Origin of the sequence: Saccharomonospora halophila 8, from assembly GCF_000383775.1 — a bacterium.
Lineage (GTDB): Bacteria > Actinomycetota > Actinomycetes > Mycobacteriales > Pseudonocardiaceae > Saccharomonospora > Saccharomonospora halophila.
Genome location: NZ_KB912488.1, coordinates 33,978 through 74,454, shown reverse-complemented (window position 1 = coordinate 74,454; position 40,477 = coordinate 33,978). Strand labels below are relative to the sequence as shown.

At 67.1% G+C, this 40,477-nt stretch carries 49 protein-coding genes and 1 pseudogene; 42 read left to right on the top strand and 8 right to left on the bottom strand.

The annotated features are described in order from the left end of the window. From SACHA_RS20005 to SACHA_RS0103030, 3 genes and pseudogenes are all read left to right on the top strand, one after another. A pseudogene (locus tag SACHA_RS20005) lies at positions 1–790 on the top strand (hypothetical protein); the annotation flags it as partial. Positions 791–1,099: 309 nt separating this feature from the next. Further along, the gene (gene rpoB, locus SACHA_RS0103035) at positions 1,100–4,591 is read left to right on the top strand and encodes a DNA-directed RNA polymerase subunit beta (RefSeq protein ID WP_019807105.1); all 3,492 of its coding nucleotides are present in this window, start codon (positions 1,100–1,102) and stop codon (positions 4,589–4,591) included. 119 nt (positions 4,592–4,710) lie between these two features. Further along, a complete protein-coding gene (locus tag SACHA_RS0103030; protein ID WP_019807103.1) occupies positions 4,711–8,622 on the top strand; it encodes a DNA-directed RNA polymerase subunit beta' in 3,912 nt (1,303 codons plus the stop codon). A gap of 93 nt (positions 8,623–8,715) precedes the next feature. On the opposite strand, the gene SACHA_RS0103025 is transcribed toward SACHA_RS0103030, so the two are convergent. From SACHA_RS0103025 to SACHA_RS0103005, 5 genes are all read right to left on the bottom strand, one after another. Continuing rightward, positions 8,716–9,336: a hypothetical protein gene (locus SACHA_RS0103025; RefSeq protein ID WP_020628587.1), complete on the bottom strand. Its 621-nt coding sequence runs from the start codon at positions 9,334–9,336 to the stop codon at positions 8,716–8,718. Positions 9,337–9,418: 82 nt separating this feature from the next. Next, the gene (locus SACHA_RS0103020) at positions 9,419–10,558 is read right to left on the bottom strand and encodes a WXG100 family type VII secretion target (RefSeq protein ID WP_019807100.1); all 1,140 of its coding nucleotides are present in this window, start codon (positions 10,556–10,558) and stop codon (positions 9,419–9,421) included. A gap of 11 nt (positions 10,559–10,569) precedes the next feature. Then, the gene (locus tag SACHA_RS0103015; protein ID WP_007023252.1) at positions 10,570–10,899 is read right to left on the bottom strand and encodes a hypothetical protein; all 330 of its coding nucleotides are present in this window, start codon (positions 10,897–10,899) and stop codon (positions 10,570–10,572) included. 18 nt (positions 10,900–10,917) lie between these two features. Continuing rightward, a complete protein-coding gene (locus tag SACHA_RS0103010; protein WP_019807098.1) occupies positions 10,918–11,739 on the bottom strand; it encodes a hypothetical protein in 822 nt (273 codons plus the stop codon). Between the two features lie 43 nt (positions 11,740–11,782). Next, the gene (locus SACHA_RS0103005) at positions 11,783–12,364 is read right to left on the bottom strand and encodes a YbaB/EbfC family nucleoid-associated protein (protein ID WP_019807096.1); all 582 of its coding nucleotides are present in this window, start codon (positions 12,362–12,364) and stop codon (positions 11,783–11,785) included. 402 nt (positions 12,365–12,766) lie between these two features. On the opposite strand from SACHA_RS0103005, the gene rpsL reads away from it, so the two are divergent. The 39 genes from rpsL (at position 12,767) to truA (ending at position 37,318) form a co-directional block, all read left to right on the top strand. After that, positions 12,767–13,141 carry a 30S ribosomal protein S12 gene (gene rpsL, locus SACHA_RS0103000; protein WP_026453576.1) on the top strand — a complete coding sequence of 125 codons (375 nt, stop codon included), beginning with the start codon at positions 12,767–12,769 and terminating at the stop codon, positions 13,139–13,141. Then, positions 13,141–13,611: a 30S ribosomal protein S7 gene (rpsG, locus tag SACHA_RS0102995; RefSeq protein ID WP_019807094.1), complete on the top strand. Its 471-nt coding sequence runs from the start codon at positions 13,141–13,143 to the stop codon at positions 13,609–13,611. Before rpsL ends, rpsG begins: the two co-directional genes overlap by 1 nt. A 93-nt stretch (positions 13,612–13,704) precedes the next feature. Continuing rightward, positions 13,705–15,804, top strand: coding sequence for an elongation factor G (fusA, locus tag SACHA_RS0102990; RefSeq protein WP_019807091.1), 2,100 nt, complete (start codon positions 13,705–13,707; stop codon positions 15,802–15,804). 447 nt (positions 15,805–16,251) lie between these two features. After that, on the top strand, positions 16,252–17,445 hold the full coding sequence (gene tuf / locus SACHA_RS0102985; RefSeq protein ID WP_019807089.1) for an elongation factor Tu: 1,194 nt from the start codon (positions 16,252–16,254) through the stop codon (positions 17,443–17,445). Positions 17,446–17,868: 423 nt separating this feature from the next. Next, positions 17,869–18,174, top strand: coding sequence for a 30S ribosomal protein S10 (gene rpsJ, locus SACHA_RS0102980; RefSeq protein ID WP_007023259.1), 306 nt, complete (start codon positions 17,869–17,871; stop codon positions 18,172–18,174). A gap of 30 nt (positions 18,175–18,204) precedes the next feature. Continuing rightward, positions 18,205–18,861, top strand: coding sequence for a 50S ribosomal protein L3 (rplC, locus tag SACHA_RS0102975; RefSeq protein ID WP_019807087.1), 657 nt, complete (start codon positions 18,205–18,207; stop codon positions 18,859–18,861). After that, entirely contained in the window at positions 18,858–19,538 is a 681-nt protein-coding gene (rplD, locus tag SACHA_RS0102970) for a 50S ribosomal protein L4 (protein ID WP_019807084.1), read from the top strand. Before rplC ends, rplD begins: the two co-directional genes overlap by 4 nt. Beyond that, the gene (rplW, locus tag SACHA_RS0102965; RefSeq protein ID WP_007023262.1) at positions 19,535–19,846 is read left to right on the top strand and encodes a 50S ribosomal protein L23; all 312 of its coding nucleotides are present in this window, start codon (positions 19,535–19,537) and stop codon (positions 19,844–19,846) included. The genes rplD and rplW overlap by 4 nt, the downstream gene beginning before the upstream one ends. 14 nt (positions 19,847–19,860) lie before the next feature. Continuing rightward, a complete protein-coding gene (gene rplB / locus SACHA_RS0102960) occupies positions 19,861–20,700 on the top strand; it encodes a 50S ribosomal protein L2 (protein ID WP_019807082.1) in 840 nt (279 codons plus the stop codon). Between the two features lie 17 nt (positions 20,701–20,717). Next, a complete protein-coding gene (rpsS, locus tag SACHA_RS0102955) occupies positions 20,718–20,999 on the top strand; it encodes a 30S ribosomal protein S19 (protein WP_007023264.1) in 282 nt (93 codons plus the stop codon). 26 nt (positions 21,000–21,025) lie between these two features. Then, positions 21,026–21,445, top strand: coding sequence for a 50S ribosomal protein L22 (rplV, locus tag SACHA_RS0102950; protein ID WP_007023265.1), 420 nt, complete (start codon positions 21,026–21,028; stop codon positions 21,443–21,445). Continuing rightward, the gene (rpsC, locus tag SACHA_RS0102945) at positions 21,445–22,290 is read left to right on the top strand and encodes a 30S ribosomal protein S3 (protein WP_007023266.1); all 846 of its coding nucleotides are present in this window, start codon (positions 21,445–21,447) and stop codon (positions 22,288–22,290) included. Before rplV ends, rpsC begins: the two co-directional genes overlap by 1 nt. A 3-nt stretch (positions 22,291–22,293) precedes the next feature. Further along, complete coding sequence (gene rplP / locus SACHA_RS0102940; RefSeq protein ID WP_019807079.1) at positions 22,294–22,713, top strand: 50S ribosomal protein L16; 420 nt, start codon at positions 22,294–22,296, stop codon at positions 22,711–22,713. Further along, a complete protein-coding gene (gene rpmC, locus SACHA_RS0102935) occupies positions 22,713–22,964 on the top strand; it encodes a 50S ribosomal protein L29 (RefSeq protein WP_007023268.1) in 252 nt (83 codons plus the stop codon). The genes rplP and rpmC overlap by 1 nt, the downstream gene beginning before the upstream one ends. Then, positions 22,961–23,242, top strand: a complete 282-nt coding sequence (rpsQ, locus tag SACHA_RS0102930; protein WP_019807077.1) for a 30S ribosomal protein S17 — start codon at positions 22,961–22,963, stop codon at positions 23,240–23,242. Before rpmC ends, rpsQ begins: the two co-directional genes overlap by 4 nt. 75 nt (positions 23,243–23,317) lie before the next feature. Beyond that, complete coding sequence (rplN, locus tag SACHA_RS0102925; RefSeq protein WP_007023270.1) at positions 23,318–23,686, top strand: 50S ribosomal protein L14; 369 nt, start codon at positions 23,318–23,320, stop codon at positions 23,684–23,686. Between the two features lie 2 nt (positions 23,687–23,688). After that, positions 23,689–24,003, top strand: a complete 315-nt coding sequence (rplX, locus tag SACHA_RS0102920) for a 50S ribosomal protein L24 (RefSeq protein ID WP_007023271.1) — start codon at positions 23,689–23,691, stop codon at positions 24,001–24,003. Continuing rightward, complete coding sequence (gene rplE, locus SACHA_RS0102915; RefSeq protein ID WP_007023272.1) at positions 24,003–24,575, top strand: 50S ribosomal protein L5; 573 nt, start codon at positions 24,003–24,005, stop codon at positions 24,573–24,575. Before rplX ends, rplE begins: the two co-directional genes overlap by 1 nt. A gap of 75 nt (positions 24,576–24,650) precedes the next feature. Beyond that, positions 24,651–24,836 (top strand): type Z 30S ribosomal protein S14, encoded by a 186-nt coding sequence (locus SACHA_RS0102910; protein WP_007023273.1) that lies wholly within the window; start codon positions 24,651–24,653, stop codon positions 24,834–24,836. A 122-nt stretch (positions 24,837–24,958) separates the two neighbouring features. Beyond that, positions 24,959–25,357: a 30S ribosomal protein S8 gene (gene rpsH / locus SACHA_RS0102905; protein ID WP_007023274.1), complete on the top strand. Its 399-nt coding sequence runs from the start codon at positions 24,959–24,961 to the stop codon at positions 25,355–25,357. A 15-nt stretch (positions 25,358–25,372) separates the two neighbouring features. Next, positions 25,373–25,912 carry a 50S ribosomal protein L6 gene (gene rplF, locus SACHA_RS0102900; RefSeq protein WP_019807076.1) on the top strand — a complete coding sequence of 180 codons (540 nt, stop codon included), beginning with the start codon at positions 25,373–25,375 and terminating at the stop codon, positions 25,910–25,912. A 2-nt stretch (positions 25,913–25,914) separates the two neighbouring features. After that, entirely contained in the window at positions 25,915–26,313 is a 399-nt protein-coding gene (gene rplR / locus SACHA_RS0102895) for a 50S ribosomal protein L18 (RefSeq protein ID WP_039737801.1), read from the top strand. 36 nt (positions 26,314–26,349) lie between these two features. Then, entirely contained in the window at positions 26,350–26,985 is a 636-nt protein-coding gene (rpsE, locus tag SACHA_RS0102890) for a 30S ribosomal protein S5 (RefSeq protein ID WP_019807074.1), read from the top strand. Between the two features lies 1 nt (position 26,986). Next, positions 26,987–27,169: a 50S ribosomal protein L30 gene (rpmD, locus tag SACHA_RS0102885; RefSeq protein ID WP_019807072.1), complete on the top strand. Its 183-nt coding sequence runs from the start codon at positions 26,987–26,989 to the stop codon at positions 27,167–27,169. Next, positions 27,169–27,612: a 50S ribosomal protein L15 gene (gene rplO, locus SACHA_RS0102880; protein WP_019807071.1), complete on the top strand. Its 444-nt coding sequence runs from the start codon at positions 27,169–27,171 to the stop codon at positions 27,610–27,612. The genes rpmD and rplO overlap by 1 nt, the downstream gene beginning before the upstream one ends. A gap of 379 nt (positions 27,613–27,991) precedes the next feature. Then, on the top strand, positions 27,992–28,417 hold the full coding sequence (locus SACHA_RS0102875) for a hypothetical protein (RefSeq protein ID WP_019807070.1): 426 nt from the start codon (positions 27,992–27,994) through the stop codon (positions 28,415–28,417). Between the two features lie 298 nt (positions 28,418–28,715). Then, complete coding sequence (locus tag SACHA_RS25930) at positions 28,716–29,021, top strand: hypothetical protein (RefSeq protein ID WP_232211796.1); 306 nt, start codon at positions 28,716–28,718, stop codon at positions 29,019–29,021. A gap of 296 nt (positions 29,022–29,317) precedes the next feature. Further along, positions 29,318–30,634 carry a preprotein translocase subunit SecY gene (gene secY / locus SACHA_RS0102865; protein WP_019807068.1) on the top strand — a complete coding sequence of 439 codons (1,317 nt, stop codon included), beginning with the start codon at positions 29,318–29,320 and terminating at the stop codon, positions 30,632–30,634. Next, complete coding sequence (locus SACHA_RS0102860) at positions 30,631–31,185, top strand: adenylate kinase (protein WP_028662839.1); 555 nt, start codon at positions 30,631–30,633, stop codon at positions 31,183–31,185. The genes secY and SACHA_RS0102860 overlap by 4 nt, the downstream gene beginning before the upstream one ends. A 23-nt stretch (positions 31,186–31,208) precedes the next feature. Further along, on the top strand, positions 31,209–32,006 hold the full coding sequence (map, locus tag SACHA_RS0102855) for a type I methionyl aminopeptidase (protein WP_028662838.1): 798 nt from the start codon (positions 31,209–31,211) through the stop codon (positions 32,004–32,006). A gap of 362 nt (positions 32,007–32,368) precedes the next feature. Next, positions 32,369–32,590 carry a translation initiation factor IF-1 gene (gene infA / locus SACHA_RS0102850; protein ID WP_005443304.1) on the top strand — a complete coding sequence of 74 codons (222 nt, stop codon included), beginning with the start codon at positions 32,369–32,371 and terminating at the stop codon, positions 32,588–32,590. A 75-nt stretch (positions 32,591–32,665) separates the two neighbouring features. After that, positions 32,666–32,779 (top strand): 50S ribosomal protein L36, encoded by a 114-nt coding sequence (rpmJ, locus tag SACHA_RS0102845; protein ID WP_005461389.1) that lies wholly within the window; start codon positions 32,666–32,668, stop codon positions 32,777–32,779. A gap of 209 nt (positions 32,780–32,988) precedes the next feature. Beyond that, positions 32,989–33,369, top strand: coding sequence for a 30S ribosomal protein S13 (rpsM, locus tag SACHA_RS0102840; protein ID WP_019807061.1), 381 nt, complete (start codon positions 32,989–32,991; stop codon positions 33,367–33,369). Continuing rightward, positions 33,366–33,554 (top strand): hypothetical protein, encoded by a 189-nt coding sequence (locus tag SACHA_RS25925; RefSeq protein WP_028662837.1) that lies wholly within the window; start codon positions 33,366–33,368, stop codon positions 33,552–33,554. The genes rpsM and SACHA_RS25925 overlap by 4 nt, the downstream gene beginning before the upstream one ends. A gap of 15 nt (positions 33,555–33,569) precedes the next feature. Beyond that, the gene (gene rpsK, locus SACHA_RS0102830) at positions 33,570–33,974 is read left to right on the top strand and encodes a 30S ribosomal protein S11 (RefSeq protein ID WP_019807059.1); all 405 of its coding nucleotides are present in this window, start codon (positions 33,570–33,572) and stop codon (positions 33,972–33,974) included. Between the two features lie 23 nt (positions 33,975–33,997). Then, a complete protein-coding gene (rpsD, locus tag SACHA_RS0102825; protein ID WP_019807057.1) occupies positions 33,998–34,603 on the top strand; it encodes a 30S ribosomal protein S4 in 606 nt (201 codons plus the stop codon). 115 nt (positions 34,604–34,718) lie between these two features. Continuing rightward, positions 34,719–35,783 (top strand): DNA-directed RNA polymerase subunit alpha, encoded by a 1,065-nt coding sequence (locus SACHA_RS0102820; RefSeq protein WP_019807055.1) that lies wholly within the window; start codon positions 34,719–34,721, stop codon positions 35,781–35,783. 39 nt (positions 35,784–35,822) lie between these two features. After that, positions 35,823–36,392 carry a 50S ribosomal protein L17 gene (gene rplQ, locus SACHA_RS0102815; RefSeq protein WP_028662836.1) on the top strand — a complete coding sequence of 190 codons (570 nt, stop codon included), beginning with the start codon at positions 35,823–35,825 and terminating at the stop codon, positions 36,390–36,392. A 14-nt stretch (positions 36,393–36,406) separates the two neighbouring features. Continuing rightward, a complete protein-coding gene (truA, locus tag SACHA_RS0102810; RefSeq protein WP_019807051.1) occupies positions 36,407–37,318 on the top strand; it encodes a tRNA pseudouridine(38-40) synthase TruA in 912 nt (303 codons plus the stop codon). Here the strand turns inward: truA and SACHA_RS20000 are convergent. The 3 genes from SACHA_RS20000 to eccE all read right to left on the bottom strand — a co-directional run bounded on the left by SACHA_RS20000 (position 37,300) and on the right by eccE (position 40,355). Next, positions 37,300–38,199, bottom strand: coding sequence for a DUF559 domain-containing protein (locus SACHA_RS20000; protein WP_039737797.1), 900 nt, complete (start codon positions 38,197–38,199; stop codon positions 37,300–37,302). The genes truA and SACHA_RS20000 overlap by 19 nt on opposite strands. A 219-nt stretch (positions 38,200–38,418) precedes the next feature. Continuing rightward, positions 38,419–39,141, bottom strand: a complete 723-nt coding sequence (locus SACHA_RS0102795; protein WP_019807047.1) for a hypothetical protein — start codon at positions 39,139–39,141, stop codon at positions 38,419–38,421. Then, positions 39,138–40,355 (bottom strand): type VII secretion protein EccE, encoded by a 1,218-nt coding sequence (gene eccE / locus SACHA_RS0102790; RefSeq protein WP_019807045.1) that lies wholly within the window; start codon positions 40,353–40,355, stop codon positions 39,138–39,140. Before eccE ends, SACHA_RS0102795 begins: the two co-directional genes overlap by 4 nt. Positions 40,356–40,477: the final 122 nt, after the last annotated feature.

The window sequence follows — 40,477 nt, the reverse complement described above, 5'->3', positions numbered from 1 at the left end:
CACCTCGAGTGCCGCAACCGCGCCCCCGCCGGACACCGGGTTCGGGGACGGGCCGGTTCCGGTGGCACGGGCCGGCCGGTCGGGGCGCCGCAAGGCCGGTTACCCCGTCGCGGTGGCCCTGCTCGTGTGCGCGGTCGGCTTCTCCGCCCTGGCGGTGCTGTTCGCCCAGCGCTACAGCGATGCCGCGGCGACGACCGACAACGCCGCTCTGGTGGATGTCGCGACCACGGCCGAGGTCGAGGAGGCCGTGACCGACGCGGCCGAGCGTCTGTTCTCCCTCGATCACAACAACCTGGGCGAGAACCGGAAGGCCGCGGACGAGTTGCTCGTCAACGGGGACGTGCGCAACACGTACGAGGCGATGATGCGCGACGTGCGGCAGAAGGCACCCGAGCAGAAACTCGTCGTCACCACGACGGCGGTGCGCAGCGCCGTGGTGCGGCTGCAGGACGACACCGCCCGGGTCCTGGTCTATCTCGACCAGAGCGCCACCCGGACGGGGAACGAGCAGACCTCGGCCGCGGGCTCGGCCATGTGGTTCCGGGCGGAACAGCACGACGGCACCTGGAAGATCGCCGACATGGACACCTACTCGGCGGGTCAGTCGATGAATCCGGAGTCCGACGCCTCCGGTGAGTCGGGTCCGTCACAGCCCGGGGACCAGTCACGTCCGGGTGATGCCGGAGCGGGACAGGACGGCGACTCGTCGCAGCAACAGCCGTCCGACCAGCAGAAACAGGAGGAACAGGGCAGTGCGGACGGCAACGGGGACGCGACCGGCGGTAACTGACCGCGCGTCGGACGGGTGTCGTCCGCCGATCGACGCTTGACTCAGCGTCCGCGGGGGTTCACGCTTACAGGCAGCGGAACGCCCCCGTGGGAGGCGAACCGACGACGCTGACCGAGGCTGGGCCCCGATCGGGTGTGCCCCCTCGACAATCGTCGTGTTCCGGGCTAGACTGCTTGTTTGCGCTGCCCACTTTCAGGCTGCCCATATGCGGTAGCTAGGATGGTCGGCAACACCGCACCCTTGACAGCCCGCGTTGCGAGTTGCTAGCGCGGCTGATCAACCAGAGCTATGTCCCCGGAAGGACGCATCTTGGCAGTCTCTCCCGCGAACCAGGCCACTGCTGCGACCAACTCGATTCGACCGTCGACGGGCATTCCAGGAGCACCGAAGCGGGTCTCATTCGGGAAGATCCGGGAGCCGCTCGACACGCCGAACCTGCTCGACATCCAGGTTCGCTCCTTCGAGTGGTTCACCGGCTCGGAAGCGTGGTTCGAACGCGCGGTCAACGAGGGTGAGGAGAACCCGAGCGGCGGTCTCGAGGAGGTCCTCAGCGAGATCTCGCCGATCGAGGACTTCTCGGGCTCGATGTCGCTGTCCTTCTCCGACCCGCGCTTCGACGAGGTGAAGGCCTCCGTCGAGGAGTGCAAGGACAAGGACATGACGTACGCGGCGCCGTTGTTCGTCACGGCCGAGTTCGTCAACAACAACACCGGTGAGATCAAGAGCCAGACGGTCTTCATGGGTGATTTCCCCGTGATGACCGACAAGGGCACGTTCATCATCAACGGCACCGAGCGGGTCGTGGTCTCGCAGGTCGTCCGGTCCCCCGGTGTGTATTACGACCAGTCCATCGACAAGTCGACGGACAAGGACGTCTTCAGCGTCAAGATCATTCCGAGCCGGGGTGCGTGGCTCGAGTTCGACGTCGACAAGCGGGACACCGTCGGGGTGCGCATCGACCGTAAGCGCAGGCAGCCGGTGACCGTGCTGCTGAAGGCCCTCGGCTGGAGCACCGAGGCGATCCGCGAGCGGTTCTCCTTCTCCGAGACGCTGCTCGCGACCCTGGAGAAGGACCACACGGCGGGCACCGACGAGGCGCTGCTGGACATCTACCGCAAGCTGCGCCCCGGTGAGCCGCCGACGAAGGAGAGCGCCCAGACGCTGCTGGAGAACCTCTTCTTCAAGGACAAGCGCTACGACCTCGCCAAGGTCGGCCGCTACAAGGTCAACAAGAAGCTCGGCCTCCAGCTGCCGTACGACAGCGGCACCCTCACCGAAGAGGACATCGTCACCACCATCGAGTACCTCGTCCGGCTGCACGCCGGCGAGGAGACGATGGGTGAGGGCGAGACCGAGGTGCCCGTCGAGACCGACGACATCGACCACTTCGGCAACCGCCGTCTGCGCACCGTCGGCGAACTGATCCAGAACCAGATCCGGGTCGGCCTCTCCCGCATGGAGCGCGTGGTCCGCGAGCGGATGACCACCCAGGACGTCGAGGCGATCACGCCGCAGACCCTGATCAACATCCGCCCGGTCGTCGCCGCGATCCGCGAGTTCTTCGGCACCTCGCAGCTCTCGCAGTTCATGGATCAGGGCAACCCGCTGTCCGGGCTGACGCACAAGCGCCGGCTCAACGCGCTCGGCCCCGGTGGTCTCTCCCGGGAGCGCGCGGGCATGGACGTCCGCGACGTGCATCCCAGCCACTACGGCAGGATGTGCCCGATCGAGACGCCGGAAGGCCCGAACATCGGCCTGATCGGCTCGCTGTGCTCCTACGGCCGGGTCAACCCGTTCGGCTTCATCGAGACCCCGTACCGCCGGGTCGTCGAGGGCCGGGTCACCGACGAGATCGACTACCTCACCGCCGACGAGGAGGACCGCTACGTCAAGGCGCAGGCCAACGCGCCGCTGAACGACGACGGGTCCTTCACCGAGGAGAAGGTCCTCGGGCGGCGGAAGGGCGGCGACGTCGAGCTGATCGACCCGCTCGACATCGACTACATGGACGTCTCGCCGCGGCAGATGGTCTCCGTCGCCACGGGCATGATCCCGTTCCTCGAGCACGACGACGCCAACCGCGCGCTGATGGGCGCGAACATGCAGCGTCAGGCGGTGCCGCTGCTGCGTAACGAGTCGCCGATGGTCGGCACCGGCGTCGAGCTCACCGCCGCGGTGGATGCGGGTGACGTGATCGTGGCCGAGCAGGCGGGTGTGGTCGAGGAACTGTCGGCCGACCTGGTCACGGTCATGCAGGACGACGGCGAGCGCAAGACCTACGGGCTCTACAAGTTCCGCCGGACGAACGCGGGCACCTGCTTCAACCACCGCCCGGTGGTCAACGAGGGTGACCGGGTGGAGAAGGGCCAGGTCATCGCGGACGGCCCGTCCACCGAGGACGGCGAGATGGCTCTCGGCAAGAACCTCCTCGTGGGGATCATGCCGTGGGAAGGCCACAACTACGAGGACGCCATCGTCATCTCGCAGCGTCTGGTGCAGGACGACGTGCTCACCTCGATCCACATCGAGGAGCACGAGACCGACGCGCGGGACACCAAGCTCGGCGCCGAGGAGATCACCCGGGACATCCCGAACGTCTCCGAGGACGTGCTGGCCGATCTCGACGAGCGCGGCATCGTCCGGATCGGTGCCGAGGTCCGCGACGGCGACATCCTGGTCGGCAAGGTGACCCCGAAGGGTGAGACCGAGCTGACCCCGGAGGAGCGGCTGCTGCGGGCGATCTTCGGCGAGAAGGCGCGGGAGGTCCGCGACACCTCGCTGAAGGTGCCGCACGGGGAGACCGGCAAGGTCATCGGCGTCCGGGTGTTCTCCCGCGAGGACGACGACGAGCTGCCGCCCGGCGTGAACGAGCTCGTCCGCGTCTACGTGGCCAAGAAGAGCAAGGTCCAGGACGGCGACAAGCTCGCGGGCAGGCACGGCAACAAGGGCGTCATCGGCAAGATCCTCCCGGTCGAGGACATGCCGTTCATGGAGGACGGCACCCCGCTCGACGTCGTGCTCAACACGCACGGTGTGCCACGCCGGATGAACATCGGGCAGATCCTCGAACTGCACCTCGGATGGCTCGCCTCCCAGGGATGGAAGATCGAGGGCAACCCCGAGTGGGCGGCCAAGCTCCCGGAGGAGCTGTACGACGTGGAGCCCAACACGAACACCGCCACCCCGGTGTTCGACGGTGCCCGCGAGGAGGAGCTCACCGGGCTGCTCGCCTCCACCAAGCCGAACCGGGACGGCGAGCGGATGGTCCGGGAGGACGGCAAGGCCGTCCTGCTGGACGGCCGCACGGGCGAGCCGTTCCCGTACCCGGTCGCGGTGGGCTACATGTACACCCTGAAGCTGCACCACATGGTGGACGACAAGATCCACGCGCGGTCCACCGGTCCGTACTCGATGATCACCCAGCAGCCGCTGGGTGGTAAGGCGCAGTTCGGTGGTCAGCGCTTCGGTGAGATGGAGTGCTGGGCGATGCAGGCCTACGGCGCGGCCTACACGCTGCAGGAACTGCTCACCATCAAGTCCGACGACGTGCTCGGCCGCGTGAAGGTGTACGAGGCCGTCGTCAAGGGCGAGAACATGCCGTCGCCGGGCATCCCCGAGTCGTTCAAGGTGCTGCTGAAGGAGCTGCAGTCGCTGTGCCTGAACGTCGAGGTGCTCTCCAGCGACGGGGCCGCCATCGAGATGCGTGACTCCGACGACGAGGACCTGGAGCGCGCCGCCGCCAACCTCGGCATCAACCTGTCCCGCAACGAGTCGCCCTCCGTGGACGACGTCGTGCAATGACCCAGCCGCCCGGTGGGGAGGGCCACCCTCCCCACCGGGTAGCCGAACCCCTCTAGCCGCCGGGGATCGGGGAGCAGTTGCCCCGGACCCTCGAGAAGATCCCAAGGGGATGCAAGAACGTGCTGGACGTCAATTTCTTCGATGAGCTCCGGATCGGCCTCGCCACCGCCGACGACATCCGCCAGTGGTCGTTCGGTGAGGTGAAAAAGCCGGAGACCATCAACTACCGCACGCTCAAGCCGGAGAAGGACGGGCTCTTCTGCGAGAAGATCTTCGGGCCCACCCGCGACTGGGAGTGCTACTGCGGTAAGTACAAGCGGGTCCGCTTCAAGGGCATCATCTGCGAGCGCTGTGGTGTCGAGGTGACCCGCGCGAAGGTCCGCCGCGAGCGCATGGGCCATATCGAGCTCGCCGCACCGGTCACGCACATCTGGTACTTCAAGGGCGTGCCCTCGCGCCTCGGGTACCTGCTCGACCTCGCGCCGAAGGATCTCGAAAAGATCATCTACTTCGCGGCGTACGTGGTCACCAGCGTGAACACCGACCTGCGGCACAACGACCTGCCGACGCTGGAGAACGAGATCAGCGTCGAGCGGAAGAACATCGAGGCCCGTCGGGACTCCGAGATCGAGCAGCGCGCGCAGAAGCTGGAGGCCGACCTCGCCGAGCTGGAGGGTGAGGGCGCCAAGTCGGACGTCCGCCGCAAGGTCAAGGAGGGCGGCGAACGCGAGATGCGCCAGATCCGCGACCGTGCCCAGCGTGAGCTGGACCGGCTCGAAGAGGTCTGGTCGACGTTCACGAAGCTGGAACCGCGTCAGCTCATCGTGGACGAGCAGCTCTACCGCGAGCTCTACGACCGCTACGGCGAGTACTTCACCGGCGGCATGGGCGCCGAGGCGATCCAGAAGCTGGCGACCGAGTTCGACGTCGACGCCGAGGCCGAGTCGCTGCGCGAGGTCATCCGCAACGGCAAGGGCCAGAAGAAGCTGCGTGCGCTGAAGCGGCTGAAGGTCGTCGCCGCGTTCCAGTCCACCGGCAACGACCCGCGTGGCATGGTGCTCGACGCCGTTCCGGTGATCCCGCCGGAGCTGCGCCCGATGGTGCAGCTCGACGGCGGGCGGTTCGCCACCTCGGACCTCAACGACCTGTACCGCCGGGTCATCAACCGCAACAACCGCCTCAAGCGACTGATCGACCTTGGCGCCCCCGAGATCATCGTCAACAACGAGAAGCGGATGCTGCAGGAGGCCGTGGATGCGCTGTTCGACAACGGCCGCCGCGGGCGTCCGGTCACCGGGCCGGGCAACCGTCCGCTGAAGTCGCTGTCCGACCTGCTCAAGGGCAAGCAGGGCCGGTTCCGGCAGAACCTGCTCGGCAAGCGCGTCGACTACTCCGGCCGGTCGGTCATCATCGTCGGCCCGCAGCTCAAGCTGCACCAGTGCGGCCTGCCGAAGGACATGGCGCTGGAGCTGTTCAAGCCGTTCGTGATGAAGCGGCTGGTCGACCTCAACCACGCGCAGAACATCAAGTCCGCCAAGCGCATGGTGGAGCGGGCCCGCCCGCAGGTGTGGGACGTGCTGGAAGAGGTCATCAGCGGCCACCCCGTGATGCTCAACCGTGCTCCGACGCTGCACCGTCTGGGTATCCAGGCGTTCGAGCCGCAGCTGGTCGAGGGCAAGGCGATCCAGCTGCACCCGCTGGTGTGCGAGGCGTTCAACGCCGACTTCGACGGTGACCAGATGGCCGTGCACCTCCCGCTGTCCGCGGAGGCGCAGGCCGAGGCCCGCATCCTGATGCTGTCGGCGAACAACATCCTCTCGCCGGCCTCCGGCCGTCCGCTGGCGATGCCGCGACTGGACATGGTCACCGGCCTCTACCACCTGACGAGGTCGGACGAGAACGCCACGGGTGCCGGGCAGGCCTACTCCTCGTCGTCCGAGGCGATCATGGCCTACGACCTCAAGGAACTCAGCCTGCACGCCCCGGTCAAGATCCGTATCCGGGACCGGCAGCCGGGCCGGGACGTCGAGCCGACGCTGAAGGAGAACGGCTGGGAGCCCGGGCAGTCCTGGGTCGCCGAGACCACCCTCGGCCGGGTGATGTTCAACAACCTGCTGCCCGCGGACTACCCGTTCATCAACCAGACGCTGTCCAAGAAGCAGCAGGGCGCGATCGTCAACGACCTCGCCGAGCGCTACTCGATGACGCAGGTCGCCCAGACGCTCGACGGCCTCAAGGACGCCGGGTTCCACTGGGCCACCCGCTCGGGTGTCACGGTGGCGATCTCGGATGTGCTCGTGCCGCCGGAGAAGCAGGACCTGCTGGAGCAGTTCGAGGCCAGGGCGGCGCAGGTGGAGAAGCGCTACCAGCGTGGTCAGCTGTCGCACACCGAGCGCAACAACGAGCTCGTCAAGGTGTGGGGCCAGGCCACCGAGGACGTCGCACAGGCGATGGAGGAACACTTCCCGGACGACAACCCGATCTCGATGATCGTGAAGTCCGGGGCGGCGGGCAATATGACCCAGGTCCGGTCACTGGCCGGGATGCGTGGTCTGGTGTCCAACCCGAAGGGTGAGTACATCCCGCGGCCGATCAAGGCGAACTTCCGCGAGGGCCTGTCCGTGGCCGAGTACTTCATCGCCACCCACGGTGCCCGGAAGGGCCTGGCCGACACCGCGTTGCGGACCGCCGACTCCGGGTACCTCACCCGTCGTCTGGTGGATGTCTCGCAGGACGTCATCGTGCGGGAGGTCGACTGCGGCACCGGTCGCGGCATCACGATGACGATCGCCGACCGGCTGCCGGACGACCGTCTGGTGCGCGCCGAGCACGTGGAGACCAGCGTCTACGCCCGGAGCCTCGCCGCCGACGCGGTGGACGGGCAGGGCAACGTGGTCCTCAACGCAGGGGACGACCTCGGCGACCCGGCGATCGAGCGGCTGATCTCGGCGGGCATCGGCAAGGTGAAGGTGCGCAGCGTGCTCACCTGCGAGTCCTCGATGGGCGTGTGCGCCACCTGCTACGGCCGTTCGATGGCGACCGGCAAGCTCGTGGACGTCGGCGAGGCCGTCGGTATCGTCGCCGCCCAGTCGATCGGTGAGCCCGGGACGCAGCTGACCATGCGGACCTTCCACCAGGGCGGTGTCGCCGGTGACGACATCACCACGGGTCTGCCGCGTGTCACGGAGCTGTTCGAGGCCCGCGTGCCGCGGGGCAAGGCGCCGATCGCCGACGTCGACGGCCGGGTGCGCATCGAGGAGAGCGAGCGGTTCTGGAAGATCACGCTCATCCCGGACGACGGCAGCGAGGAGATCGTCTTCGACAAGCTGTCGAAGCGCCAGCGTCTCGCGCTGGGTCCGAACGGCCCACTCGCGGACGGCGATCACGTGGGCGTCGGACAGCCGCTGCTGGAAGGCACCCCGGACCCGCACGAGGTGTTGCGGGTCATGGGCCCGCGGGACGCCCAGATGCACCTGGTGGACGAGGTCCAGAAGGTGTACCGGGCGCAGGGCGTGTCGATCCACGACAAGCACATCGAGGTCATCGTCCGGCAGATGCTGCGCCGCGTGACGATCATCGACTCCGGCACGACCGAGTTCCTGCCCGGCGAGCTGCCCGAGCGCACCCGCTTCGAGCAGACCAACCGGCAGGCGGTGGCCGAGGGCGGCGAGCCCGCCTCCGGGCGTCCGGTGCTGATGGGCATCACGAAGGCGTCGCTGACCACGGACTCGTGGCTGTCGGCGGCCTCCTTCCAGGAGACCACCCGCGTGCTCACTGACGCGGCCATCAACGGCCGCAGCGACTCGCTGGTGGGCCTGAAGGAGAACGTGATCATCGGTAAGCTGATCCCGGCGGGCACGGGCATCAACCGGTACCGCAACATCCAGGTGCAGCCGACCGAGGAGGCCCGGGTCGCGGCCTACGCGATCCCGTCCTACGACGACGGCTACTACACCCCGGACGTGTTCGGCACCGGCACCGGTGCCGCGGTCCCGCTGGACGACTACGACTTCGGCCGCGACTTCCGCTGAGGTCGCCGGCTCACGTCGAACGCGAAGAGGGGCCCCGCCCGGTGTTGGCGGGGCCCCTCTTCGTATCTCGGGGTCGCGACGCTGCTTACCTGCTCAGCCGTGCACCGGCCCGAGGAGCATGTCCAGGTCGGCGAACAACCGTTTCCTGGTCAGCCGTCTCCCTCGGTACTCGACCGAGCGCAGGCCCGAACCGCTGCGAAGACCGTGCTCCGGTAGGCGCTCAGCCGAGTCGAGAACCGCGAAAATGTCCGACTCCCAATTCAGGAACGTCGGATACAGGGCCAACCGTTGGTCACTGCGCGACCCGGCCGGCTGCTCCGGAACATACTCCGCGGAGGGACGAGCGGTGGTCGCCAGAGTCGCCACGTAGTCGTACCGCCAGGCATAGGAGGGCTCCCCGGGATGCCCACTGGTGCGCGTGACACGGACGCGACGTTCTCGGACGTGAAAGGACCGCCCGTGGTGTTGTCCGAGGATCTCCAGGGTGGTGTCGGGTGGCGCGGTACCATTCCAGCCGAGGTCATCGTGGTCGCCGTAGGCCGATCGTCCGACTTTCACCAGCCAGCCGCGCTCCCGCGCGAGTCTCCGCGCACCCACGAGTGTGAACAGCGCGGCGGACAGCCTCAGGTATGCCCACAAGCCCAGCGCGAAACCGAGCACGGCGAGGAGAACCCAGCCGAGTGGATGGTCCGGAAGCCAGGTTGAGGGTGTCATCGTGCCTTCCTCGTGTGTCACCGGAGGATGCTGGTCGGCCGCCCGTCGGGTCCCCCCGTTTCGAGTTGGGGGTGCGCCCGACTCAGATATCGAGATAGTCCCCGGTCTCGGCGGCTGACTGATCGTCGCCGGTCCGGTCGTATTCGGCACCCTTCGACAGGTTGGACTGGTTACGCAGGACCTTGTCGGCCCCGGCGTTGGTTCCGACACCGGCACCGACCTGAGCGGCTGCGGTGTCGCCGGCCGCACTTCCCATCGACTGCCAGAACCCTTGTTGTACCCGTTCGCCGATCATGCCGTCGGTACCGCGGAGTTTGTCCATGGGCTGTTTCCACGGCATTTTCGATGCGTCGGCGAGATTGTCGTCGGCCTGGGTGGCGCGTGTCCGTTTGGCTTCCATGGCGCGCCGGAAGCCGTCCCGGAAATTGCTGGCCCGATTGCGCAGGGAACGCAGGAAGTTCAGAAAGTCGTCGAGCAACTTGCGCAACCGTGCGACCATCCGAGCTACCCGAGAACCGGTGGTGGCCACCCGCGCGGTGGTGCTCGCTCCGGCTGCGGCGGTCGAGGCTCCTGCCGTGGGTACCGCGGCTGCCAGCGCGGGTATCCAGATCATGATCAGCCAGGTGACGAGCTCGGTGAGGATCGCCTTGATGAAGTCCTCGATCACGGTCATCACCATGCTCGACATCTGGAGCAACTGCGCGATCTCTCCAGCTTGTCCCGCCACGCCATCGATTCCCTTGGCGAATTCGCCGAGCTTGGTCCCGGCGGCTTCCGAGGCGTCCCCTCCCCAGTTCGACAGCGAGGACTCGAGGTCCTCCCGGAACTTGTCGCGCAGTTCCGTGAGACCTTTTCCGATCTCGTTGAAGTTTTCCGCCGCCTGCGAGAGTGCCGGGCCGTCACCGCTCACCCAGTGAATGGCGTCCTGGATCGGCCCGACCACGCTGATCAAGAAATTGAGCCCCTGCCCGACCAGCCAGCCGATCGGGTCGGTAGCTATTCCCATCGCGGTACCGGCGCAGGACTGGATGAAACCGGACGCTTCGCCCTGGAGCGCTTGTATCTCGCTTCGCGTCACATCACCGTCGGTCAGTTTCTCTGCCGCACCGGCCGCCTTGACCGCGTTGCCCAGTACCGGTATGGATTCCAGAGCCTGGGTACCGGTGGACTTGTCCCCGGTGGTGACCTCGATGCCTCCGGCCGTGTGTTTCTGTTCCGCCACTTCTGCCCCCGTCAGACGGTCTTCTGCTCGTCGAACTGCAGCGCAATACCGTTCAGCAGATCTCTGATCCCTTCCTCGTTGCGCCGGTAGCCCTCCGCGGCCTGCTTGAACTTCTCAGCTCCGCTCTGCAGCCCCTGGTCGAGTTGACCGAACAACTCCTTGAGATCCGCCAGCATCTCCGAGTACTCGCTCTTCACGAAAAGTCCGACGACTCCCCACGATTCATCCCCGACGTCGACCGTGTCCACCAGCCCACCGATCGCCGTGGCTCGTTCTCGCTGGTTCGACAATTTGTCCGCGTAGCGGCGGAGGTCCTCGTCATCGACGACGAAACCGGTCATGGAAACTCCTTCGTTGTGTCACGTGTTGGCTGATGCCGTCGTCTCGCGGGACGAGTCCGATCGTGCACGGAAGGCGGCGACGGCGAGCAGTGCCCCGGGCACTGTCAGCACCGCGGCGATGACCATCCACAGGGCGGCGTCCAGCGTCGAGGTCAGGAAGGGGTAGGGCCACCACGGCCCGATGGCGAGATCGACCACGGTCCCGGGTTCGGGTACTGCGCCACCCAACCACCAGATCTGATCGGCGTAGTGCTCGCTTCCTCCGAGTTCGTAGGTACCGCTGACCGTGTTGCGCGAGGAATTGCCGGAAAAGCTGCTGGTGATGCGAAGCGCGACCCGTTCGCCGTAGTCGAAGAAGTAGGCGGCGCTGTTGACCACCAGGTTCACGGCGATCACGAGGAACACCAGTCCGCCACCGCCGAGCAGTAGCTGCGGCCAGATGGGATCGACCGGCCCCCCGGAACGGCGTTTCCGAGCGGCGCCGATCAGCATTCCGCCGAAGGTCACGACAAACGGAATCACGACCAGCACCAGTACGATCGTGATGATGCCTTCGATGCCGACAGCGGCGTAGAGCCAGGTGATCGTGACCGCGACTCCGAGCACCCAGGCCAGCGTCGTACATGTGGCGGCGAGACGGCGTCTACCCGGGTCCCGGTCGTCCGGGGCCGGGGCGATTGTGGCCGGCGTTTCGGGTTCGTCCCCGGTCTCCGCGGCGGGCTGATCGCCCGTCTCGACCGGGACGGTCCTGGGCCGGATCCGGCTGCCGAGTAGGCCCAGGCCGACCACCAGCGCGTAACCGAGGACCACGATCGCCGGAAGTGTCTCTTCGAACGTCATGCGGTTTACCGTGCTTTCGTTGTGCGGTGGTGATCTGCCCCGCTCAGCGTTCGTCGTCGAAGAGGTTTCGCAGGAAGTCGTCGCCGGCGGAACCGCCGTCGTCCGCGGGCGGCGGTGCGGGCCGGGCCGGGCGGTCGTCCTCGTCGCCGCCGAAGAGGTCCTGCTGGGAGTAGTCCTCGTGGATCTCCTCCTCGGGCGGGGCCGGCCGTGCGGGGCGGGCTTCCTCCATCCGCGCACGCAGGTCCTCGGGGGAGGTGCCGAACAGCTGTGCCTGTGTCTCGATCACCTGGTCGGTGGTGTTCAGTTCCCCGCCCATGTGCCCGTCGACGATCGTCGCCTGCTTGCGCGCGGCCTCGGCGACGGCCTCCTGCAGCGTCGACATGATCGACGACGACAACTCCTGCGGGGACCGGGTCAGCGCCTTGTCGGTGAGTTGGATGTCCTTGACCGACCCACCGGGGCCGGCGACCACGGTGATCGCGCGGTCGGCCGAGCTCGCGGTCGCCTCGAGGTCGGCGAGCTCGGTCTGCATCTGCCCGACATTGGCGAGCTGGTCGTCGACGTTACTGATCTTGGACTGGAACTGTTCGAACTGGGCGACGAGCTGCTCGAACTCGGCGGACACTCCTGCCTCCCCGATGGATGGAACCGCGTAGGTGGTTGGACACGTTGCGCGACCAATCATGGACCACGCGGCCCCCGTTCCGGTGTGGGATGGGGTAAACTGGTGAGGAAAAGACGTCCGCCGGGCTCGCATCGAGGGTCTCAGCGACCCCCGATGTGGTAGCTCTGAGCATGGGCGGGTATCTTTGACGACCGTGCCCGGCAGGTGTCGGGCCCTCCGTGTGCCTTCAGGTCACGGCGGGGTGCTTCGGGTGCCCCGGTGGCGGAGGTGGCGCGGGTTTCCACGGCAACCCCGAGGGGACGTTGACGGATCTCAATGATCCGCAAGACGGGCCGACACGCCCGACCGCGGGTACCGGGGAGCACAGTAGAGCTAAGTAGGACGCAACAGAAAGCTGGTCCATTGCCCACGATCCAGCAGCTGGTCCGCAAGGGCCGCCAGGACAAGGCTGCCGCTCAGAAGACGGCGGCGCTCAAGGGGAGCCCGCAGCGTCGCGGTGTGTGCACGCGCGTGTACACCACCACGCCCAAGAAGCCGAACTCCGCACTGCGCAAGGTCGCCCGTGTGAAGCTGAGCAACGGCATCGAGGTCACGGCCTACATTCCCGGTGAGGGCCACAACCTGCAGGAACACTCGATGGTGCTCGTGCGTGGCGGCCGTGTGAAGGACCTTCCGGGTGTTCGCTACAAGATCATCCGCGGTTCGCTCGACACGCAGGGCGTGAAGAACCGCAAGCAGGCGCGCAGCCGGTACGGCGCGAAGAAGGAGAAGAGCTAATGCCCCGCAAGGGTCCGGCCCCGAAGCGGCCACTGACCTCCGACCCGGTGTACGCATCTCCGCTCGTCACCCAGTTGGTGAACAAGGTGTTGCGGGACGGGAAGCGTTCGGTGGCCGAGCGCATCGTCTACGGCGCGCTTGAGGGCGCCCGGGAGAAGACCGGTACCGACCCGGTCGTCACCCTCAAGCGTGCGCTCGACAACGTGAAGCCCACCCTCGAGGTGAAGAGCCGCCGCGTCGGTGGTGCCACCTACCAGGTGCCCATCGAGGTCAAGCCGGGCCGGTCGACCACTCTCGCGCTGCGCTGGCTCGTCACCTACTCGCGGCAGCGCCGTGAGAAGACGATGATCGAGCGCCTGCAGAACGAGCTGCTCGACGCGAGCAACGGCCTCGGGGCCAGCGTGAAGCGCCGCGAGGACACCCACAAGATGGCCGAGTCGAACAAGGCCTTCGCTCACTACCGTTGGTGAGCCCGAACATCGCAGTGAACCGTCGGACACGGTCGCCCGGTCCGTTTGACCGCGCCAATGCCGGGTTCCACGTTCAGGACAGGGGAACATCAAGTGGCACGTGACGTGCTGACCGACCTCAACAAGGTCCGCAACATCGGCATCATGGCCCACATCGACGCCGGTAAGACCACCACCACCGAACGGATCCTGTTCTACACCGGGATCAACTACAAGCTCGGTGAGGTCCACGACGGCGCGGCCACGATGGACTGGATGGACGAGGAGCAGAAGCGGGGTATCACGATCACCTCGGCTGCTACCACGACGTTCTGGGACGACTACCAGATCAACATCATCGACACCCCGGGCCACGTGGACTTCACCGTCGAGGTGGAGCGCTCGCTCCGCGTGCTCGACGGTGCCGTCGCCGTGTTCGACGGCAAGGAGGGTGTCGAGCCGCAGTCCGAGCAGGTCTGGCGGCAGGCCGACAAGTACGACGTCCCGCGCATCTGCTTCGTCAACAAGATGGACAAGCTCGGCGCGGACTTCTACTTCACCGTGGACACCATCTCCGAGCGGCTCGGCGCCCGCCCGCTCGTCCTCCAGCTGCCGATCGGCGCGGAGAGCGACTTCCAGGGCATCGTCGACCTCGTTCAGATGAAGGCCCTGACCTGGCGCGGTGACGTCAAGAAGGGCGAGAAGTACGAGGTCGAGGACATCCCGGCCGATCTCGCCGACCGGGCCGCGGAGTACCGCGAGAAGCTCGTCGAGGCCATCGCCGAGACGGACGACGAGCTGATGGAGCGGTACTTCGGCGGTGAGGAGCTGAGCGAGGCCGAGATCAAGGCCGGTATCCGCAAGCTCACCGTCGACCGGGAGGCATTCCCGGTGCTCGCGGGGTCCGCGTTCAAGAACAAGGGCGTGCAGCCGATGCTGGACGCCGTGGTCGACTACCTTCCGTCGCCGCTGGACGTGCCGCCGGTCGAGGGCCTGCTCCGGGACGGGGAGACCCGCGTCTCCCGGAAGCCCTCGACGGAGGAGCCGTTCTCGGCGCTCGTGTCGAAGGTCGCGGTGCACCCGTTCTACGGCAAGCTGACCTACATCCGGGTGTACTCCGGCAAGGTCGCTTCGGGGACGCAGATCATCAACGCGACCAAGGAGCGCAAGGAGCGCATCGGGAAGCTGTTCCAGATGCACTCCAACAAGGAGAACCCGGTCGAGGACGCTCAGGCGGGGCACATCTACGCGGTTCAGGGCCTCAAGGACACCACGACCGGTGACACCCTGGCCGACGCCCAGAACCCGATCGTGCTCGAGTCGATGACCTTCCCTGAGCCGGTCATCAAGGTCGCGATCGAGCCGAAGACCCGTTCCGACCAGGACAAGCTCTCCACGGCGATCCAGAAGCTCGCCGAGGAGGACCCGACGTTCCGGGTGAGCCAGGACGAGGAGACCGGTCAGACCATCATCGAGGGCATGGGTGAGCTCCACCTCGAGGTGCTGGTCAACCGGATGAAGACCGACTTCAAGGTCGAGGCGAACATCGGTAAGCCTCAGGTCTCCTACCGCGAGACCATCCGCAAGACCGTGGACAAGCTGGAGTTCACGCACAAGAAGCAGACCGGTGGGTCCGGCCAGTTCGCGCGGGTGATCGTGAAGCTGGAGCCGCTGACCTCCGGGGACGGTGCGCTGTACGAGTTCGACAACCAGGTCACCGGTGGGCGTGTGCCGAAGGAGTACATCCCGTCGGTCGACGAGGGCGCGCAGGACGCCATGCAGTACGGCGTGTTGGCCGGTTACCCGCTCGTCGGGCTGAAGTTCACCCTGTTGGACGGTGCGTACCACGAGGTCGACTCTTCGGAGATGGCCTTCAAGGTCGCCGGTTCGATGGCGATGAAGGATGCCGCGAAGAAGGCGAACCCGGTACTGCTGGAGCCGATGATGGCGGTCGAGGTGACCACACCCGAGGAGTACATGGGTGACGTCATCGGTGACCTGAACTCCCGCCGTGGCCAGATCCAGGCCATGGAGGAGCGTTCCGGTACGCGTGTCGTGAAGGCGCTCGTGCCGCTGTCGGAGATGTTCGGGTACGTGGGTGACCTGCGGTCGAAGACCCAGGGTCGCGCCAACTACACGATGGTCTTCGATTCCTACGCCGAGGTTCCGGCGAACGTCGCGAAGGAGATCATCGCGAAGGCGACGGGGGAGTGAGCATCGAGTGAGCGTGGGCTCGCGAGGCGCGCAACTCTCCCGGAGGCGAGCACTGATGACGCGAAGGCGACGGGGAGTGAGCATCGAGTGAGCGTGGGCTCGCGAGGCGCGCAACTCTCCCGGAGGCGAGCACTGATGACGCGAAGGCGACGGGGGAGTGAGCATCGAGTGAGCGTGGGCTCGCGAGGCGCGCAACTCTCCCGGAGGCGAGCACTGATGACGCGAAGGCGACGGGGGAGTGAGCATCGAGTGAGCGTGGGCTCGCGAGGCGCGCGACTCTCCCGGAGCCGAGCAGTGGTCATCGCGAAGGCGACGGGGGAGTAACCCGGAGCACCCATCCGCGGGCGTGAAAGGGGACTCCCCCTAGGGTCCGCACAACCGACCAGATCGAGTCGTCGGCCGGCTGCCACGCCGGTCGCGAGCAAGAAAGTCCAGGAGGACATTCCAGTGGCGAAGGCGAAGTTCGAGCGGGGCAAGCCGCACGTCAACATCGGGACCATCGGTCACGTCGACCACGGCAAGACCACGCTGACCGCGGCGATCACCAAGGTGCTTCACGAGAAGTACCCCGAGCTGAACAAGTCCAGGGCGTTCGAGCAGATCGACAACGCCCCGGAGGAGAAGCAGCGCGGCATCACGATCAACATCGCGCACGTCGAGTACCAGACCGAGGCGCGGCACTACGCGCACGTGGACGCGCCCGGCCACGCCGACTACATCAAGAACATGATTACCGGTGCGGCGCAGATGGACGGCGCCATCCTGGTGGTCGCGGCGACCGACGGCCCGATGCCGCAGACCCGGGAGCACGTGCTGCTGGCCCGCCAGGTCGGCGTCCCCTACATCGTGGTGGCGCTGAACAAGGCGGACATGGTCGACGACGAGGAGATCCTCGAGCTCGTCGAGATGGAGGTCCGTGAGCTGCTCAGCTCGCAGGAGTTCCCCGGCGACGACGCCCCGGTCGTCCGCGTCTCGGCGCTGCAGGCGCTGGAGGGCGACGAGAAGTGGGCGCAGAGCATCCTCGAGCTGATGGACGGCGTCGACCAGAACATCCCGGACCCGGTGCGGGCCACCGACAAGCCGTTCCTGATGCCGATCGAGGACGTCTTCACGATCACCGGCCGCGGCACGGTGGTCACCGGCCGGATCGAGCGCGGCGAGATCAAGCTGAACGAAGAGGTCGAGATCGTCGGCATCAAGCCGGACGCCCGCAAGACCACCGTCACCAGCATCGAGATGTTCAACAAGATGCTGGACTACGGTCAGGCCGGCGACAACGCCGCCCTGCTGCTGCGTGGTGTCAAGCGTGAGGACGTCGAGCGCGGCCAGGTCGTCGTGAAGCCGGGCACCACCACCCCGCACACCGAGTTCCAGGCCTCGGTCTACATCTTGGCCAAGGACGAGGGTGGCCGGCACACGCCGTTCTTCAACAACTACCGCCCGCAGTTCTACTTCCGCACCACCGACGTCACCGGTGTGGTGACGCTGCCGGAGGGCACGGAGATGGTGATGCCGGGCGACAACACCGAGATCTCGGTCCAGCTGATCCAGCCGGTCGCGATGGACGAGGGTCTGCGGTTCGCCATCCGCGAGGGTGGCCGCACCGTGGGCGCCGGTCAGGTCACCAAGATCGTCAAGTAAGGTACCCGGACCCCCGGGTGCGGATGTCGCACCTCGGTGTGGCATCCTGAACAGGTTGCTCGACGTGGGGCGGCCGATTTCGCAAGGACTCGTCACGCAGGCCGGAGAAATCGGCCGCCCCACTGTGAGCGCCCCGGGCTCGTGAAGTTCGCGAGTCGGGAGTGATCGGCCGAGCCGACGCTCCGAGGAAGCAGACCTGGCGGCACGACAACGATCCTGCGGGATCAGTCTGCGTGGCCCGGGCGACACGCCCGAGCGCGGGGGCCGGGGATAGGTCGTTGACGTGCGAGAACAGCGGTACTAGACGATTCCCCGACCGTCCGGTGGCGAGCTGCGGTGAACGGGTCGGCGATCGAAGGATCGAAGGCGGACCGGACCCGCGGAGTCGTGTCGGACCGGTCGAGGACGAGACGGTAAGGAACCATGGCGGGACAGAAGATCCGCATCAGGCTCAAGGCCTACGACCACGAGGCGATCGACAGCAGCGCGCGCAAGATCGTCGAGACGGTGACGCGCACCGGTGCCTCGGTGGTCGGACCTGTGCCGCTGCCGACCGAGAAGAACGTTTACTGCGTCATCCGCTCGCCGCACAAGTACAAGGACTCGCGCGAGCACTTCGAGATGCGCACGCACAAGCGTCTGATCGACATCCTCGAACCGACGCCGAAGACGGTGGACGCGCTCATGCGCATCGACCTTCCGGCGAGCGTCGACGTCAACATCCAGTAAGCGTTGGTCGAGCGGCGGAGATAGAGACTGATGTCTGAAAGGCAAGTGAAGGGCATCCTGGGCACCAAGCTCGGCATGACCCAGGTCTTCGACGAGAACAACCGGGTCATCCCGGTGACGGTCGTCAAGGCGGGGCCGAACGTGGTGACCCAGGTGCGCGACAACGACAAGGACGGCTACTCGGCCGTGCAGCTGGCGTTCGGCGCCGTGGACCCGCGGAAGGTGAACAAGCCGAAGTCGGGCCACTTCGAGAAGGCCGGTGTGACCCCTCGGCGGCACCTCGCGGAGCTGCGCACCTCGGACGCGGACACCTACGAGGTCGGCCAGGAGCTCACCGTCGAGATCTTCGACGACGGCACGCTGGTCGACGTGACCGGCACGACCAAGGGCAAGGGGTTCGCCGGCGGCATGAAGCGGCACGGCTTCTCCGGTCAGGGTGCCGCCCACGGTAACCAGGCCACGCACCGCAAGCCGGGTGCGATCGGCGGGGCGGCGACGCCCGGTCGCGTGTTCAAGGGCAAGAAGATGGCGGGCCGGATGGGCCGCAACCGCGTCACGACGCAGGGCCTGCGCGTGCACTCGGTGCGCGCCGACGACGGTCTGCTGCTGATCAAGGGAGCGGTTCCCGGCCCGAAGAACGGCCTGGTGTTCGTCCGCAGCGCCGCGAAGGGTGGTGTGACGCAATGACCGCGACGGTCGAGGTGAAGACTCCGGCGGGCCAGGCCCAGGGCACGGTCGAGCTGCCCGCGGAGATCTTCGACGTGCAGGCCAACATCCCGTTGATGCACCAGGTCGTGGTGGCGCAGCTCGCCGCGGCGCGGCAGGGCACGCACGAGACGAAGACCCGCGGCGACGTCCGCGGCGGTGGCCGCAAGCCGTACCGGCAGAAGGGCACCGGGCGTGCGCGTCAGGGCTCGGTCCGGGCGCCGCAGTTCGTCGGCGGTGGCACGGTGCACGGTCCCACGACGCGGGACTACACCCAGCGGACGCCGAAGAAGATGAAGGCCGCGGCGCTGCGGGGCGCGCTGTCCGACCGTGCGCGGTCCGGGCAGCTGCACGTGGTGACCGAGCTGGTCAGCGGTGAGAAGCCGTCGACGAAGGCGGCGAAGGCCGCACTGGCCGCGGTCACCGACGCGACGCGCGTGCTGGTCGTGGTGGACCGCGACGACGAGCGCAGCGTGCTGTCGGCGCGGAACCTGCCGCACGTCCACCTGATCACGCCGGACCAGCTCAACACCTACGACGTGCTCGTGAACGACGACGTGGTGTTCACCAGGGCCGCGTTCGACGCCTTCCTGGCCGGGCCCGCCCCGCACAAGGGCGCCGGCGCGGAGACGACGGCCGAAGGGAGTGTGCAGGCATGAGCTCCGTGGCGATCCCCGACCCGCGCGACGTGCTGATCGCGCCGGTGATCTCCGAGAAGTCCTACGGGCTGCTCGACGACCACAAGTACACGTTCCTGGTTCGTCCCGACGCCAACAAGACGCAGGTCAAGGTGGCGGTCGAGAAGATCTTCGGCGTGAAGGTCGTCAGTGTGAACACCCAGAACCGGCCGGGCAAGCGCAAGCGCACCCGGTACGGCTTCGGCAAGCGCAAGGACACCAAGCGCGCCATCGTCACGCTGTCGGCCGAGAGCAAGCCGATCGAGATCTTCGGCGGACCAGCCGCGTAAGGGACTGAGACGACATGGGCAGCATCCGCAAGTACAAGCCAACAAGTGGAGGGCGCCGGGGTTCCTCGGTCGCCGACTTCGCTGAGATCACGCGGTCGGAGCCGGAGAAGTCGCTGGTCAAGCCGGTCTCGAAGACCGGAGGCCGGAACGCCCGCGGCAAGATCACGACCCGGCACAAGGGCGGTGGGCACAAGCGGGCCTACCGGATCGTGGACTTCCGGCGCAACGACAAGGACGGCGTCCCGGCGAAGGTCGCGCACATCGAGTACGACCCGAACCGGACCGCCCGGATCGCTCTGCTGCACTACGCCGACGGCGAGAAGCGCTACATCATCGCCCCGGACAAGCTGAAGCAGGGCGACAAGATCGAGAACGGCCCGAAGGCCGACATCAAGCCGGGCAACAACCTGCCGCTGCGCAACATCCCGGTCGGCACGGTGGTACACGCGATCGAGCTGCGGCCCGGAGGCGGCGCGAAGATCGCCCGCTCGGCCGGTGCGCGCGTGCAGCTCGTGGCCAAGGACGGACCGTACGCGCAGCTGCGGATGCCTTCGGGCGAGATCCGCAACGTGGACGTGCGCAACCGGGCCACGGTCGGTGAGGTCGGCAACTCGGAGCACTCGAACATCAGCTGGGGCAAGGCGGGCCGCAGCCGTTGGCGTGGCAAGCGCCCGACGGTGCGCGGTGTCGTGATGAACCCGGTCGACCACCCGCACGGTGGTGGTGAGGGCAGGACGTCCGGTGGCCGGCACCCGGTCAATCCGAACGGTATGCCCGAGGGTCGTACCCGCCGGCGCAAGCCGAGCGACCAGTTGATCGTCCGCCGCAGGCGCACCGGCAAGAAGAAGCGCTGAGTAGGAGGTAGCCACCGATGCCACGCAGCCTGAAGAAGGGCCCGTTCGTGGACGACCACCTGCTCAAGAAGGTGGACGCGCTCAACGACTCGGGCAAGAAGACCGTCATCAAGACCTGGTCCCGCCGGTCGACGATCACCCCGGACATGCTCGGCCACACCATCGCGGTGCACGACGGTCGCAAGCACGTCCCGGTGTTCGTCACCGAGGCGATGGTGGGGCACAAGCTGGGCGAGTTCGCCCCGACGCGGACCTTCAAGGGCCACGTCAAGGATGACCGCAAGTCGCGCCGCCGCTGAGCGCGCACCGAGAAGGGCAAGTAATGATGAACGCGCGTAGTGACGCGGTTGCCGAGGCGCAGGAACTGCCCACGGCTTTCGCGCGGGCTCGCTTCGTCCGGGACTCGCCGACCAAGGTGCGCCGGGTGATCGAGCTGATCAAGGGCCGTAACGCCAACGAGGCCCTGGCCGTGCTCCGGTACGCGCCGCAGACGGCCAGCGACCAGTTGGCCAAGGTGCTCGCCAGCGCCATGGCCAACGCGGAGAACAACCTCGACCTCGACCCGGACACGCTCTGGGTCAAGAACGCCTACGCCGACGAGGGTCCGACGCTCAAGCGCATCCGCCCGCGGGCGCAGGGCCGTGCGTTCCGCATCCGGAAGCGGACCAGCCACATCACGGTGGAGGTCGAGTCGCGTCCCGACAAGGCGAAGTCGAAGAGCAAGAAGAAGGCAGGTGGCCGGTAGTGGGCCAGAAGATCAACCCGCACGGCTTCCGGCTCGGGATCACCACGGACTGGAAGTCCCGCTGGTACGCCGACAAGCAGTACTCGGAGTACGTGGCCGAGGACGTCAAGATCCGCAAGCTCCTGTCCACCGGTATGGAGCGTGCGGGTATCTCCAAGGTGGAGATCGAGCGCACCCGGGAGCGGGTCCGTGTCGACATCCACACCGCCCGTCCGGGCATCGTCATCGGGCGCCGCGGCGCCGAGGCCGACCGGATCCGCGGCGCGCTGGAGAAGCTCACCGGCAAGCAGGTGCAGCTCAACATCCTCGAGGTGAAGAACTCCGAGGCCGACGCGCAGCTCGTGGCCCAGGGCATCGCCGAGCAGCTGTCCAACCGCGTCGCCTTCCGGCGTGCGATGCGCAAGGCGATCCAGACGTCGATGCGCTCGCCGCAGGTCAAGGGCATCCGCGTGCAGTGCAGCGGCCGGCTCGGCGGCGCCGAGATGTCGCGGTCGGAGCACTACCGCGACGGCCGGGTCCCGCTGCACACCCTGCGTGCCGACATCGACTACGGGTTCTTCGAGGCCCGGACGACGTTCGGCCGCATCGGCGTGAAGGTGTGGATCTACAAGGGCGACCTGATGGGTGGCCTCAAGGCCAAGCAGGAGCGGGAGGCCGCCGCGGCCTCCGAGCGTGCGCCGCGCCGTGAGCGCCCGTCGCGGCGTCGGTCCGGATCGTCCGGCACGACGCCGACGTCGACCGAAGCAAGCAGGGCCGCCGCGAACACGCAGACCGACACCGATGTCGCGGCGAGCCAGGCCCCGGAGGTGGCGTCCCCGGACGCCGCAGAGAAGACGGAGGGCTGAGGCGTGCTCATCCCACGCAAGGTCAGGTACCGCAAGCAGCACTCGCCGAGGACTTCCGGTGCGGCCAAGGGCGGCACGAAGGTGCACTTCGGTGACTACGGCATCCAGGCGCTCGAACAGGGTTACGTGACCAACCGGCAGATCGAGTCGGCACGTATCGCGATGACCCGGCACGTCAAGCGCGGCGGCAAGATCTGGATCAACATCTTCCCGGACCGGCCGCTGACCAAGAAGCCCGCCGAGACCCGCATGGGTGGCGGCAAGGGGTCGCCCGAGTACTGGGTGGCCAACGTCAAGCCCGGTCGCGTCATGTTCGAGATGAGCTTCCCGAACGAGGCGGTCGCCCACGAGGCGATGCGTCGCGCGATCCACAAGCTGCCGATGAAGTGCCGGATCGTGAACCGCGAAGGTGGTGAGTTCTGATGGCGAAGGCCGGAGGAGTTGCGGCGTCAGAACTTCGTGAGCTCACTGCTGACGAGCTCGTGCTGCGCCTGAAGGAGTCGAAGGAGGAACTGTTCAACCTCCGCTTCCAGATGGCCACCGGGCAGCTCGACAACAACCGCAGGCTGCGCACGGTGCGCGCGGACATCGCCCGCATCTACACCGTGATGCGGGAGCGGGAGCTCGGCCTGTCCGTCTCCCCCGAGGAGAACGAGAGTGAGGGTGCCGCATGACGGAAGCGGTGCAGAGCAGGGACACCGACCGGAACTACCGGAAGGTGCGTGAAGGCCTGGTCGTGTCCGACAAGATGGACAAGACGATCGTCGTGGAACTCGAGGACCGTAAGAAGCACCCGCTCTACGGCAAGATCATGCGCCGGACCAAGAAGGTCAAGGCGCACGACGAGGGCAACACCGCGGGCGTGGGCGACCGGGTCACGCTGATGGAGACCCGGCCGACGTCGGCGACCAAGCGCTGGCGGCTCGTCGAGATCCGTGAGAAGGCCAAGTAATCAGGGGCCGGGCGGCCCCGTTCGTTCCGCCAGGCTCGGCCCCGCCGAGAACCGGCGCGACATACAGGAGTTGACGTGATCCAGCAGGAGTCGCGACTGCGAGTCGCCGACAACACGGGTGCCAAGGAGATCCTGACCATCCGGGTGCTCGGTGGCTCGGGGCGGCGCTACGCGGGCATCGGCGACATCATCGTCGCCACCGTCAAGGACGCCATCCCGGGCGCCAATGTGAAGCGTGGTGACGTCGTCAAGGCCGTCATCGTCAGGACGGTGAAGGAGAAGCGTCGCCCCGACGGCTCCTACATCCGGTTCGACGAGAACGCCGCGGTGCTCATCAAGAACGACAACGATCCACGCGGAACACGCATCTTCGGGCCGGTCGGCCGCGAGCTGCGCGATCGGAAGTTCATGAAGATCATCTCGCTCGCGCCGGAGGTGCTCTGACAATGAAGGTGAAGAAGGGCGACACGGTCCTCGTCATCGCGGGCAAGGACAAGGGTGCCAAGGGCAAGGTCATTCAGGCCTACCCGGGCCGCCAGCGCGTGCTGGTCGAGGGTGTGAACCGCATCAAGAAGCACACCCGGATCACCCAGACACAGCGCGGTGCCCAGTCCGGCGGCATCGTCACCCAGGAGGCCCCCATCCACGTGTCGAACGTGATGGTCGTCGACTCCGACGGAAAGCCGACCCGGGTGGGACACCGCATCGGCGAGGACGGCAAGAAGGTTCGTATCTCGCGTAGGACGGGCAAGGACATCTGATGACCACCGCAGAGAAAAGCTACCCGACGCCGCGGTTGAAGACCCGGTACCGCGATGAGATCGCCGGTCAGCTGCGTGAGGAGTTCGACCTGGGCAACCCGCACCAGATCCCTGGTGTGGTCAAGGTCGTGCTGAACATGGGTGTCGGCGACGCCGCCCGGGACAGCAAGCTCATCGAGGGTGCGGTCCGCGACCTCGCCGCGATCACCGGCCAGCGTCCCGAGGTGCGCCGGGCCCGGAAGTCCATCTCGCAGTTCAAGTTGCGGGAGGGGCAGCCGATCGGTGCCCGGGTGACGCTGCGGGGCGACCGGATGTGGGAGTTCCTCGACCGGCTGCTGACCATCTCGCTGCCGCGGATCCGGGACTTCCGTGGCCTGTCGAGCAAGCAGTTCGACGGCAAGGGCAACTACACGTTCGGGTTGACCGAGCAGTCGATGTTCCACGAGATCTCGCCGGACTCGATCGACCGCCCCCGCGGCATGGACGTCACGGTCGTCACCACGGCGACCAACGACGACGAGGGCCGCTCGTTGCTCCGCAAGCTCGGCTTCCCGTTCAAGGAGGCGTCATGAGCGACACTCGGTCCGTTGTGCTCATGAAAGCCGACCGGGTGCGGGTGTCCCGCAAGAATCAGGAGAGTTGATCAGATGGCCAAGAAAGCTCTGATCGCCAAGGCTGCCCGCAAGCCCAAGTTCCGGGTGCGCGCCTACACCCGCTGCCAGAAGTGTGGCCGGCCCCGTTCGGTCTACCGCAAGTTCGGCCTGTGCCGGATCTGCCTGCGGGACATGGCGCACGCGGGCCAGCTCCCCGGCGTGAACAAGTCGAGCTGGTGAAGGCTTTTACCGCACCCTGCGCAGACAGGGATCCATCCCACTTCGCCACAGGCCCCGAGCCGGCCCGGTACGCACCGGCCGCCGGTGAGGGGAACCGGGGCGAGAAAGGTTGACAGGTCACCATGACGATGACCGACCCGATCGCAGACTTCCTGACACGTCTGCGGAACGCGAACTCGGCGTACCACGACGTGGTCGAGCTGCCGCACTCGAAGATCAAGGCGAACATCTCGGAGATCCTCAAGCGCGAGGGCTACATCTCGGACTACCGCACCGAGCCGGGAGACAAGCACAAGAACCTGGTCGTCGAGCTGAAGTTCGGCCCCAACCGCGAGCGCAGCATCGCCGGTCTGCGGCGCGTGTCGAAGCCCGGCCTGCGTGTGTACGCGAAATCGACCAACCTGCCCAGCGTTCTGGGGGGCCTCGGCGTGGCGATCATCTCGACCTCGTCCGGCCTGCAGACCGACCGGCAGTGCAAGCGCAACGGCGTGGGCGGGGAAGTCCTCGCCTATGTCTGGTGAGGAAGGGGGACAGGCATGTCACGCATCGGTAAGCTGCCGATCACCGTCCCCTCCGGGGTCGAGGTGACCATCGACGGTCAGCACGTCTCGGTCACCGGGCCGAAGGGCACTCTCGAGCACACCGTCCCGGAGCCGATCACCGTGGAGCGGGACGAGGACGGCACGCTCGCTGTCCGGCGCCCGGACGACGAACGGGAGAACCGCTCGCTGCACGGACTGACCCGGACCCTGGTCAACAACCTGGTCACCGGAGTCAACGACGGCTTCGAGAAGCGGATGGAGATTCACGGAGTCGGCTACCGCGTCCAGGCCAAGGGCGACGACCTCGAATTCGCGCTCGGCTTCAGCCACCCGGTGACGGTGTCCGCGCCCGAGGGGATCACCTTCAAGGTGGAGAGCCCGACCAAGTTCTCGGTGTCCGGCATCGACAAGCAGAAGGTCGGCCAGACGGCGGCGGTCATCCGCAAGCTCCGGCGTCCCGACCCCTACAAGGGCAAGGGCCTGCGGTACGAGGGCGAGCGCATCCGTCGCAAGGTCGGAAAGACGGGTAAGTGATCATGAGCGAAACGGTGACGAAGCGCAAGCCGGTCGGCAAGGACATCTCCACCCGTCGTCGCGCCGGCAAGGCCCGCAGGCACGCACGGCTGCGGAAGAAGATCAGCGGCACGGCGCAGACCCCGCGGATGTCGGTCAAGCGCTCCTCGCGGCACCTCGTCGTCCAGCTGATCGACGACGACGCGGGCCACACGGTGGCCGCGGCGTCGACGTTGGAGGCGGACGTGCGCACCGTCGAGGGCGACAAGAAGGCCAAGGCCACGAGGGTCGGCGAGCTGGTCGCCGCCCGCGCCAAGGACGCGGGCGTCTCGCGAGCGGTGTTCGACCGCGGTGGCAACGCCTACCACGGCCGGATCGCGGCTCTCGCCGACGCCGCCCGCGAGGCGGGGTTGGAGTTCTGACATGAGCACATTTCTCGAGAACGGAAGGAACGCCTGATGCCGGGACGTACGCGGCAATCCGGCGGCCAGGGGGGACCGGGCGGCGACCGCGAGCGCGGTGGCGGCCGGGACCGCAGGGACCGTCGTGACGGTGGCCGTGGCGGGGCGGCCCAGGACAAGACCCCGCACCTCGAGCGCGTCGTATCGATCAACCGGGTGGCGAAGGTCGTCCAGGGTGGTCGGCGCTTCAGCTTCACCGCGCTGGTCGTCGTCGGGGACGGCGACGGGCAGGTCGGTGTCGGCTACGGAAAGGCCAAGGAGGTGCCCTCGGCGATCGCCAAGGGCGTCGAGGAGGCCAAGAAGAACTTCTTCCGCGTGCCCCGGATCGCGGGCAGCATCCCGCACCCCGTGCAGGGTGAGGAGGCCGCGGGTGTGGTTCTGCTCCGTCCGGCGAGCCCCGGTACCGGTGTGATCGCCGGTGGTGCCGTGCGTGCGGTGCTGGAGTGCGCCGGGGTGCACGACGTGTTGTCGAAGTCGCTGGGCAGCGACAACGCGATCAACATCGTGCACGCGACCGTGCGGGCCCTGCGGGATCTGCAGCGTCCGGAGGAGGTGGCGGCCCGTCGTGGACTGCCGCTCGAGGACGTCGCCCCGGCCCGGATGCTGCGCCAGCGCGCGGGGCAGGAGGTCTGACATGACGCAACTGAAGGTCACGCAGACCAGGGGCCTGGTCGGCACGCAGAAGAGCCAGAAGGCCTCGCTGCGCACCCTCGGCCTGCGCAAGATCCACCAGTCGGTGGTGCGGGAGGACACGCCACAGGTGCGTGGTCTGATCAACGCGGTCCGCCACCTGGTGAACGTGGAGGAGGTCAAGTAATGGCCATCAAGATCCACCACCTGAGGCCGGCCCCCGGCGCCAATCGGGACAAGATCCGTGTCGGCCGTGGTGAGAGCTCGAAGGGCAAGACGGCGGGTCGCGGTACGAAGGGCACCAGGGCCCGCAAGAACGTGCCCGCCGGCTTCGAGGGTGGGCAGATGCCCATCCAGCAGCGGCTCCCGAAGCTGCGTGGGTTCAAGAACCGCAACCGCACCGCGTACCAGGGAATCAACGTGGGCGATCTCGTCCGCGCGTTCCCGGACGGCGGCACGGTCGGCAGGGACGAGCTGGTGTCCCGGGGCCTTGTCCACAAGGACGAACTCGTGAAGGTCCTCGGCGACGGCGACGTGAACGGCGTCAAGCTCGACGTCGCCGCCGACGCCTTCTCGAAGTCGGCCCGGGAGAAGATCGAGTCGGTGGGCGGCACGGCGACCCGACTCTGAGCGGTAACCCGCCGCAACCACAGGACAACGGCCCGCCCGGATACCCGGGCGGGCCGTTGTCATGGGCGCACACATCCCGGCCGTCCCTCGCCAGACCACGTTCAGCCCGCGAAACGCGGTGCGGCCGGTTCCTGGGCGGCGCAGGGGCCACGGCCACCCGAGCAGGGGAGAACGATCGTCGGGAACCGGGGAGACCTCTGTGGGTTACTCGCGAGTTGGCCCTCAATCGATCGCGCGGCTCCTCGAAAGGGTCGAGTCCGCCTGAACCGGTTCGGGCTCGGCTCTGGGAGGAGATCGCATGACATCAGCCGGAATCACGCGGAGGCGGCACCGCTGTCGTGCCGCCCTCGCCCTTTCCGCCACCGTCGGCACCGCGGCGATGCTCGCGCTCGCGGCGGTGCCTGCGGCCGCCGCACCCGATGGCGAGCACTGCGTATACAGCGTGACGACGCAGGAGTATCGCTGCTACAACTCGCTCGACGAGGCGACGCAACGGGGCGGCACAAGCGTCTCCGCCCGCACGGCAGGCGAGATCATCGGGGCGACCGTGTTCGAGCACAGCGACTACGGCGGCGCCACGCTCACCGTTACCGTTCCGGAGCCCTGCCCGAAGAACGGCAAGATCGACTTCTGGCTTGACCTCGACGACTACTGGCAGAACCGGATTTCGTCCGTCCAAGCGTGGTCGACGTGCTGGGTCTGGCTGTATCCGGACTCCGGGGATCGGGCCGGTCCGTACAAGGAGAACCACCCGGAAGTGGGCAGCTACATCAACGACCGCACCGTGACCGTAGGGCTGAGCTGAGGAGGGCGAGATGGGACGTGGTAGGCGAGCGCTGGCAGTGCTCATCGGTGCGGTGGCGATGCTCGGAGTACTGCTCATACCCGTTACGGCGAGCGCTGCGGAGAGTCCCACCGTCCGCCAACTGCTGGAACAGTGCGAGCAAGGTCGGACGGACCTCTGCGAATTTCATCCATCCGGGCCCCCGGAGGTGTACCGCGGAACCTACGAGTTGGCCGGCGGTGCGCAGAACTGTTCGGAGGGCATCTCGACCCGTGTGATCCGGTGGGAGTCGTCGCAGACGACGACGAACTCGGTTGGGGTGACGATCAGGGCCGGGGTCACGCTCGGTGAGATCTTCGAAGCCAGCTACGAGATGAGTTTCAATCGAGAGTGGAGTTGGACCACCACGAAGGCGGACGAGATCCGTCACGAGCTGGGGCCGTACCAGGCGGTCGACATCTTCGCCGCCCCGATGCGCCAGAAGGTGCGGGGAACCTACGAGATGCATTTCGGCGACCCCTACTACGGCCACTACTACTGGTACGTCCACGACGTGGTCATCGACGGACCGGCGCCCCACCCCGCTTGGGACGTCCGCGTCGACGGCACGACCCCCGTCTGCTGACCCGTTCCGGCAACCGCGACGTTTCGCCCGCTGAACGTGCCCTCACTCGCCGCGGAGAACCGCGTTCAGCGGGCGAAACGTGCTCGTCGGGCTCCGGCCGAACGGTCCCGTGCCCCACGAAGCGTGCACTGTGTGCGGCAGCGCCCGATGATGCTGTTAGAGTCGGATCGACGCTTGGGGCACCCATGTGCCCCGAGCGTGCCTGGCTTGCCCGCCAGTGACAGAGTGTCCAGCCGGCCAAGGTGGTCGGCCAAGCCGATCGTCGGTCCGCCGACGACGCCGAGGAGGTCCCCCGCGTGCTCAGCGCCTTCCGCTCGGCTCTCGCGACGCCGGACCTGCGCAAGAAGATCCTGTTCACGCTGATGATCGTGGCCGTCTACCGCGTCGGTGCGGTCACGCCAGCTCCCGGGGTTTCGTACCCCAACGTGCAGGCATGTCAGGCGCAGGCAGAGGATCAGAACATCTTCTCGCTGCTGAACCTGTTCAGTGGTGGGGCGCTGCTACAGCTGTCCGTGTTCGCCACGGGCATCATGCCCTACATCACGGCGAGCATCATCGTGCAGCTGTTGACGGTGGTGATCCCCCGGTTCGAGGAGCTGAAGAAGGAAGGCCAGGCCGGACAGGGCAAGCTGACGCAGTACACGCGGTACCTGACGATCGGACTCGCGATCCTGCAGGCCACCGGCGTGGTCGCCTTGGCGGACCGCAATCAGCTGTTCGTCGGCTGTGAGGTACCGGTGCTGCCGGACGACAGCGTCTACTCGTTGGCCCTCACGGTGCTGACGATGACCGCGGGCACCGCCGTGATGATGTGGCTCGGCGAGCTGATCACCGAGCGCGGTGTCGGCAACGGCATGTCCCTGCTCATCTTCCTCAACATCGCCGCGCGGATCCCCGAGGAGGGGGCGAACATCCTGAGCTCGGCGGGCGGGCTCACGTTCTTCTTCGTCTGCGTCCTCGGACTGGCGATCATCGCGAGCGTGGTCTTCGTCGAGCAGGGCCAGCGCCGGATCCCGGTGCAGTACGCCAAGCGGATGGTCGGCCGCCGGATGTACGGCGGAACCTCGACCTACCTGCCGATCAAGGTCAACCAGGCCGGTGTGATCCCGGTGATCTTCGCGTCCTCGTTGCTGTACCTGCCCGATCTGCTCGGGCAGCTCATCGGGGATCCGAACGAGGCGTCCGGATGGCAGCAGTTCATCCAGACGTACCTGACCGATCAGTCGAGCTGGGTACACATCCTGCTGTACTTCTCGATGATCATCTTTTTCACGTACTTCTACATCACGATCACCTTCAACGTGGACGACCGCGCTGAGGAGATGAAGAAGTTCGGCGGCTTCATCCCGGGGATCCGCCCGGGTCGGCCGACCGCCGAGTACCTCGGGTTCGTGCTCAACCGGATCACCCTGCCCGGGTCGATCTACCTGGGTATCGTGGCGATCCTGCCCAACTTCTTCCTGTCCATGACCGGGAGCCAGCAAGGCGGCGGCGCCCAGAACTTCCCGTTCGGCGGAACAGCTGTGCTGATCATGGTCGGTGTCGCCCTGCACACCGTGAAGCAGATCGAGAGCCAGCTGATGCAGCGCAACTATGAAGGGTTCCTCCGATGACGCGTGTGGTCCTCGTTGGTCCTCCAGGGGCCGGAAAAGGTACGCAAGCTGCGGCGCTGTCCGACAGACTCGGCGTTCCGCACATCTCCACCGGTGATCTGTTCCGGTCGCACGTGGGGCAGGAGACCCCGCTCGGCCGGGAAGCGAAGCGCTATCTCGACGCCGGCGAGCTCGTACCGGACACGGTGACGAACGAGATGGTGCGTGAACGCCTGAGCGACCCGGACGCCAAGAGCGGCTTCCTGCTCGACGGCTTCCCGCGGAACACCAAGCAGGCCGAGGTGCTCGGCGAGATGCTCGCCGACAACGACGCCGCGCTCGACGCGGTGATTGAGCTCCAGGTGTCCGAAGACCTGCTGGTCGAGCGGTTGCTGGAGCGCGGACGGTCCGACGACACCGAGGACGTCATCCGCCGTAGGCAGCAGGTGTACCGCTCGGAGACGGCGCCGCTGCTGGAGTACTACTCCGACATCCTGCTGACGGTCGACGGTGTCGGGGACATCGACGAGGTGTCGAACAGGGTGCTCGACGCGCTCGGCAAGCGCTCGTGAGTCTGGTCGGCTCACTGCTGGATATGTTCCGACGCCGAAATACGATCGAGGTCAAGACGCGCGGCGAGCTCGACGCGATGCGACGCGCCGGACTCGTCGTCGCCCGGACCCTCGACCTGGTACGGCGGTCGGCCGTGCCCGGTGCGAGTACCGGTGAGCTGAACGAGCTCGCCGAACAGACGATCCGCGACGCGGATGCGGTGCCGTCGTTCAAGGGCTACCACGGCTTTCCCGCGTCGATCTGCGCATCGGTGAACGAGCAGATCGTCCACGGCATCCCGACCCGGGACCGCGTGCTCAATGACGGTGACCTGCTGTCGGTGGACTGTGGCGCGATCCTCGACGGGTGGCACGGCGATTCGGCGGTGACCATCGAGATCGGCACGGTCCCGGATCGCGATCGCGCACTCTCCGAGGCCACCAGGGCGGCGATGGAGGCAGGAGTGGCCGCCATCGGTTCGGCCGCGCGGCTGACGGACATCTCGCACGCCATCGAAACGGCGGCCCAGCGGAGCGCCGCGGAGCACGGCGTGGAGTACGGGATGATCGCCGAGTACGGCGGACACGGGATCGGCCGCGAGATGCACATGGAGCCGTTCCTTCCGAACCTCGGCCGGCCGGGCCGGGGCCCGAAGCTCACGTCCGGCATGGCGCTCGCCATCGAGCCGATGCTCACAGCCGGGTCCTCGGAAGCCGTCGAGCTGGACGACGGATGGACCGTGGTCACCGCCGACGGCTCCCGCGCCGCACACTGGGAACACACGGTCGCGATCACCGACGACGGCCCGTGGGTCCTCACCGCCCCGGACGACAACAGTTAGCCCGCGAACTGCGATACACGCGGGCGGGCTCCCGTATACCCGCAACCCCCATCGCACCGCCCCCGCCTCGCCGACCGCAGGGCCCCGGGGACCACGTTCCGCTTGCGAAACGCGCTACCGGGAAGCCGGGGGACAGGCAGTTGCGGGTCCGTCGTCCGGTTGACCGCTAAGAGTGGTCGGCCGGGCACTGCCTGATTTGACACGGCCCCGGTGGTCGGGCTTGACATGCGTTGCGTACACTGTCTGATTGGCGTGCTCATCACGTCGGTCCCATCGTGCTCGCTTATCGGGTTCCGGCCGACGTGACGTGTGTGCCACCCAGGCAAGCACTCAACGCTCAACGATCACGAAACGCGGAGTACATGGCGAAGAAGGACGGGGCCATCGAGGTCGAGGGCCGCGTAATCGAGCCGCTTCCCAACGCGATGTTTCGCGTCGAGTTGGAGAACGGCCACAAGGTCCTAGCACACATCAGCGGCAAGATGCGGCAGCACTACATCCGCATCCTGCCGGAAGACAGGGTCGTCGTGGAGCTCTCGCCCTACGACTTGTCCCGCGGACGCATCGTCTACCGCTACAAGTGATTTCGTGAGCGTGGCGGAGGGCGACCTCTGCCAGGGGGCGCGCAGCAACTCAGCACGAGCAGGAGAGCAGGAGACGTGAAGGTCAAGCCGAGCGTCAAGAGGATCTGCGACAAGTGCCAGATCGTCCGTCGTCACGGGCGGATCATGGTGATCTGCGACAACCTGCGGCACAAGCAGCGGCAGGGCTGATCGCGGCACTCGTTCAGGTGTTCTGACGCCGAACACACAGTACCTCCCCGCGCCTGTCGGGTCGGCCGGACACGGCGGCTCGGCTCACCCCCGGGACTTCGGGCCGGGGCCGGGACACCGTTCGTGAGAGCGGACGGGCGACGCGAGTCGGTCCCGGAACGGACGGGGAGAAGACCCGAAGGTATGACAACGAAGGAGCACGAGCGCCAATGGCACGACTCGCCGGCGTCGACCTCCCCCGCGAGAAGCGGCTGGAGATCGCGCTGACCTACATCTACGGGATCGGCCGTACCCGCTCCAGGGAGGTCATCGCCGCGACGGACCTGAACGTGGAGACCCGCGTCCGGGACCTCAGCGACGACGACCTCGTGAAACTGCGGGATCACATCGAAGAGAACTTCAGGGTCGAAGGTGACCTCCGGCGCGAGGTGAACGCCGACATCCGGCGGAAGATCGAGATCGGGTGCTACGAGGGGCTGCGGTGGCGCCGCGGGCTCCCGGTGCGGGGCCAGCGCACCAAGACGAACGCCCGCACCCGCAAGGGCCCGAAGAAGACGGTCGCCGGCAAGAAGAAGGCGGGCAAGAAGTGAGCGTCCGGGTCCGACGGGGTGCCCGTGCCGGCGCGGTCCAGCGTCGGCGTGCGACCTCCCGCATGTCCCCGAGGGCTCTCTACGCCCGTCCGATGGCGCTGCGCCAGCTGTACACGGACGCCGGAACACTCATCCGGCGTGGCCAGCACGAGGCCGCGGTCGCCCATCATCAGAACTCGCGCTAGAGGAGAAACCCGACCATGCCACCCAAGAGTCGTACGACCGGAACCAAGAAGGTCCGGCGCAGGGAAAAGAAGAACGTTGCACACGGGCACGCCCACATCAAGAGCACGTTCAACAACACCATCGTCTCGATCACCGATCCGCAGGGCGCGGTGATCTCCTGGGCGTCCTCCGGCCACGTCGGTTTCAAGGGCTCCCGGAAGTCGACGCCGTTCGCGGCACAGATGGCCGCGGAGAACGCGGCCCGCAAGGCGACCGAGCACGGCATGAAGAAGGTCGACGTGTTCGTGAAGGGGCCCGGTTCGGGACGCGAGACCGCGATCCGTTCGCTGCAGGCCGCCGGACTCGAGGTCGGCACCATCCAGGACGTGACCCCGCAGCCGCACAACGGCTGCCGCCCGCCGAAGCGTCGCCGGGTCTGAGGAACGGGGAGGAGTAAAGAACCATGGCTCGATACACCGGCCCCGCGACCCGTCTCTCGCGTCGCCTCAAGGTCGATCTCGTCGGTGGCGACAAGGCCTTCGAGCGCCGCCCCTACCCGCCGGGTCAGCACGGCCGCGGCCGGGTCAAGGAGAGCGAGTACCTGCTGCAGCTGCAGGAGAAGCAGAAGGCCCGTCACTCGTACGGCATCGTGGAGCGGCAGTTCCGACGGTACTACGAGGAGGCCACCCGGCGTCCCGGCAAGACCGGCGAGAACCTGCTGCAGATCCTGGAGTCCCGGCTGGACAACGTCGTGTACCGCGCGGGCCTCGCGCGGACGCGCCGCCAGGCCCGGCAGCTGGTCAGCCACGGCCACTTCACGGTGAACGGGACGAACGTCAACATCCCCAGCTACCGCGTCACGAAGTTCGACATTGTCGATGTCCGGCCGAAGTCGCTGCAGATGCTGCCGTTCGTCGCGGCCAAGGAGTCGCTGGGTGAGCGTCCCGTGCCCGGCTGGCTGCAGGTCGTGCCGTCGAACCTGCGCATCCTCGTGCACCAGTTGCCCGAGCGCGCACAGATCGACATTCCGGTGCAGGAACAATTGATCGTCGAGTTCTACTCGAGGTGATCCGGCACCGGCCCGGTGCCGGTCCGGATCGGGTGGCGGCGCCCGGAGCGCGTCGCCACCACGCCATCCCTTTCGGCGTCATATGGCGGGCGTCGGCAGGAAAGGAAGAAGGACAGTGCTGATTTCCCAGCGGCCGACTCTCAGCGAGGAGACGGTCAACGAGACGCGCTCACGGTTCACGATCGAACCGCTGGAGCCGGGCTTCGGCTACACCCTCGGCAACTCGTTGCGGCGCACGCTGCTGTCGTCGATCCCGGGTGCCGCGGTCACGAGCATCCGTATCGACGGCGTGCTGCACGAGTTCACCACCGTGCCGGGCGTCAAGGAAGACGTCACCGAGATCATCCTGAATCTCAAGGAACTCGTCGTCTCCTCGGAGGAGGACGAGCCCGTCACGATGTACCTGCGCAAGCAGGGGCCGGGCGAGGTGACCGCGGCGGACATCGTGCCTCCGGCCGGGGTGACGGTGCACAACCCGGATCTGCAGATCGCTTCGCTCAACGACAAGGGCAAGCTCGAGATCGAACTGGTCGTCGAGCGTGGCCGCGGATACGTGCCCGCTCTGCAGAACAAGCAGGCCGGTGCCGAAATCGGTCGTATCCCGATCGACTCGATCTACTCGCCGGTGCTGAAGGTGACCTACAAGGTCGAGGCGACCCGTGTCGAACAGCGGACCGACTTCGACAAGCTGATCCTCGACGTGGAGACCAAGCCGTCCCTCACACCGAGGGACGCGGTCGCGTCGGCGGGCAGGACGCTGGTCGAGCTGTTCGGGCTCGCTCGTGAGCTCAACGTCGACGCCGAGGGCATCGAGATCGGGCCGTCGCCGCAGGAGGCGGACACCATCGCGGCCTACGCGATGCCGATCGAGGACCTCGATCTGACAGTGCGGTCGTACAACTGCCTGAAGCGCGAGGGGATTCACACGGTCGGCGAACTGGTCTCGCGGAGCGAGGCCGACCTGCTCGACATCCGGAACTTCGGCGCCAAGTCGATCGACGAGGTCAAGATGAAGCTCGTCGGTCTGGGCCTCGCGCTGAAGGACAGCCCGCCCGGGTTTGACCCCACTGCCGCTGCGTCCACCTACGAGGAGGAGACGTGGGGCGCGGACACCGCGACCGATTTCCCCGACACCGGCCCCGACGACGGCCAGGACTTCGCGGAGACGGAACAGCTGTAAGTGGTCCTGCGGCTCTAGAAGCTCAAACGAGGAGAACCGATGCCCACCCCCACGAAGGGATCCCGTCTCGGCGGATCGCCTGCGCACGAGCGGTTGATGCTGGCCAACCTGGCCACGTCGTTGTTCGAGCACGGTAAGATCACTACGACCGAGGCGAAGGCCAAGCGGGTGCGCCCGCTCGCCGAGAAGCTGATCACCAAGGCGAAGCGTGGTGATCTGCACAATCGGCGTCAGATCATGCGGACGATCCGGGACAAGGACGTCGTGCACAAGCTGATGGCCGAGATCGGACCGTTCTACAGCGACCGCAACGGTGGCTATGTGCGGATCACCAGGACGCTGCCGCGCAAGGGCGACAACGCGCCCATGGCGGTCATCGAACTGGTCCCGGAGAAGACGGTGACTTCCGAGGCGGAGGCCGCACGGAAGACGAAGTTCGCGAAGGACGAGGCCGCGCAGAACGCGCAGCCCGAGTCCACCACGGAGAAGTCCGCCGGGCGGGACGCGGGGACGTCCGGCCCGGACGACGAGGCCGAGGCCGGCATCTCGGACGAGGCGAACGACGCCGTCGATGAGTCGAGCGACAGCGACAAGAAGGACGAGTCCTGACGGCTCAGAACGAGTTGAACGAGCCCGCCGTTCCCTTCGGGGACGGCGGGCTCGTTCGTCTCCGTCTCGACCTCGGCTACGACGGTACGGATTTCTACGGCTGGGCCCGCCAACCGACACTTCGCACGGTGCAGGGCGTCCTGGAGGACGCCCTGACGAAGCAACCCCCGGGCGCTTCCGTCCAACCCCCGGTGGTCGTGGCCGGCCGCACCGACACCGGCGTCCACGCCACCGGCCAGGTGGTCCACGTGGACGTGACGCGTTTCGCGGGCGGAACGCGAGACCGCCGAAGGTTGGCGGTCGATGCCGATGGTGTCCCCGACGTCGGACAGGCTCGGTATCGGTTGAACCGCGCTCTGCCCGCCGACGTCCGGGTGTTTGACGTCCGGCGTGCCCCTGCGGGCTTCGACGCACGCTTTTCGGCCGCGGAACGTCATTACGAGTACCGGGTGTCGGATGCGGCCTGGGGAGTCAGTCCGCTGCGCCGACGGGATACTTTGACGTGGCCACGGGAGCTTTCCGTGGACGCGATGAACGAGGCGGCAATCCACCTTGTCGGCCTGCACGACTTCGCCGCCTTCTGCAAGCGTAGAGAGGGTGCGACGACGATCCGGGAGTTGCGCCACCTCCGCTGGGAACGCGTCGACGAGCACGAGTTGGTGCTGCACGTGTCTGCGGACGCCTTCTGTCACTCGATGGTGCGCAGTCTCGTCGGTGCGTTGCTGTACGTTGGTGACGGTCGCAGAGGAATCGACTGGCCTGCTGAACTATTGGCCCTGGGGGACCGCAGCAGTGTGGTCGCGCCTGCTCACGGGTTGACGCTGGTCCATGTCGAGTACCCACCGGACGAACAGCTGGCGACCCGGGCGGAGACCACCCGTAATGTGCGCAGTACCGGACCGGTTGATCAGCGGCCGCGGAAGTGAGCCTCACGCACTTCGGCGAGCAACCGCTCGTGGTCCCCGGCGAGTTTCTCCGCGGTGATGATGACGAATCGCCATCCCTCCGCACTCAACCACTTTCGGCGCAGCTTGTCCCGCCGCACCTGACGTTTGGTCCGGTGCCACAAACCGTCGTATTCGACGGCTGTCTTGCTCTCCTCAAGGGCATGATCGAGTCGTGCCACCTCCTTGCCGGCTCGGACTATGCGGTATTGCGGAGTCGGTTTAAATCCGCCACAGACCAGGACGACCCGGAGTTCCGATTCCGGAAGTGACTCTGCCCGGTCGTCAGACATTTCGAACGCTTTTCGCGCGAGCCGGATCCCCCGGTTGCGGCGGCGGTAAAGTATGCGTGCGAGTCTGGACCGGGAAACCATACGGGCGCGGACGAAGGCGTCCAGATCAGGAACGGCGAGCCGGAGTCTGCGCACCCAGCTACGGGTCCGGGGAGAGTGCCGTAGGAGCAGGTCGAGCGCGATGCGACAGGGTCGTGCGATTCGCACTCCGCGCCACGGGCGGGATTCCTTCCTCCCCACTGCTGTTCGTCGGACGTGGAGACCACGGATCGGGCCGAAACGTGCCTCCTCGGGCACGACGAATTCCACCGGATCGTTCGGTTTGGCGAGGTCGACGCCGAGAACGGTCGCTGCCGAGCGCCCGGTCAGAACGGCACGCTTCGGGACGATCAGCGCGGCTCCGCGGCAGCGGAGTTCGTGAGTGACCTCGAGATGGGCCGGTGCGTAAACGTCCTGGAACAGGCGGCGAAACCGCGGGCCCCGAAGTTGAGCTGCGGTGAGGTATCCCGCGGAGCGTGCCGCTGAGCCACGGAAGACGTCGTTGATGTCGATTCGCGTCGCTGAGTCCATGGCTACAGCCTGACTCACAGCGCCGACACACGTCTCTTCCCGATCAGCAGTTGTCCACAGGTTTGTCGAAGAGACGGACTTGTCCACTGCTGCCGGGCGACGCCTTGACAGGCAAGAAACCTGCGGAACCGCCACCGTTCGCCCGCAGAACGTCCCACCCCTCCCGCCCGGAACCACGGCATGTGTCGGTCGAAGGGCGGGCGGGAGTGGGGGACGAGGTCAGTCGCCGCGGCGGACGGGGCCGAGGAGTTGCTGCTCCTTGGGGGTGGTGACCAGGCGAAGCGGGCGCCACAGGTTACGGCCCAGGGCGACGACCTGGTCGTCCTTCAAGGTCGTCAGCTGCCGCATCATCTGCGGCGGGAGCCGCCAGATGCGGCCCGCGAGTTCCGCCTGCCCCGCGGGAAGGCGTTGCATCAGCACCAGGTCCGCCGCATTCGCCAGTGCACCTGCCTGCGGATGGAGGTACGGCAGGACATAGATCGTCGTCTGCCACGGTGAACGTGGAGGAAACAGGTCCTGCGGTGTTGGACCGCCGTCGTGGACGACGAGTAGTGGTGCGTCCTCGGAGGGCCTGGGCAGTTCCACCGGTGAGAGTCGCCGGATCTGGACCAACGGGGATGGCTGTCCGTTCTGTTGCTGTCCCGCAGCCTGGGGCAGGACGTGCCACGCTGCGGGGCGCCCGGTCGCGATGACGACCCAGGCGCCGACCGCCATCGCACGCAGCGCGACCTGCCGGGACAGGTACAGCCCACCCACCAGGACGATGCGCGTGGGTGTTGACCGCAGTGCGGAGACCGTCAGCGGTTCCCCCTGCAGCCCGGACCCGAGCACGATTCCCCCACGGTCACCCGAAGGACTGACAGCGTCGAGCAGTTCGGGATCGACGACGAATTCCGGTGCCACACCTGCGGCCTCGTTCGCGTCGTGGACACGGGCGCTCACGCGGTACCTCCCAGGGGTAACGTCGAGGCGAATCCGGACGCCTGCGATCCACGGAGTGGTGTCAGTGTGACTCCGATCCGTTCGGAGATGCTTGTCAGCCGCTGGTCGCCCGCCTCGAGTTCACGCGGATTCCGCGCGCTGATACGTACGACGCCCCGCAGTCCGACCTTTCCGTCGTCGGACGCGGGCGAGATGGACATGGCGACGGTCGCGGACAACGCGCGGACACTGGTGAGTGCGTCGAGATTGCTGCTGATCCGCCCCTTCGGCCACCCGGTGATGGCGTAACTGGCGTGTCCGATCCCGGCAGCGGTGACGCCGCCCCAGCGTTCGTGCAGTCGGACACTGGTGGTCGACCCGGCGACGTCGGTCAGTTCGGCCGCGGAAATACCGGATCTCAGCAGTTCCTCCGGGTTCAACGGCCTGGTCGGCACTCCTTGTGACTCCAGTGCATTGCGGACGCGCGAGAGGGCACCCATCAGCGCTCTGTGCGCGCCGACGACACCCCCACCGCGTTCACGGACAGCCGTCGGACACCGTTTCGGGTCGAGTCGGACGGAGATCCAGGTGGATCGTCGCGCCGGAGCGGACAACGGTCCGAGGACCTCCAGGTAGGACTCGAGTGCCGGTGACTCCGCAGGCAGGGCCGCACTGCCCGGGTAGCAGTGGGAGGTCATCTGGATCGAATCGAGGATGACTCCACGGTCCTCCAGGCAGGGAGCCAGTGCCGCGAGGGGAAGGCTCGGTGCGGCACCCGCCTGGGTGATCAGTGCCGGTGTCGGTTCGACCAGAAGAACCGCCGTCCATGTCCCGTCCTGCCAAGCGAGCCCGACCTCGTGATGCTCATGGTCCTTCGTCTTCGCCACGACGAGGTCGGGTACCGCGAGTCGCAGCAGACTGACGCGGGCGTCCTCGGGTCCGAGGATCTCGTCGTCGTCCTCCCGGACGGCAACGGGCTCGACGTTGGTCGGATCGGGTGGGGTTATCACGCGATCGTGTGATCGAAGCGCGTACCGGACCGTGAGTCCTGCCCATTGCGTGAACCACTGGCCCTTCCACCGGAGGAAAGCCAGGACAAGCGCCACGGTGGTGACCCCGAGCGCCACGTAGAGCAAGCCGTCGTTGATCGCGAGAAGGACGAGGCCGACCGCGAACCCGAGCTCGAGCACCACGATGTTGGCTACCGGGAACAGGCCGAAGCTCGCCGCCGCCATTCGACGTCGTGCGGGTGGTGCCTCGCGTGCCGGGCCCCCGGGTTCTCCCTGGCCACCGGCAGGCTCCCCGGAACCCCCCGGATCTCCGGGACCACCCGGCCCGCCGGGCCCGCCGGGCCCGC

Excerpts from the sequence above, each read along its gene's own strand:
- map (WP_028662838.1), top strand. The coding sequence starts at position 31,209 with ATGTTCCGACGCCGAAATACGATCGAGGTCAAGACGCGCGGCGAGCTC.
- rplC (WP_019807087.1), top strand. The coding sequence starts at position 18,205 with ATGTCTGAAAGGCAAGTGAAGGGCATCCTGGGCACCAAGCTCGGCATG.
- rplO (WP_019807071.1), top strand. The coding sequence starts at position 27,169 with ATGGCCATCAAGATCCACCACCTGAGGCCGGCCCCCGGCGCCAATCGG.
- rpsD (WP_019807057.1), top strand. The coding sequence starts at position 33,998 with ATGGCTCGATACACCGGCCCCGCGACCCGTCTCTCGCGTCGCCTCAAG.
- rplE (WP_007023272.1), top strand. The coding sequence starts at position 24,003 with ATGACCACCGCAGAGAAAAGCTACCCGACGCCGCGGTTGAAGACCCGG.
- eccE (WP_019807045.1), bottom strand. The coding sequence starts at position 40,355 with ATGGCGGCGGCGAGCTTCGGCCTGTTCCCGGTAGCCAACATCGTGGTG.
- rplB (WP_019807082.1), top strand. The coding sequence starts at position 19,861 with ATGGGCAGCATCCGCAAGTACAAGCCAACAAGTGGAGGGCGCCGGGGT.
- SACHA_RS0103015 (WP_007023252.1), bottom strand. The coding sequence starts at position 10,899 with ATGACCGGTTTCGTCGTCGATGACGAGGACCTCCGCCGCTACGCGGAC.
- rplV (WP_007023265.1), top strand. The coding sequence starts at position 21,026 with ATGAACGCGCGTAGTGACGCGGTTGCCGAGGCGCAGGAACTGCCCACG.
- rpmC (WP_007023268.1), top strand. The coding sequence starts at position 22,713 with ATGGCGAAGGCCGGAGGAGTTGCGGCGTCAGAACTTCGTGAGCTCACT.
- rplW (WP_007023262.1), top strand. The coding sequence starts at position 19,535 with ATGAGCTCCGTGGCGATCCCCGACCCGCGCGACGTGCTGATCGCGCCG.
- rplR (WP_039737801.1), top strand. The coding sequence starts at position 25,915 with ATGAGCGAAACGGTGACGAAGCGCAAGCCGGTCGGCAAGGACATCTCC.
- SACHA_RS0103025 (WP_020628587.1), bottom strand. The coding sequence starts at position 9,336 with ATGACACCCTCAACCTGGCTTCCGGACCATCCACTCGGCTGGGTTCTC.
- rpsJ (WP_007023259.1), top strand. The coding sequence starts at position 17,869 with ATGGCGGGACAGAAGATCCGCATCAGGCTCAAGGCCTACGACCACGAG.
- SACHA_RS0102875 (WP_019807070.1), top strand. The coding sequence starts at position 27,992 with ATGCTCGCGCTCGCGGCGGTGCCTGCGGCCGCCGCACCCGATGGCGAG.
- rplD (WP_019807084.1), top strand. The coding sequence starts at position 18,858 with ATGACCGCGACGGTCGAGGTGAAGACTCCGGCGGGCCAGGCCCAGGGC.
- rplX (WP_007023271.1), top strand. The coding sequence starts at position 23,689 with ATGAAGGTGAAGAAGGGCGACACGGTCCTCGTCATCGCGGGCAAGGAC.
- rplQ (WP_028662836.1), top strand. The coding sequence starts at position 35,823 with ATGCCCACCCCCACGAAGGGATCCCGTCTCGGCGGATCGCCTGCGCAC.
- rpsS (WP_007023264.1), top strand. The coding sequence starts at position 20,718 with ATGCCACGCAGCCTGAAGAAGGGCCCGTTCGTGGACGACCACCTGCTC.
- SACHA_RS0103010 (WP_019807098.1), bottom strand. The coding sequence starts at position 11,739 with ATGACGTTCGAAGAGACACTTCCGGCGATCGTGGTCCTCGGTTACGCG.
- rpsE (WP_019807074.1), top strand. The coding sequence starts at position 26,350 with ATGCCGGGACGTACGCGGCAATCCGGCGGCCAGGGGGGACCGGGCGGC.
- rpsK (WP_019807059.1), top strand. The coding sequence starts at position 33,570 with ATGCCACCCAAGAGTCGTACGACCGGAACCAAGAAGGTCCGGCGCAGG.
- rpsM (WP_019807061.1), top strand. The coding sequence starts at position 32,989 with ATGGCACGACTCGCCGGCGTCGACCTCCCCCGCGAGAAGCGGCTGGAG.
- SACHA_RS20000 (WP_039737797.1), bottom strand. The coding sequence starts at position 38,199 with ATGGACTCAGCGACGCGAATCGACATCAACGACGTCTTCCGTGGCTCA.
- SACHA_RS0102860 (WP_028662839.1), top strand. The coding sequence starts at position 30,631 with ATGACGCGTGTGGTCCTCGTTGGTCCTCCAGGGGCCGGAAAAGGTACG.
- rpmD (WP_019807072.1), top strand. The coding sequence starts at position 26,987 with ATGACGCAACTGAAGGTCACGCAGACCAGGGGCCTGGTCGGCACGCAG.
- SACHA_RS0102910 (WP_007023273.1), top strand. The coding sequence starts at position 24,651 with ATGGCCAAGAAAGCTCTGATCGCCAAGGCTGCCCGCAAGCCCAAGTTC.
- infA (WP_005443304.1), top strand. The coding sequence starts at position 32,369 with ATGGCGAAGAAGGACGGGGCCATCGAGGTCGAGGGCCGCGTAATCGAG.
- rpsH (WP_007023274.1), top strand. The coding sequence starts at position 24,959 with ATGACGATGACCGACCCGATCGCAGACTTCCTGACACGTCTGCGGAAC.
- rpsG (WP_019807094.1), top strand. The coding sequence starts at position 13,141 with ATGCCCCGCAAGGGTCCGGCCCCGAAGCGGCCACTGACCTCCGACCCG.
- rpsQ (WP_019807077.1), top strand. The coding sequence starts at position 22,961 with ATGACGGAAGCGGTGCAGAGCAGGGACACCGACCGGAACTACCGGAAG.
- rplF (WP_019807076.1), top strand. The coding sequence starts at position 25,373 with ATGTCACGCATCGGTAAGCTGCCGATCACCGTCCCCTCCGGGGTCGAG.